The following is a 57671-nucleotide window of genomic DNA, read 5'->3' as shown; positions in this document are numbered from 1 at the left end:
CATTACACCTACTATTTATAAGTGTATACGAAGATGCTGATTTATGATTTGACCCTGCTCAGAAAACCACCAACCTATACTTCTGTTGGTAAGTGCCAGTCGATAGGTCGTTGATCCATAGAAGAAAGCAGCTCATTGGTTGTTGAAAAGTGCTGACAACCAAAGAAACCGCGACGAGCTGACAATGGTGAGGGATGAGGCGCAGCCAACACATGGTGCTTGCCTATATCAATCGCTTGGCCTTTCTTCTGGGCATGTGCTCCCCACAACAAGAAGATGATCGGTTCCAAGCGCTGGTTTAGTTCTGCAATAATGGCATCGGTAAACGTTTCCCAGCCACATTTAGCGTGTGAGTGTGCTTTTGCCTCTTCGACTGTAAGCACGGTGTTCAACATCAACACCCCTTGCGATGCCCAAGCATCAAGATAACCGTGGTTAGGGATCTCAAAGCCCTCTATATCTTGTGCGAGTTCTTTATACATGTTGCGTAGAGAAGGCGGGATTTTTACACCGGGCAGCACAGAGAATGCCAAACCGTGCGCTTGATTGGCGCCGTGGTAGGGATCTTGCCCTAGGATAACCACTCGCACTGATTCGAAAGGCGTCATATCGAAGGCACTGAACACCTGCTCTTGTGGCGGGTAGATGGTTTTCCCACTATTACGCTGCTGTTCTACGAAAGCAAGAACACTCTGGAAGTACTCTTTCTCACGTTCATCATTAATAATGGATTCCCAAGTCTTTGGTGTGCTCATCGTTTTACTTCCCAATCATCAAGGTTTCTAGGTTTCGCCAGACAAAAAAATAGCTGTATCGGCTAACTGTCCTAAATAAGGCTTTAGGGCGTGTTGACCTTTCGTAGTTAAATTTTGTTCGAGATAAAAGCGTTTTAATCGCGGCGAGGGAGAAGTAGCCTAGTCATTCTAAGCAAATCTCCCTCAACAAAGAGTAAAACGCTTTTAGCCGAACCCTCCGGGCAGCGTTTGCTGGTCATTTCTACTGCGTTAGCGGCTTCTCATGTAGGCTAGCTACACGTCAAAGCCTCTTCCTTGTATAAATACCCAGCAACTCGCTGCAAAAATCAGCTCGAAAGATCAACACGCCCTATTTATACCTCATACAGCTATCAATAAACATGATGTGTAGGGTTCACTTGTTGATGAATCATAGTAATCAGTTCAAGTTGTGTTGATCTCGATTAACCACTTTTCTGCTGTGTGCGATGGTGACCGTGGCTATGCACGTGACGGTTTGGGGTTGGTAAACGGCGAGCAGCAGAAACAGTTGAAGTTTGGGCTTTTGAATACATAAAGGCACCTCCTCTAAGACATCGTGAAATACATATTCACTTTAAGACTATGAAAGAAAGGTGCCAATTTTTACAAATAGAAGAAAGTTATTTTTCCCCTCTATTATTACGCCTCTTCAGTTGCGACCGTTGCTGAGCGATGAAACATTCTAAGTTGTTGAATTTCCTCTTTCCAAATCGTCGAATCAATCGTTTCTAAGATAAGAGGGATTCCGTTGAAGCGAGAATCTGAGGCGATATACTCAAAACAATCCCAGCCAATTTCGCCTTTTCCTAAAGAATGGTGTCTATCAACTCGACTCGCGAACTCAGCTTTTGAATCATTGATGTGCATTGCTCTTAGATAGTGCATGCCCACGATGCGGTCGAACTCTGCAAAAGTATGCTCACACGCTTCTTTTGTTCGTAGGTCATAACCCGCAGTAAAGGTATGGCAGGTATCTAAACACACGCCAACACGCGACTTATCTTCTACTTGGTCAATGATCTCTGCTAAGTGCTCAAACTTCCAACCCAAGTTAGTACCTTGGCCTGACGTATTCTCGATCACCGCAATCACATCTGGAACCGCTTGATGAGCGAGGTTGATCGACTCAGCGATCTTAGCCAAGCACTCCGCCTCAGAGCTCTTCTTAAGGTGACTGCCAGGGTGAAAATTCAAAAGCGTTAAGCCAAGTTGGTTACAACGCTCCATCTCATCAATGAAAGCTGCGCGTGATTTCTCTAGCTTCTCTTCTTCTGGTGCACCTAGGTTAATCAAGTAGGAATCATGAGGAAGAATGTGCTCGGCAGCAAAGCCCAACATTTTGCAGTTGGCTTTAAATGCACTAATGGTTTTAGCTTCTAGTGGTTTTGCTGCCCACTGTCTCTGGTTTTTAGTAAACAGTGCGAACGCATTAGCGCCGATCTCACGCGCACGCATGGGTGCCTGATCAACACCGCCCGCAGCCGACACATGAGCACCGATAAACTTAATATTTGTTTCAGGTTTTGAGGATGAAATTTTGTTTGTCATTAAATCACTTTACACTTTCAGAATGCATCATAAATAAAGGGTCATATCGGTTGTAGTTCAATTAAAACACAACAAATGTAGTAAAATTACACCAAATAAGACTGTTAAATATTTTTTATACTTTAAAATATTTTGTAATTACTTTGTTTTCAAAGGTTTTATTGATTTACCTCAATATAATCACCTTTGTAAAAATATGGTTTTTGGTTGTTTTTTGACTTAAATCAATGTTAACCTTACAAACATTAGGTATATATTACCCAGCTCAATAAAAATCGAAAGTTAACACCATAATCAAACCACGTTCAGTGGACTAGGAGATAGTTATGATCCAAGGTATTCAAATTACTAAAGCAGCAAACGATGACCTACTAAACTCAATCTGGCTACTAGATAGCGAGAAGAATGAAGCTCGTTGTGTTGTTGCTACTGCAGGTTTCGAAGCTGACCAAGTTATCTCAGCTGCAGACCTAGGCGAGTACGAAAGCCGTGAAGTTGCAATCGAAGCAGCACCACGCATCGAAGGTGGTCAACACCTAAACGTTAACGTTCTTAAGCGTGAAACGCTAGAAGATGCAGTTGCTCACCCAGAGAACTACCCTCAGCTAACAATCCGTGTATCGGGTTACGCTGTACGTTTCAACTCTCTAACAACTGAACAGCAACGTGACGTTATCGCACGTACGTTCACTGAGTCTCTATAATCTCAGTAAACTAGAGTGTTAAAGATTTAAAAAGCTTGGTCAGAAATGGCCAAGCTTTTTTCGTTTTAGTATTACCCATTTTTATAGCTAACTGTCTCAGCGTAGGTTCGGATCACTCTTGATTAAGCCATCACGCTCACCCAATTGCTCTGATTATGGAGCGTTTCGTTGAGAAGGATCTTTGGTAAAGGCTTTCGCTAACGCAGTTGGATCCACATTGTCTCTTTGCAACGATGCACCTTGTGCCCACCACATTAATTGATGGAACGTTCGGTTCATGTACTCATCCCATTGTGCCTGTTCTGATTCTTGAGCAACACAGCCCTCTTCATCAAACACTTCTTGTGCTTTAGGCAGATGAATCATCGCAGAAACGGGTAAACAACCTAACTCTGATAAGAAAGCTCTCATCGAAACGGAGGCTCTTGCCCCGCCCCACTGACCGGCAGAATAAGTCACAATCGCGCTCGGTTTATATGAGAATAACGAGCTACCAAAATGGTTGAGAATATTAGCCAGCGCAGGGCTCATCGAATGATTGTATTCCGGGCTGACCATCACGTAGCCATCGGATTTTGCGATCTTGTCCGCTAACTCCGCAAGATGTGCCGGTACTTTCGAACGATGATAAGAAAACTCAGGCTTAAACACGTCACCAAAATCGTAATTCAATGGGTCGATGATCTCGACGGTATGCTCAGAGTGCTTATCCGCCAGTAACTTTGCACACGCTTTGCTGACTCTCATCCCTAATCGGGCTGGTCTTGGTGGTGTACTCTCACGTACAGAACCTAGAAAAATCAAAAAATTCATACTATCCCTTTCTATTTTACTTTGGTCAGTTCACTGCCGAGCTTGAGCTAACCTCAAGCTTAAGAAAATACTTCATTAGAGCTTACTGGTTAAAAGCCATCAGGCAATAAAAAAGGTGAATGATTGCTCATTCACCTTTCTCTTAACCATCTAAGTTTCTCACATAACGTTTGTGAAAAACTACGCTGGTTGAACTCGACGAAGTACCGCTTTTAGCGCTTCAAAATCGTTATCTAGATCTTCAGACAACAACTCCATCGCCGCATGTTTTGCTAACGGGCCAGGCAGTTCAATGTCAGAACCTAGGATGTCATCAACCACTTCTTTGAACTTCGCTGGGTGCGCTGTGCATAGGAACAAGCCAGTTTCGTTCTCTTGCAGTTGCTCTTCCAATAGACGGTAAGCAATCGCACCATGTGGTTCACATAAGTAACCTTGTGCTTTTAGGTCACGTACTGATTCAGCGCTCTGCTCGTCAGATACTTTACCCTTGCCTAGTGTATCTAAGCCCCAACCTTTCAGTTGGCAAAGCTCTTCAATACGAGGCCAGTTGTTCGGTTGGCTTACGTCCATCGCGTTCGATGTTGTCGCAACGGTCGGTTTTGGATCCCATTGACCTGTTTCTAGGTAACGAGGAACCGTGTCATTTTCGTTGGTTGCAGCAATGAAACGCTTCACTGGTAGGCCAAGCGCTTTCGCTAATAGGCCAGCTGTTAGGTTTCCAAAGTTACCACTTGGTACAGAAATAACGAGGTTTTCACGTTGCTCTTTGGTTAGCTGAGAAGCCGCTTCAAAGTAGTAACAGATCTGAGCCATTAGACGACTGATGTTGATAGAGTTTGCCGAGTTAAGGCCAATCTCTTTACGCAGTTCAGCGTCATCAAATGAGTCTTTAACCAGTGCCTGACACGCATCAAAGTCGCCATCAATCGCCACAGTGTGGATGTTCTTGCCCAGCGTACAGAACAGCTTCTCTTGCAGAGGACTGATCTTGCCTTTCGGGTAAAGGATCACAACGTTGATGTCTTCCATACCGTAGAAAGCATGCGCAACCGCCGCACCAGTATCACCTGATGTTGCAGTTAAGATAGTGATTTGACCACCATCTGAAACTGCTGCTAAAGATTGAGCCATAAAGCGGCCACCGAAATCTTTAAATGCCAGTGTTGGACCATGGAAAAGCTCAAGTGCGTAAACACCGTCTTTTACTTGGTTGATTGGCGCAGGGAATTGGAACGCTGCGTCCACCATCTGGTCAATTTGCTCTTTCGACAGTTCATCACCGATAAGCGCCGACAAAATCTTTGAGCTACGAGGGACAAAATCCTCTGCTAGCAGCGCATCGATATCATCAAACTTTGGCAGTTCTGATGGGAAAAATAGACCTTGATTACGACCTAAGCCTTGACGAACGGCTTGGCCAAAAGAGACTTGTTCATCATTTTCTTTGATGTTGTACAGTTTCATAACTCACTTCCTGTAACGATCGAACCTTGCTTATCTAGGCGACAAACGTGAACGAATCCTTCTTCATTTTGTACGTAATTTTGTTCTAACCAGCGTGCAACACGCTCGGCGACATCTTGTTCTTTGCAAATGCTAAATAGGGTTGGGCCACTACCAGAAATACCAGTAGCCAATGCACCGGCCGACAGCGCATATTTACGAGCGTCAGCAAACCCTGGAAGCAGTTTCTCACGATATGGTTCAGCGATCACGTCTTTGATCATCTTCGCCGCCAGTTCAGGTTGACCTGAGTGACACGCGTGGATAAAGCCCGCTAAGTGGCGACCATGAGCAATGATATCCTGACGACGGTATTGAGATGGTAGGATCTCTCTTGCTTCTGCCGTTGAAACCTTAATGCCCGGATAAGCCATCACCCAGTACCAATCATCAAAACACGGCACTTCTTGGCTAATGATGCCTAGTTCTTCAAGCATTAATTGCACACCACCAAGGTAACATGGCGCAACGTTATCGTAGTGAATACCGCCTGAAATCTTACCTTCCATTTCGCCCATCAGAGCAAGCAGTTCAGTTTCATTCAGTGGCTGACCGTGAAAACGGTTTAGCGCATCAAGCGCTGCTACGATTGAACATGCACTTGAACCTAAACCAGAACCAATAGGCATGTTCTTTTCGAGTGTCATTTCTAAAGGCTTTAGCGCAACGCCTTTTTTATCAAGCTCTCTAGAGAACACCACCCAGCAGTCGTAGACGATGTTTTCTTTGGCTTCAGTCGGCAGCTTAGAGACAAAGCTGCCTGCTGTTTTAAGTGAGAATGGTTCATCACCTGCTTTAACCATAACTCGGTCACCCAGCAGTGTGCCATCCACTGGAGACACAGCGGCCCCCAGCACATCAAACCCTACACTGACATTACCGATTGATGCAGGAGCATAAACGACAACATCCATATCACTTGAACTCATTCCTAAACTCCTAATTTCCAACCAAGAGTACGCATCACATCAGAGAATACGCCTGCTGCTGTTACTTCAGTACCAGCACCGTAGCCACGAAGTACTAGCGGGATTGGTTGGTAGTAACGGCTGTAGAATGCCAGCGCGTTCTCGCCATCTTTAATCTTGAACATTGGGTCGTCGCCATCAACAGCAGCGATACGAACCTTACATTTACCATCGGCGATCTCACCAACATAACGAAGTACTTTGCCTTCTTCTGCTGCGATAGCTGACTGCTCTTGGAAGTAAGCATCTGCTTCTGGCAAGCGAGCCATGAACTCTTCAACCGTACCTGAATCATCAAAACCCGGTGGCAGTGCTTGGTCTACTTCAACGTCTTCAAGTTCAAGTGCCATGCCAGCTTCACGAGCAAGGATAAGCAGCTTACGCGCCACATCCATACCAGATAGATCGTCACGAGGATCCGGCTCAGTAAAGCCGTTGTCTTTAGCAATGTTGGTTGCTTGGCTTAACGTCATACCTTCATCAAGCTTACCGAAGATGTAAGACAGTGAACCAGAAAGGATACCGTTGAACTTCTCAAGTTCATCACCTGCAGAGATTAGGTTCTGTAGGTTTTCGATTACCGGCAGGCCTGCACCTACCGTTGTTTCGTACATCAGCTTACGACGTGAGTTACGTGCAACTTCACGAAGCTGATGGTAGTAAGCCATGCTAGCTGTATTCGCTTTCTTGTTTGGTGTTACCACGTGGAAACCAGCTGCTAGGAAGTCTGCGTACTGCGCAGCAATACCTTCACTAGACGTACAGTCAACCAATACTGGGTTGATGATGTGGTTACGTTGAACCAGAGCCGCTAAACGCGCTAGGCTGAACTCTTCTGTTGCGCTCGACATGCGATCACGCCACTGTTCTAGTGGTAAGCCTTCACTGTCTAGCAATAAGCCTTTGCTGTTTGCTAAACCACATACACGAATCACGATGCCTTTTTCAGCCAGTTTGCCTTGCTGACGCTGGATCTGGTCAACAAGCTCACCACCAACACCGCCAACACCCACAACGAATACGTCTAGGAAGTGCTTAGAGTTAAATAGGTTCTCGTGACACGCTTTGATTGCTTCTGAAATTTTATCTTCAGGGATAACCGCAGAGATAGCACGCTCAGATGAACCTTGTGCAATCGCAACGATGTTGACGTTCACTTCAGCTAAAGAAGAGAAGAACTGAGAAGCAACACCGCGTGAAGTACGCATACCGTCACCCACCAGCGTTACAATCGCTACGTCGTCCATGAACTCAACGGGCTCTAACAGGCCATCTTTAAGTTCAAGTTCAAATGCGTCAGACAGTACTTGCTTCGCTTTTACTTTGTCAGCCGATTCAATACAGAAGCTGATGCTGTACTCAGAAGAAGATTGAGTAATAAGGACAATAGAAACGCCAGCTGAAGACATCGCGCCGAATACACGGCTCGCCATGCCAACCATACCCTTCATACCTGGGCCTGATACGTTAACCATGGTTAGGTCACTTAGCGTAGTGATGCCTTTGATTGCTAGGTTATCTTCGCCAGTGTCTTGACCGATCAAAGTACCTGCACCTTGTGGGTTAAAGCTGTTTTTGATCAGACAAGGAATGTGGAATTGTGCGATAGGAGCGATGGTTTTCGGGTGTAGAACCGAAGCGCCAAAGTAAGAAAGCTCCATTGCTTCTTGGTAGCTCAGTGACTTAAGCAGACGTGCATCATCCACTAAGCGTGGGTCACAGTTGTAAACGCCGTCTACATCTGTCCAGATTTCACAGCAATCAGCACGTAGACATGCTGCTAGCACTGCCGCTGAGTAGTCAGAGCCATTACGGCCAAGAGTGACCAATTCGCCTTTATCATTACCTGCAGTGAAGCCCGGCATGATGTTAACGTGACCTTGTGGAAGTGGCGATTGACGGAAGTTCTGAGTAGACACATCCACATCAACCATAGCTTCAAGGTGATCACCTTTAGCGTATAGGTATTGAACTGGGTCAATCAGACTTGCTGGCTGGCCTTTTGCTTCAAGTACCGCTTTCATTAACTGGATAGAGATTCGCTCACCTTTACTGATGATGCGAGCATTGACGTGGTTCGGGCACATACCAAGTAGGTTGATGCCGTTCACGAACTGCTTTAGCTGAGCAAGAGAGGTATCAACCTGCTCTTGGAACGCAGTACCATCAATCGAAGGTACAACCGCTTTAATCTCTGCAAACAGCGCAGTAAATGAAGATTCGATCTCTGTGATTTGTGCGTCAGCTTCACCATTTTTCAGTGCAGCTTCAATAACAGCGACCAACTTATTGGTTGTTTTTCCTGGAGCCGATAGTACAACGGCTAGCTCTTCTTGCTGGGCATTATTAGCGATGATATCAGCCGCTCGTAAAAAACGATCTGCATCAGCTAATGATGAACCTCCAAACTTTAAAACGCGCATCCCTTTCTCCATAAGTCATAAAAATGGTACAAAAAAAGGCCTGTATCTTGTTGGATACAGGCCTTTTTTTTAAAATCCGTTACTTAGCAGCCTGCCCCAACAATGTTAATGTCGGTAATAATAATGGTTGTGGTCATTACTAGGTGGCTTACGTGCTGCATATCAAATTCTCTGCTTGTGCTTTACTCTACGTGTATCAATTTTTACCACTAGACGTCAATGAAAAGTTGCGTTTTTTTTACATTCACACCGTTTTTCAGAGCAAACCGTCATTTAAGAGATAAATCACCCTGTATGCACCTGTAATTCAGATCGTGGATTTATCCTATAAACACTCAAGAGTGATTAATTGCATATATAGTCATAACAAAATGCTATATCGATTGTTCAGCAAGCATACAATAACTGTGCTTTAATTGAACGATAACGTTCAAAGAACAATAATAATGACATCAGGAGTGGGAAGTGAAGAGATTACTTATTCTTTTAGCCTTTGCTATGCCTGTTGTTTGTTCAGCGAACAGCTTACCCCTGTTAAGCAACCTGCCTCTATTACCCGGTCAAATCGATCGCTCTTCTCATAAGTTCTTTATCTCAACTCAAAATGCGTCGAGCGAAAGTTTCGATACTTGGAAAGTCGACAGTGGTTACGCCTACAGCTTGTTCGATGATGTTGATCTTTATGTCGGTACACGTATAAACAGTGCATCTTTGAAAAGTGAAAGTGGATTCTTGAGCGGTGTCAGTTATCAGTTCTCTGAAAGAATCTCTTTCAACAGTTCTCTTCATACCTATAAAGATGAAACTGAAGAAAATGAAAAGTCTGTGGCTGCGGAAGTGTCAAGCCGAGTTCAACTAACGGACAACTTGGATCTGCATGCCACCCTTGATTATGAAGAGTGGCAGCAAGGTGTTGAAGTGGGATTAGGGTTTCGCTTCTAATCCAACAAGCTTATTACCTATTAACAACTGCGAATCACATCGTCGTTATGACTCGAGCAACAGCTCCGACGAAATTAACACGCCATTCCAATCGGCATAAATGTAATCACCAGGCTGAATCAGTTGGTTATGCACTGTCAGTGTCACATTCACTTGGCCTACGCCACGCTTCTCGGTTTTGAATGGTGATGCACCTAGCGCCTGAACGCCCAAGTCCATTTGCGACATCATGCCAACATCCCGCACAGCACCATTAACAATCACGCCTTCCCAACCATTCTCTATGGCAAGAATCGCAAGTTGGTCACCAAGCAGTGCTTTTTGGCACGAGCCATTTCCGTCAACAACCAGCACTTTGCCACTGCCATCGGTCGCTAAAACCTCGCGAACCTTGGAATTATCGTGATAACAACGAACTGTTACAATTTTTCCCCAGAACGCACCACGTTGACCGAAGTTCTGTAATGGAAGGTTAAGTAAGGTGACTTTGCTTTCAAACTCATCACACAAGTCGGGTGTTATATCGTGCATATATCCTCCGTGAGTAAGGCGCTACCTGTTAAGTCAGGCTTACCTCTATGCTTTTATATGTTATTAAAATTAATCCTTTGTTTTCATTGTTCTATGCTCAATTTAATCATTAATTAAAGTTGATTGAGCATATTTATCTACTAGACTCTAAGGACAGCTTTCCGCTTCCTTGGTTCATAATCAGGTCTTTAGCATGCGAGATGTGAGAACTATCTCGAATAACCATTCTGGTTTTGATGCTAAATAATCACCATAACACTGGTTAAGTTGTAGCCATACTATTAAAGTTTGTTGCGATACGGCAATTGATGTAAATCAACAAAGTGAATGGAATTAACATTCTCGCGTTGTTAGCATGCTGTTAACATTATAGAATCCGTTGCAATCACTAAAAGAATGATTGAAAGGCGTACTGGATCTACGTTATTGGGCAATACTTCAAGGAAGGCAGATAGCTGGAAGTAAGTGTTTTTTTGAAAACTTTAAGTTATCATCAAAAATACATTACCTGTATGTTATGTTTTTGCCTAGAATTTATTCTATTAGCACAGTTTCGTCACAAATTTAGGTACCGCCAAATGCAAACCCCGCAGATTCTTATCGTTGAAGATGAGCAAGTAACTCGTAACACTCTAAAGAGTATTTTTGAAGCAGAGGGATATGCTGTTTTTGAGGCTAGCGACGGTGAAGAGATGCACCAAGTGCTATCTGACAACCAAGTTAACCTTGTAATTATGGACATCAACCTTCCAGGTAAGAATGGCCTACTACTTGCGCGTGAACTACGCGAGCAAGCAAATGTAGCGCTTATGTTCTTAACTGGTCGTGATAATGAAGTTGATAAGATCCTTGGCCTAGAGATCGGCGCTGATGACTACATCACTAAGCCTTTCAACCCTCGTGAACTGACTATCCGTGCACGCAACCTTCTTAACCGTTCAATGAGCACAAGCTCTGTTCAAGAAGAAAAGCGTAGCGTTGAGAAGTACGAGTTTAACGGTTGGGTACTAGATATCAACAGCCGCTCTCTGGTTAGCCCAGATGGCGAAGGCTACAAGCTACCTCGTTCAGAGTTCCGTGCTCTACTTCACTTCTGTGAGAACCCGGGTAAGATCCAAACACGTGCTGACCTTCTTAAGAAGATGACTGGCCGTGAGCTTAAGCCACACGATCGTACTGTAGACGTAACAATCCGTCGTATTCGTAAGCACTTTGAATCTGTTTCTGGTACGCCAGAAATCATTGCAACGATTCACGGTGAAGGCTACCGCTTTTGTGGTGACCTAGAAGACTAATTCGATTCGCGTTTCTAGTCGTTTAGCACTTAGTGTTTTAACAGTAGAAGCGCAATCAATAGTTATTAAAAAGGGAGAATGCCAACGCATTCTCCCTTTTTTGTTGTTCTAAATTGGGCAAGGTTTAGTAAACCGTATCAACCTTAACGTCTTTCTCCACCAGCCACTTCACGGTTTCACCATCTTTCAGTTCAACCGCAACATCAACTGGCTTGTCGCTGTCGATCTCTAGCTGCCATACAAAAGCGACTTCCCACTGAGTTTCACTGTGCGTTCTTAAATCAAGATCGTCAGCCGTCACTAACAAGGTATCGGCACCCTGCTTTACCGTAACGCTTTCAACCGCAAGCGTTGCTGGCAGCTCTGAGTCTGATTCTAGGTAGATAGCACCATGCAGTGTCTTATCTTGAGTCTCTCCGATCGTTGGCATCTTGTTGTGCCAAAGATTGCTTTTCATTGTTACTGTCGTTGCAGATACTTCAACTTGGTTGCCTTGCTGCCATTCTACTTGCGGTGCAGAACAACCTGCTAATGCCACTACGCATGCGGCGAATGCTAATTTTTTCATTATTCTTCTACCTTTGGTTTAACCAACTTTTTAAGACTTCAATGTCATTCTGGTATTCGTTATTAATTTCATCGACCCAGTCTGAAATATTCTCCCACCAAGCAGGCATATCTGGAGACTGAGCTTTCTGAGCAACTTGCTGTATGCGTTTCAAACCAATCGAACCTGCCGCGCCTTTGATCTTGTGCGCCTCAGAAACGATACTGGCTTGGTCTTTCGCGACCATGTTGGAATTCAATATTTCCATATACTCCGGCATCATATCTTCAAACATCGCGATGCTATCCAAAACCGGTTTCGGTCCAACAATGTCAACATAAGACTCTAACATATCAATATCAAGCAAAGTGGTATCAATCGATGAAAGAACTGGCTTACTCTCTTCACTCTTTTCAATATTTCCGACTTTCTCGACCACTTCTGGTGCATCCTCGATAAGCTCGCTGATCACATCTTGAATAGCTCGAACCGACAATGGCTTACTGATCGCTTCATCCATGCCTTTCTGGAAATACTCTTGTTTGTTGTTTAGCACGTTAGCAGTTAACGCAACCAAAGGCGGTAACTGGCTATACTTCTCACGGTAGTACTGAGCGATGTCGAAGCCGGTCATGTCTGGCAGTTGGATGTCTAACAATACCAAGTCATAGTCTTCAGGGTTGAAAGCAATTTGCGCCTCTTTACCCGTCATCACCACTGTCACTTCGTGGCCCAAGCTTTCAAGTAGAGAGCGCGCCACCGTGATGTTCAATTCAATATCTTCAACCATGAAGATCTTAAGGTTCGACTGCTTTCTTGGCGTTTTAATCAGAGCTTGAGTATCGTGATTAACAGGAACTCGAATTGATACCGTAAAGGTACTACCAAAGCCCTCTTCACTGGTCACTTCGATGTGGCCGTCCATCATATTGATCAGCTGCTGCGATACAGCAAGGCCAATACCAGTGCCTACCGCATGCAGGTTATCCGTCCCGGATTTGACCTGATAATACATCGCGAAGATCTTCTCGATTTCACTTTCAGGGATACCAATGCCGGTGTCTTCCACTTCCATCGTAATATTGGCAAAGTCGCCATCAATGTCGGCGCTGACTGTCATCACCACGCCACCATCTTTGGTGAACTTCATCGCGTTACTCACAAGATTCCACAGCACCTGTCTCAGGCGAGTGCCATCCACTTCAACGGCAGCAGGAAGATCAGACAATCGTTCTAGATCGAATCTCAATCCTTTTTGTTCAGCCATCAATGCAGAGATACTTTCGATCTCAACAACGAAATCTTCAAAGTTGATTGGGGTTGGGAATAACTCAAGCTTACGACGATCAAATTTATCCATATCGATAATATCGTTGAAGATATTACCCAGTGTCACTGCGCTCACCTTGATGGTTTGCATCTGCTTACGCTGTTCCGTGGTCAGTTGGCTATCGAGCAACATGCGGCTCAAACCAATGATGCCGTTAAGCGGTGTTCTTAGCTCATGGCTAATGGTTGAGATAAAGGTGGTCTTATCGCGACTGGCTTTCTCTAGCGACTCTTGATGCTCTTTACGCTCGGTAATATCACGACCAAAACCCACTAAGCCTAAGTGGCGACCATCTTTGCTGTAGAAAGGTACTTTACGCAGTTCGAAGTAGCTCTTACGTCCGTCAGGGTATTCAAGCCATTGGTCATAAGTGAGCGCTTGGTTATCGGCAAATACCTTCTTATCGGTTTCCACAACTTGTTGAGCGACCTCTTTGCTGTAGACATCCCAAGGCGTCAAACCGACTAGCTCTTTTTCTGTCTTGCCAGTGAGCTCTTCAACCGCACGGTTACAACCAGAGAACACACCCTCTTCATTGCGATAGTAAATAAGGTCAGGCGAGGCATCGATAAACGAACGTAATAGCGCAGTACGTTCAGCTAATTCAAGCTGAGTTCGCTCACGTTGAAAGACTTCATTTTCGAGATCATGCATAGCTTCAGCGCGTGCTTCTTCAGCTTTTTCACGCTCTTCGATTTCTTGATTCAGCTTCTCGATGTTGAGTTGCAGTTTATTGTTGAGCTCTTGGTCTCGCTCACGCATGTCACCAAGCTTAGAGACCAACTTCGCCAATCTTTGGCGAGACTCTTCCAGCTGATCAACAACCACTGAGAGGAAGTAAACCGCCCAAGGCGTGATCACTAAACCGAAGAAAACTGAACGGACAATGTCGATATCATCAACATTACCTTTGAGTGCGAGGGTTATGCCGACTTGCACAACAACAGCTAGGGCAACAAGCGCTAAGGCGAGTAAGATAGAAAAGCGGACAATCCCCAGTTTTACGAGTAGATCCACGTAATACTGGGCGAGATTTTTCATGGGTTTCATTTAGCGCTCCATGCGATAAGACTAGCAACATTCTACCTTGTTTGAAGATAGGAGGTAAGCTAGCTACATCACATGCAGCAAGAGAGCTAGGGTTATATTGTTTAAAACAGATAACCCGAGTAAATACTGGTTAAATCAGTGATAGGTTTGTTTAGCGAATCGACGATGGATGCACAATTGAACGGTTTCGGCCATCCGATTTCGCTTGGTACAACGCGCTATCAGCCAAGGCAACCGCAGACTCCATCTCATCGTCAGGTGTCGGAATGTAAGAGATGATACCGATACTCACTGTTATTAATTCGGAGACTGCCGACTTCTCGTGTATTAGTCCCAGCTTAACGACTTCACTATGAATGCGCTCTGCCACTAGCTGCGCACCATCAGCCGTCGTATTCGGCAGAATAAAACCGAACTCTTCACCACCGTAACGAGCCACACAATCTGACGAGCGATTGAGCACCTTTTTAAACGCCTGAGAGACTTGGATAAGCGCATCATCACCTTGCTGGTGCCCGTAATAGTCGTTATAGCCTTTAAAGAAATCGATATCACACAACATAATCGTCAGTGGCAACTTCTCACGCACATGGTAATGCCACAGTGTCGACAGCTGTTCATCAAAACGGCGTCGGTTAGACACCTGAGTTAGGCTGTCCATAAAGCTGAGGCGCTCAAGCTCAAGATTGGCTTCTTCAAGTTTTTGCTCAGCAAGATAACGTTCAGTGATATCACGCGCCATGATCAACACACCATTAGTGCTTGAGGCTGGATCTCTAAATGGTGATTTCACCACATCGTACCAAGTGTATTCACCATCACTAGACACCACCTTATCGATGTAACGCAGCGATTTACCGTGATGAAGAACTTGATGATCGGTGTCTGAGATGCGCATGTACATGCTGTTTGGCACCACGTCTTGCAGACGTTTTCCGACTAAATCACTCACTTCAGAAATACCAAGCGCCGCGACAAACGGCTTATTACACGCTTGATAAACCATGTTCTCGTTGAAGATACCAATCGAGTCAGGGCTGGCTTCTAAGATGTTTTGTAAGATGGTGTCACGCTGGGCAAGTGCAACCTCGGTATCTTTACGCTTCTCCATCTCGCCACGCAGTTTCTGCTGCATGTCATGCCAATCGGTCACATCATGGCTAATAGAGAGCGTACCTATGGTTTCTCCGTCTTGAGAAAGCAGCACACTTTGATAGGTTTCGAGCAAACAACCTTTGCCGTCTTGGTCGGTTGTCCACGATCGTTCACTAACACGTCCTTTTAATGCGCCACCAGACACACTCAACGTACCTTCTTCAGGGCGACCATGCCAAAACTTTTTAAACGAACGATTACTCGCGACCAACTCACCCTTCTGATCTTTTACATAGATCAGCTCAGACAGAGAATCCAAAGCCGTACGCGCAACATTCAGTTCGCGAACCTCTTGGGACTGCTCTTCATTAGTATTCTTGTATGGAGAGGCGTGAATCATCCACGCTTTTTTGCTTCGAAAGCGGATCTTACGAGCCACTAAATTGATCTTAAAAGATTCAAATTCAGAAAGAGCCCAAAACGAGATCTGTTCAAATGCTCGAGAGTTGATGTGATTGGTTAAATAGTGGCGAAAGCTGTTCTCACTCTCCACGGTAGGAAAGCGAAAATTAACACCGATTTGGCGGATGCCAAGCAGTTGCATCGCTTGGCGATTGGCATAGAGGATCTCGCCACTTCGCACATCGACGAAATAGAGTGGCGACGGAGTAGAAAGAAGAAGCTGTTCAATATGCGACTGATAACGTGAATAAAGATGCCAGCAGATGAGAGCAATCAGCAACATGAGAACGATATAAATACCGTAGCCATACGCCCTGTCCCACAACCAAGTCATTACCAGTTCCATTTACTCTCAATCTATACCATAAATTCTGTGAGGGAAATGTTACCACTATTTGTTGGTTTTATCTGCTGTTACCTACTCTCACCGATTTCTATCAATTGGCTGCGTTTAAAACAGGTAGCGTGTATTCAAATGCTGAACCTGTTTTGATGCCTTGCGCGCCGGTTTTATCGAGTGAACGACCAATCTCAGTCATCGCTAACCAACGGTTTTCACACCATAAAGGCGAGAGCAATGTTGGACGTCTCGCGGCTGATGAAACGCGATGGTAAACCACATTCGCAGGTGTGCGCTGAATGATATCCGTAGCAACATCGATGTACTCTTCAAGGCTTGGAGCTTCTAGCTTTCCTGCTTTCCACGCCTTGGCCATGGTGCTGCCCTCTACTATATGAAGGCCGTGAAGTTTGATGCCATCGGTTCCTACCGCTAATACCTTGTCTAAAGTTTCAAGGTTATCGGCTTTGGTCTCTTTTGGCAGGCCAACAATAAGGTGAGTACACACCTTGATACCTAACGCACGTGCGCGGTTGGTGATCGTTTCATACACCGCAAAATCGTGTCCGCGATTGATGCGTTTTAAGGTCTTGTCATTAGCCGTTTGCAAGCCAAGCTCCAACCAGATTTCATAGCCTTGCTTTACGTAACCCGCGAGCAGTTCCAACACCGCATCAGGAACGCAGTCTGGCCTTGTGCCAACACAAAGACCTACGATGTCGGCGCCGGGTGCTTTTAGCGCCTCTTCATACATATTCTTGAGCACTTGCACCTCAGCATAAGTGCTGGTGTACGCCTGAAAATAAGCAAGATACTTCTTAGCGCGAGCGATTTCACCCGCACGATCTTTTAGTTGGTCTGCAATACCTTGAACCTGAGTTTGTTCATCAGCAAAAGAAGCCACATTGCAAAAAGTGCAGCCTCCGCGGCCAATGGTGCCATCTCGGTTTGGACAACTAAAACCGCCGTGCAGTGTTAGCTTGTGAACCTTTTCGCCATAACGACGTTGAAGATCTTGGCCGATAGTATTGACCAACTCATGTAATTGCATATTTTCAAAGCGCTCAAGTAAATAAGAATGAATATCAGTCTTTTTTTGAAAAAAAATTACATCCCTGCAAAATTCGACCAATTAGTTTACTCAAGGCTTTTTGCGAGCAACCTATCAAATATCAATAAACATGCAAAAAATCGGCTCTATTTGCCTAATGTTGCACATTTGTTAGACAAAAAATTCAAAATAAAACGAAAAAAATGGTCTACATGGGTCAACTTTCATTGCAATTCGCCTAGACAAAATTGTAGGATACTTACACATATTGGCTATTTTTGAGTATTTACTTACAACGAAAACTTGCTAATAAGTCGGTGATATCTAACTCCCACCTATATAAACCACTAGTTTGTGGTTAAAAATAAACGGATATCACTAAGGATTGTTTTTCTCGCAATACTTTTCCTGCGAGATACGGAAAGGATTCAAACCGCCAGCATAGGCAGGTTTAGACCCATAAATATAAAAGGACAAGGCTGACTTTATACAAAGAAGTTGCGCCTAGATTTAACTGGAAGGATGTATCTATGGTAGATCAAGAGCAGAACTCACAGGGTCTGTATACTCCTGAACTGGAGCATGACGCTTGTGGTATCGGTTTTGTTGCGCATCTAAAGAATCGCAAATCTCATGATGTAGTAACTCAAGCACTCGATATGCTTGCACGTATGGAACACCGTGGCGGCCAAGGCTGTGATCCGTGTTCTGGTGATGGTGCAGGTATCCTGCTACAGAAGCCGCACGAATTCTTACTAGAAGAAGCCGTAAAGCTTGGAATTAAACTGCCATCTTTTGAAAAATATGGTGTTGGTGTTGTACTTTTCCCTAAAGATGAACACAAACGTGCACAGTGTCGTGACATTCTAGAACGCAATGCACAACGCCTAGAGTTAGAAGTTATCGGCTACCGTGAACTTCCAACTGACAACTCAATGATTGGTGCTGACCCACTAAGCACTGAACCTCAATTTGAACACGTATTTATCTCTGGCGGCCCTGGAATTACTCCAGAAGAGCTTGAGCGCAAACTGTACGTTCTACGTAACTACACAGTTCGTGTGTGCCTAGAAAGCGTGTCAAATATCGGTGATGACTTCTACATCAACTCTATGTCTTACAAGACATTGGTGTACAAAGGTCAGCTAACAACAGAACAAGTTCCTCAGTACTTCCTAGACCTGCAAAACCCAACTATGGTGACAGCTCTAGCACTTGTACACTCTCGCTTCTCTACCAATACATTCCCACGTTGGCGTCTAGCTCAGCCTTTCCGTTACATCGCACATAACGGCGAAATCAATACGGTTCGCGGCAACCTTAACTGGATGAAGGCGCGTGAAGCGATCCTTGAATCGGATCTATTCACACAAGCTGAAATCGACATGCTACTGCCTATCTGTCAGGAAGGTAGCTCGGATTCATCAAACTTCGATATGGCACTCGAGCTTCTGGTTCTGTCTGGTCGTACTCTGCCACACGCATTGATGATGATGATCCCGGAAGCATGGCAAGAAAACAAAAACATGGACCCAACTCGTCGCGCGTTCTACCAGTACCACGCGAACGTAATGGAACCATGGGATGGCCCAGCATCTGTATGTTTCACTGATGGTGTTCAAGTAGGTGCAACACTTGACCGTAACGGTCTGCGCCCTTCTCGCTACACGGTGACAAAAGACGACTTCCTAGTGATGGCGTCTGAGTCTGGCGTTGTTGAAATCGCACCAGAAAACGTTGAATACCGTGGTCGTCTACAACCAGGTCGTATCTTCGTTGCTGACCTTGAGCAAGGCCGCATCATTTCTGATGAAGAAGTGAAAGATGGTATCGCGAAAGCACAACCTTATGAGAAATGGGTTGAAGAAAACCTTCTGAGCTTGAAAAAGCTACCAGATGCGAGCAACGAATTTAGCCAACCTTCTCCAGAGAAGCTTCTGCACAAACAACAATCGTTTGGTGTGAGCTCTGAAGAAGTAAACGAAATCATTCTACCTCTTGCGAAAACAGGCTATGAGCCGCTTTCTGCAATGGGTGCTGACTGGCCGCTAGCGATTCTTTCTCACCAATCGCAGCACCTTTCAAACTACTTCAAGCAGCTGTTTGCTCAAGTAACTAACCCGCCTATCGACCCGATTCGTGAGCGCATGGTTATGTCTCTGAACACTTACCTAGGTAAAGATCAGAACTTACTTGCTGAAACACCTGAGCACTGTCAAAAAGTAGAGCTTGAGTCTCCAGTACTTTCTAACTCTGAGCTAGAAAAGCTACGTGCAATCGATAACGAGCACCTTCAAGCGAAGACGCTGGATATCGTATTCCAAGCAAATGGCGACCAAGGTAAGTTAGAGCGCGCACTTAAGCGTATCTGCCAGTACGCAGAAGACGCCGTGATTGATGGTTACTCTATCATCCTACTGACTGACCGTGCGGTTAACTCTAACCACGCTGCTATTCCAGCAATGCTGGCAGTTGGTGCGGTTCACCACCACCTAATCCGTAAAGGCCTACGTGCTAAGTGTGACATTGTTGTTGAAACGGGTGATGCTCGTGAAACACACCACTTTGCAACGCTTATCGGTTACGGTGCGAACGCAGTTAACCCATACCTAGTGATTGAAACGATTGTTGAACTGCAACGTACTAAGAAGCTAGATCCAAACGTACACCCCCGTGAGTTCTTCGATAACTACCGTAAAGGTGTTAACGGCGGTCTACTGAAGATCTTCTCTAAGATGGGGATCTCTACGCTGCAGTCTTACCACGGTGCACAAATCTTTGAAGCACTTGGTGTAAGCAAATCAGTAGTTGAAAAATACTTCACTGGTACTGTTTCTCGTATCCAAGGTCTAACCATCGACGATATCGCACGTGAAGTGCTTGTTCGTCACCGTGTTGGTTACCCAGCTCGTGAAATCCCAGCTCAAATCCTTGATGTTGGTGGTGTTTACCAGTGGAAACAACGTGGTGAGAAGCACTTATTCAACCCAGAAACGATTTCTCTACTTCAAGAGTCGACGCGTAACAAAGATTACGGCCAGTTCAAGAAGTACGCAAAAGCAGTCGATGACCAAGGCGACAACGCAGCAACGCTACGTAGCCAACTTGATTTCATCAAAAACCCTGCAGGCTCTATTCCTCTAGCAGAAGTAGAACCTATCGAGAACATCCTTAAGCGTTTCGCTACTGGCGCAATGAGCTTTGGTTCAATCTCGCATGAGGCTCACTCAACACTGGCTGTTGCGATGAACCGTATTGGCGCGAAATCAAACTCAGGTGAAGGTGGTGAAGATCCAGCACGTTTCGAACGTAAAGAAAACGGTGACTGGGAACGTTCAGCTATCAAACAGGTGGCTTCTGGTCGCTTTGGTGTAACGTCTTACTACCTATCTAACGCTGATGAGCTGCAAATCAAGATGGCTCAAGGTGCGAAACCTGGTGAGGGTGGTCAACTACCTGGTGATAAGGTTGATGACTGGATCGGCGCAACGCGTCACTCGACTCCGGGCGTAGGTCTTATCTCTCCACCGCCACACCACGATATCTACTCAATCGAAGATTTGGCTCAACTGATCTACGATCTGAAAAACGCGAACCGTAACGGCCGTGTAAACGTGAAGCTAGTATCGGAAGCAGGCGTAGGTACGATTGCATCAGGTGTAGCAAAAGCGAAAGCTGACGTAGTACTTATCGCAGGTTTTGATGGCGGTACGGGTGCATCTCCGATGTCTTCTATCCGTCACACTGGTCTGCCTTGGGAACTGGGTCTAGCGGAAACGCACCAAACACTACTGAAAAACGGCCTACGTAACCGTATCGTTGTTCAGTCTGATGGTCAGATGAAAACACCACGTGACCTTGCAGTAGCAACACTACTTGGTGCGGAAGAATGGGGCGTAGCAACAGCAGCATTGGTTGTTGAAGGCTGTATCATGATGCGTAAGTGTCACAAGAATACATGTCCTGTTGGTATCGCAACACAGAACAAGACTCTGCGTGAGCGTTTCGACGGCCGCGTAGAAGACGTAGTGACTTTCTTCCAATACATGGCTGAAGGCCTACGTGAAGTAATGGCTGAACTTGGCTTCCGCTCTATCGATGAGATGGTTGGTCAATCGCACAAACTTAAAGTTCGTGACGACATCGGCCACTGGAAGTACAAGAACCTAGATCTAACACCTGTACTGCACATTGAACAGGCTCGTGAAGAAGATGGTATCTACAACCAGACACAACAAAACCACAACCTAGAAGATGTTCTAGACCGTAAGTTGATTCAAGCTGCGATTCCTGCACTTGAGAAAGGTGAAGCTGTAAATGCAACCTTCCCTATCATCAACACGGACCGCTCTGCGGGTACCATGCTGTCGAACGAAATCTCGAAGGTTTACAAAGACCAAGGTTTACCACAACCAATGAACGTTAAGTTCCACGGTAGTGCTGGTCAATCTTTCGGTGCGTTCCTTGCGAAAGGCGTTAAGTTCGAAGTAGAAGGCGACGCGAACGATTACTGGGGTAAAGGTCTGTCTGGCGGTACTTTGGTACTGTACCCAGATGCGAAATCTTCTATCGTTGCTGAAGATAACATCGTGGTTGGTAACGTATGTTTCTACGGTGCGACCTCAGGTGAATCTTTCATTCGCGGTATGGCTGGCGAACGTTTCTGTGTTCGTAACTCAGGTGCGAAGGTTGTTGTTGAGGGCGTTGGTGACCACGGTTGTGAATACATGACTGGCGGTGTTGCTATTATCCTTGGCTCAACGGGTCGTAACTTTGCTGCGGGTATGAGTGGCGGTGTCGCTTATGTTTGGGATAAAGCGGGCGACTTCGAAACCAAGCTTAACTCTGAACTTGTAGACCTAGATCCAATTGAACAAGAAGATAAAGATCTTCTACTAGATATGCTAACCAAGCACGTTGAATTCACAGGAAGTGAAGTTGCTCAGTCTTTCCTAGACAACTTTGAAGCAAGTGTTGCATCACTAATTAAAGTCATGCCACGCGACTACAAAGCAGTTCTTGAGAAGCGTAAAGCTGAAGCACAACAAGCACAAACGGAAGAAGTGGAGGCAGTATAATGGGTAAGCCTACTGGATTTTTAGAACACGGTCGTGAGCTTCCAAAGAAGCTCGACCCGTCAGTTCGTATCGAAGACAATAAAGAGTTCGTACTTAACGAAGAGTTTGGTGACAAGATCAATACTCAAGCATCTCGTTGTATGGACTGTGGCGTACCTTTCTGTCACAGCGGTTGTCCGATTGGTAACATCATCCCAGAATTCAATGACGCGGTTTACCGTGACAGCTGGGAAGAGGCTTGGAACATACTAAGCTCGACCAATAACTTCCCTGAATTTACAGGTCGTGTGTGCCCTTCTCCTTGTGAGAGTGCTTGTGTACTAGGTATCAACCAAGACCCAATCACTATCTGTAATATCGAGAAAACGATTGTAGAAACTGCGTACCGTGAAGGGTACGCAAAACCTAAAACACCTCGTTCTCGCACGGGTAAAACAGTGGCTGTTATCGGTTCAGGTCCTGCTGGCCTAGCCGCTGCGGAGCAACTGAACAGTGCTGGTCACTCAGTGACAGTATTTGAACGTGACGAGAAAGTTGGCGGCCTACTGCGTTTCGGTATCCCAGACTTCAAACTGGGTATGGACGTGATTGATCGTAAGATTAATCTAATGGCTGAGGCGGGCGTTGAGTTTAAAGTGAACCAGCACATCGGTGTTGATGTTAACGCTCAACAACTACGCCAAGAGTTTGATGTAGTCTTGCTAACAGGCGGTTCTACGGTTCCTCGTGACCTACCAATTCCAGGTCGTGAGCTAAAAGGCGTTCATTTTGCGATGGAATTCCTTGGCCAAAACAACCGTCGTGCCAACGACCTAGACCTGAAAACAGAAGAGATTCACGCTCAAGATAAGCACATTGTGGTTATCGGTGGTGGTGATACTGGTTCTGACTGTGTAGGTACATCAAACCGTCATAAAGCAGCAAGCATTACTCAGGTAGAGATCATGCCGATCCCACCAGAGAAACGCCCTGCAAATATGCCTTGGCCTCAATACCCAATGATCATGAAAACAACAACTTCTCACGAAGAAGGTTGTGAGCGTCACTGGAACATCTTGACTAAAGAGTTCATAGGTAACGAGCAAGGTCAAGTGACGGGTCTACGTATTGCTGACATCGTTTGGCAAGATGCGAAACCTGGTGAGCGCCCAAGCTTTGATGAAGTGGCGAACACAGAACGTGTTATCCCTTGTGATATGGCATTCCTAGCGATGGGTTTCTTACACCCAGAACCAACAGGTGTGCTAGCTCAACTAGACATTAAACTGGACGAGCGCGGTAACGTTGCTTCTGAAGGTTACGCGACTAACCAGAAAGGCGTTTTCGCTGCTGGTGATATGCGTACTGGTCAGTCTCTAGTAGTACGTTGTATTAATGAAGGTCGTGAATGTGCAATTGCTATTGATGACTTCTTAATGGGTAACTCAAACTTAGAAGCGAAAGCTGATTCACTCATGCTTTCCGCATAATATTTCTCGGGCTAGCGTCAATGACGTTAGCCTAGAGGAAAAGCAACACCCTTCCTAACTTTTATATTTGGCTAGCACTCGATGCTAGCCTTTTTTCTATCTGGCCTTCGGCGTTTTCAAAAACACCCTGTTGTATATGTTAAATATCATTAACATTCACCTTGCATATCTCATTGATATCCATCGACTATTTTAGATTATTAAGTGGCTAATCGCGTTTATGCATGATAATTAACCATGAACTTGACCTTAAACACAATTAGCTATACGTTGTAAAGCTGATGAAAATAAAATCAATCGGTTTTGTTAACACAACCAATAACGTTTTAACTGGCTAAAGCAAACTATCAGTTTATAAAAAACAACAAGTACATGAATAGTTAGTCATTTACTGTCTGGATGACAGAGAAGCAAAAGGGAGAATTGCAATGGCTCTATATGATCCTAGTCTTGAAAAAGACAACTGTGGATTTGGTTTAATAGCGCAAATGGAAGGCCAACCTAGTCATAAGTTGGTAAGAACTGCTATTTCAGCCCTAGATCGCATGACACACCGTGGTGGTATCGCTGCGGATGGTAAAACCGGAGATGGCTGTGGCTTATTACTACAGAAGCCAGACTCGTACCTCAGAATTATCGCAGAAGAGAATAACTTCAACCTCGGCAAGCAATACGCTGTCGGCATGATTTTCTTCAACCAAGACCCAATCAAAGCGCAATCCGCGCAAGACATCGTCAATAAAGAGCTCGCTCAAGAGACACTCACCGTTGCAGGTTGGCGTGTCGTGCCGACTAACACAGATGTTTTGGGTCCAATCGCAAAAGACTCGGTTCCAAACATTCAACAAGTGTTTATCTCTGCTCCTGCCGGTTGGCGTGAGCGTGATATCGAACGCCGCCTATACATTGCTCGCCGCAGAATTGAAAAGCAAATCACCGAAGACAAAGATTTCTATATTTGTAGCCTTTCAACACAGGTAATGGTCTACAAAGGTCTGTGTATGCCAGCCGATCTTCCGCGATTTTACCTCGATCTTGCAGACTTACGTATGGAATCTGCAATATGTCTGTTCCACCAGCGTTTCTCAACTAACACACAACCGCGCTGGCCACTGGCTCAACCATTCCGTTATTTGGCGCACAACGGTGAGATCAATACCATAGAAGGTAACCGACAGTGGGCCAAGGCTCGTGCCTATAAATTCTCTTCACCGCTGCTGCCCGATTTGCAAACTGCAGCACCCTTTGTGAATGAGACAGGCTCAGACTCTTCAAGCCTAGATAACATGCTCGACCTGTTCCTTGCCGGTGGTATGGATGTGTTCCGAGCGATGCGTATGCTTGTTCCGCCCGCTTGGCAAAATCACCCAGACATGGACCCAGATCTGCGTGCCTTCTACGACTTCAACTCCAAGCACATGGAACCTTGGGATGGTCCTGCTGGCATCGTACTTTCAGATGGTCGTTACGCCGCATGTAACCTTGATAGAAATGGCCTGCGCCCAGCGCGTTATGTGATTACCAAAGACAATCTAATCACACTGGCATCTGAGGTCGGTATCTGGAACTACGCACCGGATGAAGTTGCAGAAAAAGGTCGTGTTGGACCGGGTGAATTGCTGGTGATCGATACTCGCCGCGGCAAGCTATGGCAATCTAATGAGATCGACAATGACCTCAAAGGTCGCCACCCATATAAAGAGTGGATGGAAAAGAACGTTCACAAGTTAACGCCATTTTCTGCACTGCAAGATGACCAAGTCGGTAAGCGTAGCTTTGACGATGACACGCTCAAGACCTACCAAAAACAGTTTGCGATGAGCAACGAGGAGTCTGACCAAGTACTGCGTGTGCTTGGTGACATGGGGCAAGAAGCGGTAGGCTCAATGGGCGATGATACGCCGATGGCTGTGCTCTCTTCAAAAGAGCGTCTGGTTACTGATTACTTCCGCCAGAAATTTGCACAGGTCACCAACCCACCGATTGATCCACTGCGTGAAAAACACGTGATGTCTTTGGCGACCAGTATTGGTAAAGAGATGAACGTGTTCTGTGAAACAGACGGTCACGCCTATCGTGTCACGTTTGATTCACCAGTATTGCTTTACTCAGACATGCAGCAGCTTCTGCAGTTGAGTCAAAAACATTATCGTCATGTCATTCTCAGCATGCACTACGATCCTAACCACCAAGACCTTGAACAAGCGATCAAAGCGGTATGTGATAGTGCAGAACAAGAAGTCCGCGAAGGTGCCGTTTTAGTTGTGCTATCGGACAAAGGATTAGAGAAAGGTAAACTACCAATCCCTGCAGCCATGTTGGTTGGTGCGGTGCAAACAAGACTTGCTGATACCAATCTGCGTTGTGATGCCAACATCGTGGTTGAGACAGCAACGGCTCGTGACCCACACCAGTTCGCAGTTCTACTTGGCTTCGGGGCGACCGCGGTTTATCCATACCTGGCTTATGAAGCATTAGGTAAAATGTTGGATGATGGCTCTTTAGACAAAGACTATCGCACCGCGATGCAAAACTACCAAAACGGCATCAACAAAGGTCTGTATAAGATCATGTCGAAGATGGGTATTTCTACGATTGCCTCATATCGTTGTTCGCAACTTTTCGAAGCAGTTGGCCTACATTCTGACGTTGTTGAACTCTGTTTCCGCGGAGTTACTACACGAATCCAAGGTGCTAGCTTTAGCGATTTCCAACAAGATATCTATAACTTATCGCGTAAAGCGTGGACTAAGCGTAAGCCTATCGAGCACGGTGGTTTACTGAAATACGTCCATGGCGGCGAATACCACGCCTATAACCCAGATGTGGTCGGCACACTGCAAACCGCAGTTAAAACTGGCGAAACTTCGGATTACCTCTCTTTTGCTAAACAAGTAAATGCTCGCCCTGCCGCGATGCTGCGTGACTTAATGAGCCTTAAAAAAGCCGATAAGCCACTAACACTTGAACAAGTCGAGCCGAGTAAAGATCTCTTTAAGCGCTTTGACTCGGCAGCGATGTCGATTGGGGCTCTGAGCCCAGAAGCGCATGAAGCATTAGCGATGGCGATGAACCGCTTGGGTGGTTACTCAAACTCAGGTGAAGGCGGTGAAGATCCACGACGCTTTGGTACTGACCGTAACTCGCGCATTAAACAGATTGCGTCTGGTCGATTTGGTGTCACGCCACATTACTTGACCAATGCAGATGTTCTGCAAATCAAGGTCGCGCAAGGTGCGAAGCCCGGAGAAGGTGGTCAACTGCCGGGTCATAAGGTGACGGCAGAAATCGCTAAGCTGAGATACTCAGTTCAAGGTGTCACTCTGATATCCCCTCCTCCGCACCACGATATCTACTCAATTGAAGATTTGGCTCAGCTGATTTTCGACCTTAAACAGGTGAACCCTAACGCCTTGGTTTCAGTGAAGTTAGTGTCTGAACCGGGTGTCGGCACTATCGCGACAGGTGTAGCAAAAGCCTATGCCGATCTGATTACGATCTCTGGCTACGATGGCGGTACCGCAGCGAGCCCACTGACTTCGGTGAAATACGCAGGTTGTCCTTGGGAACTCGGCCTAGCGGAAACCCAGCAAGCACTGGTTGCTAATGGGCTTCGCCATAAGATCCGCCTACAAGTCGATGGTGGTTTGAAAACCGGTCTTGATGTGATTAAAGGCGCGATTTTAGGTGCTGAAAGCTTTGGCTTTGGTACCGCGCCAATGGTCGCAATGGGTTGTAAGTTCCTACGAATTTGTCATCTAAACAACTGTGCAACGGGTGTCGCGACTCAAGATGAAACACTACGCCGCGAATACTTCAAAGGCCTACCTGATATGGTAGTGAACTACTTTGCTGGCCTAGCCGATGAAGTTCGCCAATACCTTGCAGAGCTTGGCGTAGAAAAACTCACGGACCTGATTGGTCGCACTGATTTGCTTGAAGCTGTTCAAGGTCTCACAGCGAAACAGAGCAAACTCGATCTATCTTCAATACTCGAAGCTCCTGTTTCTCCAGAGGGTCACCCACTGTTTTGGACCGAGCCAAACGCACCATTTGATAAGGCGCAACTCAACCAACAGATCCTTGATGATGCACTCGATGCGATTGAGAAACGTCAATCCACCAGCCTTTACTACAACGTGATCAACACAGACCGTTCTATTGGCGCACGTATCTCTGGCGAAATTGCTAAGCGATACGGCAACCAAGGCATGGCAGGTTCACCAATCAAGTTATACCTCGATGGTACAGCAGGTCAGTCTTTTGCAGTTTGGAACGCAGGCGGCGTTGAGCTGTACCTAACAGGCGATGCTAATGACTATGTTGGCAAAGGCATGGCTGGCGGCAAAGTCGTTATCAAGCCTCACCAAGGCACCGCATTTACTTGTAACGAAGCGACCATTATAGGTAACACTTGTCTGTATGGCGCAACCGGAGGCAAGCTATTTGCGGCAGGTACTGCTGGTGAGCGATTTGGCGTACGTAACTCAGGTACGGTCGCCGTGATTGAGGGTGCGGGTGACAACGCTTGTGAGTACATGACTGGCGGTATTGTTGCCATTCTTGGCGCAACTGGTGTCAACTTCGGCGCGGGTATGACAGGTGGTTTTGCTTATGTCATGGATAAGAATGAAGACTTCCAAGGCCGAGTAAATAACGAGTCGGTCGAGGCACTTTCTCTGTCTGATCTATTTATCCACCAAGAACATCTGCGTGGCTTAATTGCAGAACACTTAGAAGAGACTGGCTCAGTACACGCTGAAGCTATTCTGGCGAACTTTGATGAATGGATTCCGAAGTTCTACCTAGTGAAGCCAAAGACGGCGGATCTGAACACCTTGCTCGGCCACCAAAGCCGCAGCTCAGCTGAACTTCGTGTTCAAGCGCAATAATTGGAAGGAGCCAATAATGAGCCAGAATGTATACCAATTTATTGATGTGAATCGCGTAGACCCAGCGAAGAAACCAATCAAGATACGTAAGATTGAGTTTGTAGAGATCTACGAACCTTTCACGAAACAGCAAGCGAAAGCGCAAGCAGACCGTTGTTTAGACTGTGGTAACCCATACTGTGAATGGAAATGCCCTGTTCACAACTACATCCCTCAATGGCTTAAGCTTGCCAATGAAGGACGTATTATCGAAGCCGCTGAATTGTCTCACCAAACCAACAGCCTGCCCGAGGTTTGCGGACGAGTTTGTCCTCAAGACCGATTATGTGAAGGGTCTTGTACCCTCAATGATGATTTCGGTGCTGTAACCATAGGCAATATTGAAAAGTACATTACCGACAAAGCCTTTGAGATGGGTTGGAAGCCGGACATGTCTCACGTAGAGTGGACAGATAAAAAGGTCGCTATCATCGGTGCGGGACCTGCAGGTCTAGCGGCGGCTGACATCCTAGTTCGTAATGGCGTAAAAGCCGTTGTGTTTGACCGCTATCCGGAGATCGGTGGTCTACTGACATTTGGTATTCCTTCGTTCAAGCTTGAGAAAGGCATCATGGAAAATCGTCGCCGCATCTTTAGCGAGATGGGCGTTGAGTTCCAAATGAATACCGAAGTCGGCAAAGATGTACAACTTCAGCAACTTGTCGATGATTACGACGCTGTCTTCTTAGGTGTCGGTACCTATAAAAACATGCGTGCAGGTTTAGACAACGAAGATGCACCGGGCGTTTATGATGCCCTTCCTTTCCTAATATCCAACACCTACAAGGTAATGGATTTAGAAAACCCAACTCCGTTCATCGACATGCAAGGAAAGAAGGTGGTCGTGCTTGGTGGTGGTGATACTGCGATGGACTGTGTAAGAACCTCGATTCGCCAACATGCAGCCAATGTTGTGTGTGCTTACCGCCGAGATGAAGCCAATATGCCGGGCTCTCGCCGTGAGGTGAAGAATGCACGTGAAGAGGGTGTAAAGTTCAAGTTCAACCTCCAACCTATTGGCTTAGAACTAAATAGCGCTGGTCATGTGGTTGGCGTCAAAGTCGTGAAAACCGCTTTGGGTGAACCTGATGAAGCTGGCCGTCGTCGTCCAGAACCAGTCGAAGGCAGTGAACATGTCCTTGAAGCCGATGCTGTGATCATGGCATTTGGATTCCAACCTCACGCGATGGAGTGGCTAGAACCTTTCGGTGTTGAATTGGACCAATGGGGTCGTATCAAAGCACCCGGACAGCAAGAGTTTCAATACCAAACCACCAACAGCAAGATCTTTGCAGGTGGCGATGCAGTTCGAGGATCTGACTTGGTCGTGACCGCTATAGATGAAGGCCGCAAAGCCGCGGAAGGGATATTAGATTACCTAGAAGTGTGACCAGGGCGTGTTGATCTTTCGAGCTGATTTTTGCAGCGAGTTGCTGGGCATTTATACAAGGCAGAGGCGTCGATGTGTAGCTAGCCTACATGAGAAGCCGATAACGTAGTAGAAATGACCAGCAAACGCTGCCCGAAGGGTTCGGCTAAAAGCGTTTTACTCTTTGTTGAGGGAGATTTGCTTAGAGTGACTAGGCTACTTCCCCCTCGCCGCGATTAAAACGCTTTTGACTAGGCGTCCCCACCCGAACAAAATTTAACCACGAAAGGTCAACACGCCCTAGTATAAGGTTTCCTTTATTACTCAAGCCGTTACTATAAAAAAGGATCCAATTATGGATCCTTTTTTGAATTAGATACGTTTATCACAAGCACAACAAAAATACGTAAAACAATCGCAGACAAACCAATGCCGATAACTACAATTAGATCTAAAACGCCATAGGAAACACTATGAAAAAAGCAGCTCTCCTCTCACTATCACTTTTAACGTTAACCGCTTGCAGCCAAGGAATCACGGACATGAAAGACAGAACTTCATCACCTTGTGGAGACAAACCAAACTGCGTATCAACTCAAGATGATCGTGAGCAGCATGCATTGGCCGCGTTTGAGTTATCAGATTCAGCAAACCTAGATGCGATTGAGCAGGTTGCACTAACCTTACCGGGTTCGAAAACCGCGAGTAAAACAGAAGATTACCTGCGTGTTGAATGTACCTCTCGCATCATGCGCTTTGTCGATGACTTAGAACTTAAAATCACCGATGGCAAACTGATCGTGCGTTCAGAGTCTCGTACTGGCCATTCTGATTTTGGTGTGAACCGAAAACGTGCTGAACAACTTCGCGCAAGCCTAAAAAGCGAAGGCCTAATCAAATAGATAAAAGAATACGCAGATAAATCGCTTCTATTCGGATGAGAAGTGCTTCTGGGCTGTCGCTCGACACTTCTCTTCCATGCTACAATTTCGCTCTACTGTTTAAATATTTTTATTAAGAGACTACACATGAAAATCGGCATCATTGGCGCAATGGAGCAAGAAGTTGCGATCCTAAAAGCAGCAATTTCAGACATTACTGAAGTTAATAAAGGCGGTTGTACCTTTTTCTCTGGTCAGCTAAATGGTGTTGACGTTGTTTTGCTTCAATCAGGCATTGGTAAAGTAGCAGCAGCAGTTGGTACTTCAATCCTACTAAGCAAATACCAACCAGATGTCGTTCTAAACACTGGCTCCGCTGGCGGTTTTGATTCAACACTGAACCTTGGTGATGTCGTTATCTCGACTGAAGTTCGTCACCACGATGCAGACGTTACGGCTTTCGGTTACGAAATCGGGCAAATGGCAGGTCAACCTGCAGCATTCAAAGCTGACGACAAACTGATGCAAGTTGCTGAACAAGCGCTATCTCAAATGGAAGATAAGCACGCGGTTCGCGGCCTTATCTGTACTGGCGACGCATTTGTTTGCACAGCTGAACGCCAAGAGTTCATCCGTAAGCACTTCCCATCAGTGGTTGCTGTAGAGATGGAAGCTTCTGCGATTGCTCAAGCTTGTCACCAATTCCAAGTTCCATTCGTGGTTGTTCGTGCAATCTCTGACGTTGCAGACAAAGAATCACCAATGAGCTTCGAAGAGTTCCTGCCGCTAGCAGCACAAAGCTCTTCTGAAATGGTTATCAAAATGGTTGCCCTACTAAAGTAAGCGACTAGACATGCAAACACTGTTTGATCAGGTATTTGCAAATGGCATGCTCCTTGTAATGTGGGGAGCACTGCTTTTTCATTTAATCTTACCTATCCCTCATGCCGCGCACCCCACGACCTTATGGCATAAGTTTGCTGAGCTTTTAGCAAGCAAGGTTAATAACAACCAAAACTATTCCCAAAGTTTAATCTCGGGCACATTAGCCTGGGGGTTAATGGTACTGCCGACTCTGGTTATTCTGTTGGCCTTGCAACCTTTGGTTTGGCAATCTCAGCTGTTTGAGTTAGCACTGCTATTACTCGCCATTGATTGGCGTAATAATGAAAAGCTGGCTAATCAGTTGATCAAAGCACTTGGGCGAGAAGATAAAGCCGCCGCTCGTCAGTTACTGGCTCCAATTGTCAATCGTCAGACCGAATCACTTTCATCACTTGGCCTAGGCAAAGCCGCCACAGAAACCATCATCATGGGTTACGCTCGTAACGTGGTTTGTGTGCTGTTCTGGTACGCCATCGGTGGTGGTATCGCCGCATTGATGTATCGCCTGATTATCGAGTTAGCTCGAGCTTGGTCACCAAGTCGCAAGCAGTTCTCTCCTTTTGGCTCAACGGCAATCAAGATCGTCGCTATCCTAGAATTTATACCAATGCGCTTGTTTGCCTTGATGATCGTCTTTGGTGATAAAGCGTCTCATACATTTAAGATGATGCTCGTTCAGAGTCGATCTTGGCCTCTACCCGGCCCAGCATGGTTAATTACAGCCGTTGGCAATAAGCTTGAGCTATCACTGGGTGGCCCTGCTATTTATGACAACACCAAAGCCATTCGTGCAAAATTAGGCGGCAGAATCGCCCCATCAGCGCTGCACTTATCTCAAGTTCAAAAGCTGCTTTTTGGTCGCATCGCTATCTGGATATTCTTACAAAGCCTAGCCTTACTCATTATTCACCAAGGGATTTAAAGTGAAACCCTCTCAACTTGTTACACGATGTACAGCCCTCGCGTTCAGTCTCAGCTTCAGTTTATGGGTACCCACTTCACTTGCGACAGAAGTCGTGACGGCCGAACGTGTCATCAGCCTAGCTCCTCATGCCACAGAACTTGCATACAGCGCTGGCTTGGGTGACAACCTTATCGCAGTGAGCGAGCGAAGTGATTACCCACCAGAGGCTGATAAGCTTGAGAAGGTAGCAAACTATCAAGGCATCAAGGTTGAGAAAATCATCGCACTGCAGCCAGATCTGATTCTTGCGTGGCCAGCTGGCAACCCGCCTAGAGAACTTGCGAAACTAGAGCAGTTTGGTTTCAATATTTACTACTCAAAAACCAAAAGCCTAGACAGCATCGCGACCAATATTGAACAACTCAGCCAATACGCAAGCGACCCGAGTATCGGTGAAAATAATGCCAAGCAATACAAAGAACAGCTCAACGCGTTAAGGCTAAAATATAAAGACGCCGAACCGGTAAACTACTTTTATCAGCTTAGCGAAAAGCCGATCATTACCGTGGCACAAGGACACTGGCCAAGTGAGGTGTTTGAGTTTTGTGGCGGTCACAATATTTTTGAAGACAGCGCCTCCCCTTATCCGCAAGTTGGTATTGAACAGGTTGTGCTTAAGAAACCTGAAGTGATCTTCACTTCTCAGCACGCCATTGAGAACGGAACCATGTGGCAAACTTGGGAAGAGGAGATCCCGGCTGTCGCTCAAGATCAGATTTGGTCACTCAATTCAGATTGGATTAATCGCCCGACAACCAGAACTTTGCAAGCGATCCAACAAGTGTGCGATTTCTTCGATAGAGCTAGGCAAAATCACTAACTTTTTGCTGCGTTTTTTCGTACAATTCGCCACCGACCTGTCCCTACAATTTTAACTATAAGAGCACCAGTATCATGGACTCCATGCTGCTTTATATTATCGATTTATTTGGCACTGCCATCTTTGCTATTTCAGGCGTTTTTGTCGCTGGCCGTCTTAAGATGGACCCTTTTGGCGTAGCCGTTCTAGGCAGTGTAACCGCGATTGGTGGCGGTACTATTCGTGACATGGCATTGGGTGCAACTCCAGTGTTTTGGATCACTGACACCACCTACCTTTGGGTAATCATCATTACCTGCTTGCTGACCATGATCATTGTAAGACGCCCCAAACGTCTGGCTTGGTGGATACTGCCAGTATGTGATGCAATCGGCCTAGCGGTATTCGTGGGCATTGGTGTTGAAAAAGCGCTGATTTACCAAGATTCTGCATTGGTGGCCATTATCATGGGTGTCATCACAGGTTGTGGTGGCGGTATTATTCGTGACGTTCTTGCCCGTGAAGTGCCGATGATCCTAAGAAGTGAGGTCTACGCGACCGCTTGTATTATTGGTGGCGCTTTCCACACCATGGCAATCAGCATGGGTCACGACTCAGAGACGGCTTTTTTAGCCGGTGTATTCTCAACACTGCTGATCAGGCTTGGGGCTATTCGCTGGCACTTATCACTGCCGACATTCGCCATCAAATAAGCTAGCGCTACACAATTGATTAAAGGCTCCGTAAGGGGCCTTTTTTAATTCTACTGTACCGTCCTAAATATGGTTGACACATTTCCAACATGAAATTGGAGAGTGTCATGAAAACAACAAGTAGACGTACTCAACGAGATTATTCTCTTGCCTTTAAATTGGCAGTAGTAAGCCAAGTTGAAAAAGGCGAAATGACTTATAAGCAGGCTCAAGAGCGTTATGGGATCCAAGGTCGCTCTACCGTTTTAGTTTGGCTTCGCAAACATGGTCAACTAGATTGGTCTAAAGGAATAGAACAATCGAGAGCGTTAGGAGCGACTATGTCAAACTCTTCCTCAACTCAAACCCCAGAGCAACGAATCAAAGAACTCGAACAGCAATTAGAAGAAACTCAGCTTAAAGCTGAGTTCTTTGAAGCGGTTGTAAAAGTCATGGATCGAGATTTCGGTGTCCGAATCTCAAAGAAGCGCAAGGCCGAGTTATTAAGGAAAAAACGGTCAGAAAGTTGACCGTCACTAAAGCTTGTCACTTCATCGGTATTACACGACAAGCTTTCTACAAGCGCTGTGTTGCGGAAATTCATCAGACAAAGAAAGATGAATCAGTACTCGGTTTTGTGAAGGAGCAAAGGATGATGCACCCTCGTATAGGAACTCGTAAGATCAAGTATTTACTTGCTCAGAACGATATTGAAATCGGGCGAGACCGCTTATTCTCTCTACTGAGAATGAATCGATTATTAGTGCAGAATCGAAGGGCTTATCATCGAACCACAAACAGTAATCATCGCTTTTACTGCCATCCAAATCGAATCAAAGAAGGCTTAATACCGGAAAGACCAGAGCAATTATGGGTTGCCGATATTACTTATCTAGCAACGCGGTGTGGTAGTACTTATCTCAGTTTAGTGACGGACGCTTATTCAAGAAAAATCGTGGGCTATCACATAGGTGATGATATGAAAGCTCGCACGGTCAAGCAGGCCTTTTTAAACGCGTTGAAAGAGCGGAAGAATACAGGTGAGCTTGTTCATCACTCAGATCGAGGTGTTCAGTACTGCTCTGTTGAATACCAAGAGTTGCATCGACAGTATGATGTATCTTGCTCAATGACTGATGGCTATGACTGTTATCAAAATGCGTTAGCAGAGAGGATCAACGGAATATTGAAGATGGAGTATCTGTTGAATAAACCGAATGATTTAGATGAAGCAAAGAAAATGGTCGCCGAATCAGTAAAAATCTATAATGAATATAGGCCTCACACTGCTCTAAAATACAAAACGCCCGATGAAATACATCGAGCGTTTTAGTCAATCAAGTGTCAACCCATATCAGGACGGTACATACTCCACCTACTAATTCACTCATAAACATCAGTTATTAAGTACAAGCTCCTCAGTTTCGCTTTCCGAAGCCCTTCTCTCGTTTCCAAATCCCAATCCAGTTAGTAATGTTTTTTGTTTACTTATCTAATTTCCAGACTATATTAGTAAATAAATAACTTTATAAAGACATTTACTTACTAATGCTAACTACGAGGGTTTAAGGATGAGCAGTAATAAAATTGGAATTGTTTTCTTCTCTAAATGTGGGGCAACCAAGCAAGTAGCAGAGCTCCTCGCAGAGGGCGTAAACTCTCAACTGCCTAGCTCGGCATTGCTCATCGAGGTTCTCTCGTCTGAAATCATTGAAGGAAGGTATGACAATGACGATAAGCTCACAGCATTAGACCACTGTGATGCGATTGTCTTTGGCGCGCCAACTTACATGGGGTCACCCGCTGCTCAGTTTAAAAGCTTTATGGACGCGACCAGTGATACCTACGGTAAGAAATCATGGAGAAACAAACTTGCTGCAGGCTTTACCACCGGTGGCAGCCTCAACGGAGAGCAACAACAAACCCTACTCAGCTTTTTCACTCTAGCTTGCCAACATGGCATGATTTGGGCAGGGCTTGATGTATCTAAACACATCGACGACCTAGGGCTGAATCGCACAGGTTCGAGCATTGGCTTGGTTGCCAGTGTCGATGAAGCCCCAACCTCAACAAACAACAGCGTTAATGCAAATGACCTGAAAACCGCTTTCTATTTTGGTCAACGCATCGCGAGCTTGGTTCAAAGTTCATAGCTTGTGTGATATCTATGAGCTCAAGACTAGAGAATGAATGTCGTTTCAGGTAACTTGATTCAATCATTCCCAACTTTCATGAATATTACTAAATGCTACTCGAAGGAATCGAAACTCTATTGGTATTGAGTAAAGCAAAGACGATGAGCCGTACCGGCAGTTTGCTTTATATCAGCCAATCAGCGGTCAGCAAACGGATTGCGAATTTAGAAAAGAAACTAGGTAAAAAGCTCATCGAGCCGAGTGGCCGACAGATAAAACTGACGCCGGATGCGGTTGCATTGATCGAGAGTATCGGCCCTACGTTCAATGAGCTTCGCGGTCTTATTTATGAACAACAAGAGTTGGAAGATACTACTCTCATCACCTTAGACAGCTCTAAATCTCTAATAGCGGGCTACTTAGGTGAGATGATGGGGCAATTTATCCAGCAAGATAAATACATCACCATTACCACCAACCACACGCCGAGAATCATAGAGCGAGTCCAATCAGGTAAAGCAACTCTAGGGTTGTGCGCAGGCTTATTGCCACCGCATCACGGGTTGATGACTTTCCACCTGTTTGATGAGCCGTTTTACATTGTGAGTAAGCAGCCACTCACGGCTCTTCCTCCATTGGTCATTACCAACGATATGACCAACCCTGCCAACTCTTATCAACTTTCAGTATTGGAAAAATTCGGTATCAAACCCTTGATGGAGATGGATGCCTACACTGCAGCAGCGCAGCTTGCCTTGGGTGGAACGGGGCCTGCGTTAATCCCGCTCTCTATCGTAAAAACACTCAATATTGAGCCTCAATACCTATATAGCTTTCCAGAATTAGCAGGCTTAATTCGACCGATTCATGTCTGTGTTAGACCGAATAGCTACCAGTCTCCTAGGGTTAAAACACTGATAGAATCCATTGTTGATGCTGTTCCCAAAGCAGTTTAGAAGCCATCAGCATCGACATTACGATCACAAGGGGGCGAATCCATTTCTGCCCTTTTGTCACCACCACTTTAGCGCCAAGCTGAGCTCCCATAAAGCCACCAACCGCCATCACCAATCCTAACTCCCAAATTGGCAAACCAGCCAAAATAAAGAAGATCAGTGCAGCGATGTTCGAGGTGAAGTTCAGTACTTTGGTACGAGCCGTAGCATCAACCAATGAGAAATGACCAATCGCTACAAAACAAACCGTGAAGATTGAGCCTGTACCTGGGCCAAAGAAGCCATCATAGAAACCAACACCGCCGCCCACACATAGCGCAAACATCGCCTCAGAGATCTTTTGTTTTCCTTCAGAGGCTCTGGTTTGTGGTGCTAATAGAAAATAGAGAGAGATAGCAATAAGCAGCAGTGGGATCACGCTGGTCAGAAGGCTTGCATCAATGTACTGCACTAATTCCGCACCAATAGCCGAACCTATAAAGGTACAAAAGATAGCGAGGCGCATCTCCTTGATACTAACGATACCATTACGCACGAAATACCAACTCGCTGAGAAGCTGCCAAATGAGCTTTGGAGTTTGTTAGTGGCCAGTGCTTGCGTGGGTGGCACGCCAGCCGCGAGCAATGCAGGTAGAGTCAACAACCCACCGCCGCCAGCCATTGCATCAATAAAGCCTGCTGCCGTTGCAACAACAAACAAGATAGCCAATATTTCTAGAGTGATTTCCATATACCCAACGCCTTAAATTCTTGTGTAGCGACAAGTTACCACCCTGAGCAAACGAACAACAACGAAACACAAGATTCTAACCTATTCCTGATTTTCATCATTTAACACATGCTATTTAACAGGCATAAAAAAGCCCACTCCGGAGAGTGGGCTTTGAGCATTTATATCCGCTTAACAGCGATACACTTTAGACGATTAAGCTTGAGAAGCTTTCACCTGTGCGTGTAGTTCTTGAACTGAAGTTACTGACGTCTTCGCGTCTGCAGTGTGCGCCATACAAGTCGCGAATGCAGCGTTTAGCGTAGTCGTGTAGTTAACTTTCTCAGCCAATGCGCCACGACGAAGTACTTTAGAATCTTCAATCGCTTGACGACCAGCAGCTGTGTTCACGATGTACGTGTACTCGTTGTTCTTGATACGGTCAAGAATGTGAGGACGACCTTCGTGTACCTTGTTTACTAGACGTGGGTTGATACCCGCTTCGCCAAGGATAACCGCTGTACCGTGTGTTGCGTCTAGCTGGTAACCAAGCTTAGATAGCTTAGATGCTAGGTCAACAACACGCTCTTTGTCGCCTTCGCGAACAGAAAGAAGTGCACGGCCGCCTTCTGGGTAGATGTTGCCACAACCCAATTCAGCTTTAGAGTATGCTTCTGCGAACGTCGCGCCAACCCCCATAACTTCACCAGTAGAGCGCATTTCTGGGCCTAACAGTGGGTCAACACCAGGGAACTTGTTGAATGGAAGTACAACTTCTTTCACTGAGTAGTAAGGTGGGATGATTTCTTTCGTAAAGCCTTGAGACTCTAGCGATTGACCAGCCATTACACGAGCTGCAATCTTAGCGATTGGCGCGCCAGTTGCTTTAGATACGAATGGAACCGTACGTGCTGCACGAGGGTTAACCTCGATTAGGTACACTTCATTGTTCTTAACAGCAAACTGCGTGTTCATCAGACCACGAACACCCAACTCGAACGCTAGCTTTTCAACTTGCTCGCGCATTACGTCTTGGATCTCTTGGCTTAGCGTGTATGCAGGAAGAGAACATGCTGAGTCACCTGAGTGAACACCCGCTTGTTCGATGTGCTCCATGATACCGCCGATAACAACGCGCTCACCGTCACAAATCGCATCTACGTCTACTTCAACAGCGTCGTCTAGGAAGCTATCAAGTAGTACTGGAGATTCGTTTGAAACGCTTACTGCTTCGTTGAAGTAGCGACGTAAATCTTGCTCGTCGTATACGATTTCCATCGCACGACCACCAAGTACGTAAGAAGGACGTACAACAAGTGGGAAGCCGATTTCGCGAGATTTCTCAACCGCTTGCTCCATTGTTGTTACTGTTGCGTTTTCTGGCTGAAGTAGGCCTAGACGGTCTACAGCAACTTGGAAACGCTCACGGTCTTCTGCACGGTCGATTGCGTCTGGGCTAGTACCGATGATTGGTACGCCAGCAGCTTCAAGAGCACGAGCCAGTTTCAGTGGCGTTTGACCACCGTACTGAACGATAACGCCTTTTGGCTTCTCAACACGAGCGATTGCTAGTACGTCTTCCAGAGTTACTGGTTCGAAGTACAGACGGTCAGATGTATCGTAGTCTGTAGAAACAGTCTCAGGGTTACAGTTAACCATGATAGTTTCGTAGCCATCTTCACGTAGTGCTAGTGATGCGTGTACACAACAGTAGTCAAATTCAATACCTTGGCCGATACGGTTTGGACCGCCGCCTAGAATCATGATCTTGTCTTTGTCTGTTGGGTTCGCTTCACACTCGTCATCGTAAGATGAGTACATGTAAGCCGTATCAGAAGAGAACTCAGCCGCACACGTATCTACACGCTTGTATACTGGGTGGATATCGTATTGGTCACGTAGACGACGGATTTCGCTTTCCGCTACACCTAGAATCTTAGATAGGCGAGCATCTGCAAAACCTTTACGCTTGAGCTTGTTTAGCTCGTCTTTGTTCAGACCAGCAAAGCCTTTCGCTTTCAGTTCTTGCTCTAGCTTAACGATGTCTTCGATTTGAACTAGGAACCAACGGTCGATTTGCGTTAGGTTGAATACACCATCTACCGACATACCAGCACGGAATGCGTCAGCAATGTACCAAATACGCTCTGCGCCAGCTTCTTTCAGTTCATGACGGATAGTCGTTAGAGCATCAGGTGCGTCTAGGTCTACCATTTCGTCAAAACCAGTCGCGCCAACTTCTAGGCCGCGAAGTGCTTTTTGTAGAGATTCTTGTTGGTTACGGCCGATAGCCATAACTTCACCAACGGACTTCATTTGAGTCGTTAGACGGTCGTTAGCACCTGCAAATTTCTCGAAGTTAAAACGAGGAATCTTAGTTACTACGTAGTCGATTGTTGGTTCGAATGATGCTGGCGTTGCGCCGCCAGTGATGTCATTCATTAGCTCGTCTAGCGTGAAGCCAACAGCCAGTTTCGCTGCAATTTTAGCGATTGGGAAACCTGTTGCTTTAGATGCTAGTGCTGAAGAGCGAGATACACGTGGGTTCATCTCGATGATAACCATGCGGCCATCTTTCGGGTTGATACCAAACTGTACGTTTGAACCACCTGTTTCAACACCAATCTCACGCAGTACTGCTAGAGATGCGTTACGCATTAGTTGGTATTCTTTGTCTGTCAGCGTTTGTGCTGGAGCCACAGTGATTGAGTCACCTGTGTGAATACCCATTGGGTCGAAGTTTTCAATCGCACATACGATGATGCAGTTGTCGTTTTTGTCACGAACCACTTCCATCTCGTACTCTTTCCAACCGATAAGTGATTCATCGATAAGAAGTTCGTTAGTTGGAGATAAGTCCAAACCACGACGACAGATTTCTTCAAATTCTTCTTTGTTGTAAGCGATACCGCCGCCAGTACCACCCATCGTGAACGATGGACGAATGATACAAGGGAAGCCAACCATGTCTAAAACTTTGTAAGCTTCTTCCATCGTTTTCGCTGTATCAGCAGTTGGACACTCAAGGCCAATTGCTTTCATTGCTTTATCGAAGCGTGAACGGTCTTCTGCTTTATCGATAGCGTCAGCCGTTGCACCAATCATTTCAACACCGAACTCTTCAAGAACGCCGTGCTTTTCTAGGTCTAGAGCACAGTTCAATGCAGTTTGACCACCCATAGTCGGTAGAACTGCATCAGGCTTCTCTTTAGCGATGATGTTACGCACAACTTCCCATTGGATAGGCTCGATGTAAGTTGCATCGGCCATATCTGGGTCAGTCATGATTGTCGCTGGGTTCGAGTTTACAAGAATAACTCGGTAACCTTCTTCGCGAAGCGCTTTACAAGCTTGAGCACCAGAGTAATCGAACTCACATGCTTGGCCGATAACGATCGGGCCAGCACCTAGAATAAGAATACTTTTAATGTCAGTACGTTTTGGCATTGTCTACTACTCCGAATTACGCTGTGTGCTGTTTGATTAGTTCAATAAAGTGGTCGAATAACGGCGCTGCGTCTTCTGGACCTGGGCTTGCTTCAGGGTGACCTTGGAAGCTGAATGCTGGTTTGTCTGTACGGTGAATACCTTGTAGAGAACCATCAAATAGTGATTTGTGCGTTGCACGTAGTGTCTCTGGAAGGGTTTCTTCGTCAGCAGCAAAGCCGTGGTTTTGCGAAGTAATCATCACAACATCACGATCTAAATCTTTAACCGGGTGGTTTGCACCGTGGTGACCAAACTTCATCTTCACTGTCTTAGCGCCTGACGCAAGAGCAAGAATCTGGTGACCTAGACAGATACCGAAGATTGGTAAGCCTTTTTCTAGGAACACTTTTGTCGCTTCAATTGCGTAAGTACATGGTTCTGGGTCACCAGGGCCATTTGAAAGGAAAACACCGTCTGGGTTCAGAGCTAGTACTTCTTCAGCAGAAGTTTCAGCAGGAACAACCGTTAGGCGGCAGCCGCGGTCAACAAGCATTCGTAGGATGTTTCGTTTTGCACCGAAGTCATAAGCAACAACGTGGTATGGCAATTCAGAGTCTGCTTTCGCTTCAGGAAGTCCACCCGTAAGCGTCCACGAACCTTGTTTCCATTGATACGCTTCTTTTGTTGTAACTTCTTTCGCAAGGTCCATACCTTTCAGGCCAGGGAATTCTTTTGCTTTAGCTAGAGCCAAAGCTTCGTCTAAATTGTTACCCGCTACGATACAACCGTTCTGAGCGCCTTTTTCACGAAGAATACGCGTCAGCTTACGAGTATCGATATCAGCGATACCAACAACGTTTTGCGACTTAAGGTAATCAGAAAGGGATTGTTCATTACGGAAGTTAGAAGCGATTAGAGGGAGATCGCGAATCACAAGGCCTTGAGCGTGGATTGAAGAAGATTCTTCGTCTTCGGAATTGGTTCCGGTATTGCCAATGTGAGGGTAAGTAAGGGTAACGATTTGTTGAGAATAGGAAGGATCAGTGAGGATTTCTTGGTACCCCGTCATCGAGGTATTAAAAACGACTTCACCAACTGCAGAACCTACAGCGCCAATGGCTTCACCGTGAAATACTGTCCCATCTTCTAGGACGAGTAGTGCTGACTTCTTCAAGACAACCTCCAGAAATAAAAATGCATTAAAATTGATTTAATTTGCAAATCTACCTTCCTGCAACACCAGAAACTGCGTGTTTATGGAAATTAGACAAATTGGCGGTATTTTAGTGATGTGCGTGATACGTGTCAACATTTAACGCAAAAGAAATTAAACATTTGTAAGGACTAATTCAATTTACGCCATCAAAGCTTCAAAAGTTTAACTTTCATGCTCATTTCGGCCGAATATTACGATTTTCTAATTTTCACCCCTCATTTTGACCGACCATAGAGTGATAAAAATATCAGCAACAAAACGCAATCGATAAATACAAAGAGAAAAGATCATAATTTAAAGACCTAAAACAAAAACCACACCATAAGCAGTAAAAAACATAGTTAAATAAGAGAAAATCGACGATAAGAAGAAACTAGAGGGAGGTTTGTAAAAGGGATATTACGAAGGAAAATGTACCAAATAAAGAAAGCGCCGGCAATTGCCAGCGCATAAATATCTATTTACAGGTCATTCAAACCTAGGACATCAGTCATGGTATAAAAGCCGGCTGGTTTATCATTTAACCAGACTGCAGCTTTGATTGCGCCATTAGCGAAAGTCATTCGGTCCGTGGCTTTATGAGTAATTTCCACTCGCTCACCGATATCCGCAAACATAGCTGTGTGTTCACCAATGATGTCACCGGCACGAATCGTAGCGAAACCAATCTCATCTTTCGTACGCTCACCAGTAATACCTTCACGTGACCATACGGCTACATCGTTGAGCTCATTGCCCATTGCACCAGCAATCGCTTCGCCCATGCCAATCGCTGTACCAGAAGGAGCATCGACTTTATGACGGTGGTGAGCCTCAACGATCTCGACATCACAGTAATCGCCCATCACTTTAGCGGCCTTTTCTAGCAGCTTAAATACAAGGTTCACACCGACACTGTAGTTAGGTGCCATTACGATAGGCATCTCTTTTGAAGCCGCATCAATCACCTGTTTCTCTTCTTCAGAGAAACCCGTCGTACCGATGATTAGCTTTTTACCGTGACGTTTACAAAGTTCAATATTCGCTAATGTGCTAACAGGGGCAGTAAAATCGACAATCACATCAAACTCTTCGATGGCTTTAGACAAATCATCCACTAGAGCGACATCAAAACGACCTTCACCACATAACTCGCCAACATCAACACCGACCAAAGATGACTCTGGACGCTCTGAGCCAGCACCAACACTTGCTTCTGAATTATGATGAGCGGCTTTCACCAAGTTGCGACCCATACGGCCCGCTGCTCCTGCAATTGCAATTCTTACCACTGCGAATATCTCCATTGTTTTGGTTACCGTTGCCACTTATCTCTTGCAGCAACGTTCATTCGATTAATCTCTTTAAACTAACAACAATCTCAAACTCAGGCTAGCAATTACGAAAACTCTTTTACCACTCGCTCTAAAATTGGCACATTTGCTTCTGGGAAGGCGTATTGATTCAATAATTCAAGACTTACCCATTCACCTTGCTGACCTTCTTTGCCATAAGGTTGCTGTTCAAAGTCGGTCACAAGGATGAAGTCGAACTTAAGCGACTTGTCCGTGTAATCAAACTCAAGGTGCTCAAACAGAGACTGCTCAGTCACTTTAATGCCAATCTCTTCATCCAACTCACGAGTCATCGCTTGTTCAATGGTTTCGCCCGCTTCAACCTTGCCGCCAGGGAACTCCCAAAAACCGCCCTTATGTTTGTCGTCTGGGCGTTTAGTGATAAATACTTGTGACTTATCTTGGTTAAAGATAATACCCGCTACGATATGGATTCTTTTCATGTGTTGGTGTTCCTTAATAAAACGCTTAACTCACATAGTCCCTGAATACGTCATCCTCAAGAAGGAGGAACGACTAAGTTGGGGATCTAAAACAACGTGAGCCTAACTAAACGAGATTTCCTATTACGCTCGTTCCTCGCTATAGGAAATGACGACTTCCTTGTATAACAAAGTAAGCCATGAAATTTACATACAAAAAGAGCCGCCTAAGCGACTCTTTTTATCAAAACTATATTAAGGCAAAGCTGTATTGGTTGAGAACGAGGAGGCGACGCGGAGTTTACAAGTGTAAATGAGCATCGCCGACGAAGTTATCAGCCATTACAGCAAAGCATTAGTCAATTTTACCGTGACACTGTTTGTATTTTTTACCACTTCCACATGGGCATGGTTCGTTACGACCCACTTTACGCTCATCACGTACTACCGTTTGTGGAGATGCTGGCTCAGCTTCATCATCACCCAACTGATTTTCAGCTGTTGCGTGTTGTGCTTGTGCACGACGCGCCGCTTCTTCAGCTTGAGCTTGACGTTGAGCTTCCATCTTTTCTACTTCTTCTTGTTGCTGAACGCGAACTTTAGAAAGGATGGTAATAACATCTGATTTAAGTACTTCTAGTAGACCTTCAAACAGTTCAAACGACTCGCGCTTGTACTCTTGTTTCGGGTTCTTCTGAGCGTAACCACGTAGATGGATACCTTGACGAAGGTGATCCATCGCAGCCAAGTGCTCTTTCCAAAGGCCATCTAGCGTTTGCAGCATTACAGATTTCTCGAAGTTACGTAGTACTTGAGCACCAACCACTTCTTCTTTCTGTTTGTACGAATCAATCGCCATACCGAGGATACGTTCACGCAGTGCTTCTTCGTACAGCTTGTCGTCTTCGTCCAACCAACCTTGAATATCGAACTCTAGATCGAAGTCGTTCTTCAGGCGATCTTGCAGACCAGCGATATCCCACATATCTTCAAGCGATTGAGGAGCAATGTACTCATCGATAACCGAAGTAAACACGTCTTCACGGTTGTGTTCGATCATTTCGCTGATGTCGTCAGAACTCATCAGTTCATCACGAAGCTCATAAACCACTTTGCGTTGGTCATTGGCTACATCATCGTACTCAAGAAGCTGCTTACGAATATCGAAGTTACGACCTTCAACTTTACGTTGTGCTTTTTCAATTGAGCGAGAAAGCATCTTAGATTCGATCGCTTCGCCTTCGTCCATACCACTTTGGATAAGACCAGCCATACGATCCGATGTAAAGATACGTAACAGAGAGTCTTCCATTGATAGGTAGAAACGAGAAGAACCTGCATCACCTTGACGACCAGAACGACCACGTAGCTGGTTATCAATACGGCGAGATTCATGACGCTCAGTACCAATGATGTGCAGACCACCTGACTCAAGTACTTTATCGTGGATTACTCTCCAGTCAGCTTTGATCTTATCGATCTGCTCTTGAGTTGGGTTATCCAGCTTCTCAACTTGTGCCTGCCAGCTGCCACCTAACACGATATCGGTACCACGACCGGCCATGTTAGTTGCAATAGTTACCGCGCTTGGCGTACCCGCTTGTGCAACGATCTCAGCTTCCATTTCGTGGAACTTAGCGTTTAGAACGTTGTGCTTAATTTTTGCTTTTTTCAGTGCGTTAGACAGTAGCTCAGATTTCTCGATAGAAACTGTACCAACCAGTGATGGCTGACCAGCAGCTACACGATCTTTAATGTCTTCAATGATCGCATTGAACTTGTCTTCTTCAGTACGATAAACCACATCTGGCATATCGTTACGAACCATAGGCTTGTTGGTTGGGATAACCACAGTTTCTAGGCCGTAGATAGACTGGAATTCGAAAGCTTCTGTATCGGCTGTACCTGTCATACCTGACAGTTTTTCGTATAGACGGAAGAAGTTTTGGAAAGTAATCGATGCTAGCGTTTGGTTTTCATTCTGAATCTTCACACCTTCTTTAGCTTCAACAGCTTGGTGTAAACCTTCAGACCAACGACGACCTGGCATTGTACGACCAGTATGTTCATCAACGATAACCACTTCGCCGTCTTCAGTAACGATGTAGTCAACGTTCTTCTCAAACAATACGTGTGCACGAAGCGCTGCATTAACATGGTGCAATAGGCTAATGTTTGTTGGAGAGTAAAGCGTATCGCCCTCTTCCATCAGACCGTTTTTCACCATTAGCTCTTCTACAAATTCTTGACCGTTTTCAGTCAGGTGAACCTGCTTCGATTTCTCGTCCATGGTGTAGTGACCTTCACCACGGTACTCTTCAGAATCTTCTTTATCTTGACGCTCAAGGTTAGGAATTAACGTGTTAATACGCGTGTAAAGATCTGAGCTATCTTCAGCAGGGCCAGAGATAATAAGTGGAGTACGAGCTTCATCAATTAAGATTGAGTCAACTTCATCGACAACAGCGAAGAAGCGTTCGCGTTGAACACGATCTTCAGCACGGAAAGCCATGTTGTCACGTAGGTAATCGAAACCAAACTCGTTGTTTGTTCCGTATAGGATGTCAGCTTGGTACGCTTCTTTTTTCTCTGGCGGAGCCATGTTTGGCACGTTCACGCCAACCGTCATACCAAGAAATTCAAATAATGGGCGGTTTGTTTCCGCATCACGCTTCGCTAGGTAGTCGTTCACCGTTACTACGTGAACACCTTTGCTAGGTAGGGCGTTAAGATAAGCTGGTAAGGTTGCTGTAAGAGTCTTACCTTCACCAGTACGCATTTCTGCAATTTGGCCAGCATTTAGAACCATGCCACCAATCATTTGCACGTCAAAGTGACGCATGCCGTAAACACGCTTAGACGCTTCACGTACCGTAGCAAATGCTTCCGGTAGAAGTTGGTCTAGCGATTCACCTTTATCTAAGCGCTCACGAAACTCAACCGTTTTTGCTTTTAGCTCTTCGTCTGAAAGTGCTTCAAACGTTGGTTCGTAGTTATTAATTTCTTTTACAATTTTTCTAAGGCGGCGCAGTGTTCTGTCATTGCGACTGCCAATTACCTTTGTCAGCAGCTTAGTAATCATGTGCTTGGAATCTCTTCGTTCTCAGATCGTCCGCGATCTATTTTAAATGCCGTCAGTCTCTACTAGCTATGAACTAGTCTTCAGTTACTAACCAAGGATACTGAGATAAATCTAGTATCTTTGATATTGTACTTGAGAGTAGAGTTTTCAAGGCTTGAGTTAAAATTAATGCCCTTTAGTGTAAGTAATTTTCACACCAACGACCATTTATAACCCCATTTGTTTGATGTGCTTGGAACTTTTCTTTCTAATTGCTGACAGATTAGCCAGACTGTAGCCCATTGGTAGTCAACTTTCGGATGTTGACGACACTGTATCTGGAAAATAGATACAAAAAAACCAGGTCAATGACCTGGTTTTCGAAATCTTATATTGTTGTAAACAACAATTACGCTAGAACCATTCCTGGCTCAGCAAATGCAACAGGAGAGCCTACTTCTTCTTCGAATGTTGCCCATTCCCAAGCTTCTGCGTCAGCAAGTACTGCACGTAGTAGTTGGTTGTTTAGGCCGTGACCTGATTTGTATGCACGGAACTCACCAATAATAGCGTGTCCACACATGTAAAGGTCACCAATCGCATCCAGTACTTTGTGAGTTACGAACTCATTGTCAAAACGCAGACCTTCTTCATTAAGAATTCGGTATTCGTCTAGAACGATAGCGTTATCGAAGCTACCGCCAAGTACTAGGTTTTGAGATTGTAGGTACTCAATATCGCGCATGAAGCCGAAAGTACGAGCGCGAGAGATTTCTTTCACAAAGCCTTGTGAAGAGAAATCAAACAACAAACGTTGCTCATCAGATTCAATTGCTGGGTGGTTAAAGTCGATCTCAAAGTCCATACGGAAGCCGTTAAATGGAACAAACTCTGCCCACTTATCGCCATCTTCAAAACGGATAGGCTTTTTGATACGAATAAAACGCTTCGCTGCATTCAGTGTTTCTACACCCGCTTGCTGTAGCAAGTACACGAATGGGCTTGCGCTACCATCCATAATAGGGATCTCTGGTGCATCTACTTCAACAATAATGTTATCGATGCCCATGCCCGCTAGAGCTGCGTTAAGGTGTTCCACTGTAGAGATACGTACGCCTTCGTCATTAACAAGAGCAGTACATAACATAGTGTCACGAACTGATGCTGGATCAGCTGGGAAATCTACAGGTGGATTTACATCTGTACGACGATAAACAATGCCTGTATTTGCAGCTGCCGGGCGAAGAGTAAGTGTGACTTTACGACCAGAGTGGAGACCCACACCAGTTGTTTTCACAATTTCTTTCAGAGTACGTTGTCTGATCATCTGCTTGCCTCGTTATCAGTGCTACAAATCACGGTCAGTATTTACCGACCGCGAATTTTACCATTAATTCGACTATAGTCAAATTTTGGGTGTTTGTTAATCAGCCTGACGTCGTAAGAATGCTGGAATATCTAAATATCCACTCTCTTTCTCAGCTTTAGGTGCAGCACTTTGGCTAGCTCCTGTACCTGAAGAAACAGGTGACGTTGTTGGCTGTGGCTTAACTTGAGGTTTAACCTCAGTTTTTTCTTGCAATGGCTGTGCCACTTTCTCTTCCACTTTTGGTGCAGTTTGAGCCGCTACCTGTGGTTGAGGAGTTGGTGCAACCTTAGCTTTACCACCAGCAACTAAAGTAATGTCTGGTTTTTTCTCTGTACCGATACCTGTTGCAACAACAGTTACGCGGATTTCATCCGTCATATCAGGGTCTAGAGAAGTACCAATCACAACTGTTGCGTTATCAGATGCGAATGCCTTAACTGTGTTACCTACTGTTTCGAACTCATCTAAACGCATATCTAGGCCTGCTGTGATGTTCACAAGAACGCCACGTGCACCAGCTAGGTCGATGTCTTCTAGTAGTGGGCTAGAAATTGCCGTTTCAGCAGCTTCTTCAGCACGGTCTTCACCTTTTGCGATACCGCTACCCATCATTGCATGACCCATCTCAGACATTACGGTGCGAACATCCGCGAAATCGACGTTAATCATACCAGGGCGAGTAATTAGCTCAGCGATACCTTGTACAGCGTTTTTAAGCACATCATTTGCACTTGCGAAAGCTTCAAGCAGTGTTACGCCACGGCCAAGTACTTTAAGTAGCTTTTCATTTGGAATCGTAATTAAAGAATCCACATGCTTAGAAAGCTCTTCGATACCTTGCTCAGCAAACGCTAAACGCTTTTTGCCTTCAAAGCTGAATGGCTTAGTTACAACAGCAACCGTTAGCACACCCAACTCTTTCGCAACTTCAGCAATAACTGGAGCAGCACCTGTACCAGTACCACCGCCCATACCAGCTGCGATAAATACCATATCGGCGCCAGTTAGAACTTCTTTAATTCTTTCTCGATCTTCGAGAGCTGCATCACGGCCTACTTGTGGGTTTGCACCAGCGCCCAAACCTTTAGTGATATCACCACCAATTTGGATCACGCTGCTCACGCTTGTTTTACGAAGTGCTTGCGCATCAGTGTTAACACTGATGAATTCTACGCCTTCGATTGATTCACGTACCATGTGCTCAACAGCGTTACCGCCACCGCCACCAACTCCAACGACTTTAATTACTGCATCGTCAGACATTTCCATCATCGGTTCAAACATGTGTTATCTCCGTTTTTTCCTGCAACTCAGGTTAAAACTCTTTTTGTATCCAATTACGCAATTTGCCAAATAAACCAGACATAGAAGGTGCTGAACGCTTAGGTTCGCTGTAATCACCTTCATCACTGATCTGACAATCTCTTGCGTAATGAAGTAAACCAACCGCCGTAGAATGATACGGCTCTTTAACATAGTCAGTTAAGCCACTAACTTCTAATGGCTTACCAACTCGAACTTGATTGCGGAAAACACGTTCCGCACACTCTACCAATCCATCAATTTGTGCCGCTCCACCAGTGAGAACGACGCCAGCTGCAAGGTGGTGTTTAATACCTTCATCTCGTAGCTGTAATTGAACCGTATCAATAGTTTGGTTAACGAGACCCATAAGTTCAGTGTAACGTGGTTCAATCACTTCCGACAAAGTTTGTCGTTGCAAACTTCTCGATGGGCGACCACCAACACTTGGGACGTTAACAGAGTCATCCTTGCTTACGAGTTCACTCAGAGCGCAACCATGGTTTACTTTTATCTCTTCAGCATCGCTCACTGGCGTGCCGAAAGCGAAGGCAATATCACTGGTTACTGCATTTCCTGCGTAGGAAAAGACTTCTGTGTGTCGCAGTGCGCCGCCAGTCCAAATGGAAATATCCATCGTACCCGCGCCGATATCCACCACACATACTCCAAGCTCTCTCTCGTCTTCAGTAATTACCGCATTACTTGAGGCAAGTCCTGAAAACACGATCTGTTCTACTGTGAGACCACATCGTTCAACAGCTTTAATAATGTTTCTCGCCATGTCGCTATGGCAAGAAATTAGGTGAACGCTGACTTCCATTCGAACACCAGATAAGCCAAGTGGGTTCTTAATCCCTTCTTGATAATCGATGGTAAACTCTTGTGGGATCACGTGCAGAATTCTCTGCTCATCACCTATTTTAATTGATTTCGCGGTATGGATCGCTCGATCCATATCGTCTTGGGACACCTCTTCATCAGAGATAGTACCCATGCCTTTTTCAATTCGGCTTGCGATATGTTTGCCCGATAGCGAGATAAACACATTGCTGATTTGGCATTCCGCCATCAACTCTGCTTGATCAATAGCTCGCTGAACCGACTTAACTACCGACTCTAGGTCGTTTACACCACCTTTATCCATACCTCTGGATGGGCTTTGCCCAGAACCAATGATATTGATTTGACCATCAGGCAATATTTCACCAACCAGAGCTGATATGGTCGCAGTGCCTATATCAAGACCAACGATTATGTTGTCATCTGCGGTCTTAGTCATCTGTGCTCTCTTCTAACTCTTGCTCTGGAAACCAGCCTACAGCGGCTCCCGTATCATACCTGAGGTCGATGTAGCTCACTTGATTCGCCTTACTACCTAACTCGTTGTAAAGCGAAATGAAGCGTTCAACACGCTCATCTAAAGAATCTTTACCTAGTTCTAAACGGATACCGTTATCTAGGATTATTTGCCAAGCGCGACGCTCATTGAGTACGAGCGAGGTAACGGTTAACCCAAGACTGTTAATCAAAGGGGTTATCTGTCGCCATTTTTCTATCACTTCTTGGCTGGTGCCGTCTGGGCCGTAAAGCTTAACTCTATCGCCCTTTAATAGGCCGATATCACCATTGAACACCTGACCATCGTCATTCAGCAGCATGTTGCCGTTCCAGATTGCTGCCGCATGGTACTCAGTCAAAAATACTTTTATTGTGTCTGGCCACTGCTTACGAATAGAGACAACAGATACCCAAGGTAACGCTTCTAAACTGTCTTGCAACACGCCGATGTCTTGCGACATAAATGTTCCAATGTGTTCAAGCTCGCCAAACGCATGTTGAACATCACCAGCGGTTACGTAAGTTAAGTCGCCTTGAAGTACTATTTTGGAGAGAGGCAATCGCTGATCGTCCCACATCCAAGTCAGTGTGGTATAGAAAAGAAACCCAATGAATAGCAATACCATGACAAAAAAAGACCCGCCTAAGGCGTGTTTCTTGAGCGACGGTAAACTGAATAGGTGGCGGTTTTCGCTAAAAGTACTTTCTACCAAAGCCCGCATTCCCTGTCGTTGGTTCGCAATTCTATTCCCTATCTTCGTAATAGAGGTAAAAGCACTTACTTTAACCTATGAATTATACTGAGCAAAATCAAACTATCAAACGTTGATAATAAGATTTTTGGTCAATTTTAGGTCAATCGCAAGAAGTGAGCGATCGACCACAGTATGTAGACGCTATTCTGTTACGCGTTCTGCATTTTATTAATGTCTAATTGTAGCGATTCAAGTTGCTTAGCTACACGACCAACATCACCTGCACCCTGTGTTAAAACAAGGTCACCGCCTTGAATTACGTTCGCTAGAACCGATGGCAATGTGTTGATATCAGCAACAAAGATTGGATCAATCTTACCACGCCCACGAATAGTTCGACTCAGTGAACGTCCGTCAGCCCCTGCAATCGGTTTCTCACCTGCTGAATACACATCTAATAAGATTAAGACATCAACTTGTTCAAGAACGTTCGCAAAGTCATCATACAGATCACGCGTTCGGCTGTAGCGGTGTGGTTGGAAGATCATCACGAAACGTTTGTCAGCCCAACCACTGCGAGCAGCTTGAATCGTCACATCCACTTCCGTTGGGTGATGACCGTAATCATCGACCAACATCGCCACGCCTTTACCCGTTTCGTACTCACCAAGGTGATCGAAACGACGGCCAGTACCTTCGGTTCCCGCCATCGCTTTTAGAATCGCTTCATCGCTGATGTCGTCTTCAGTCGCAACCGCAATCGCCGCTGATGCATTCAATGCGTTGTGGCGACCTGGAATGTTCAACGTGATATCTAAGTTCGCTTTGCCTTCACGTACAACCGTAAACTTGCCTTGCTGACCTTCTTGTACGTAGTTTTCAATACGGATATCTGCGTCTTCAGAGAAGCCGTAAGTAATCACTTGGCGGCTCACCTGAGGGATAAGTTCACGTACAACAGGATCATCAACACACATCACAGCCTGACCGTAGAATGGTAGGTTGTGTAGGAAATCGATAAACGTCTGCTTTAGCGTTTCAAAATCGCCGCCGTAAGTATCCATATGATCCGCTTCAATGTTAGTCACGATACTAACCATTGGTTGCAGATGTAAGAATGATGCATCACTTTCATCGGCTTCAGCGATAAGGATACGGCTCGACCCTAAACGTGCGTTTGTGCCTGCACTTTTCACCAAACCACCGTTGACGAAGGTTGGATCTAAGCCCGCTTCAGAATAAATCTGTGTAACCAAAGCCGTCGTTGTAGTTTTACCGTGCGTACCTGCCACAGCAATGCCATGACGAAAGCGCATCAGCTCAGCCAGCATTTCTGCACGACGAACGATAGGTGTGCGCGCTTCACGAGCTGCAATAATCTCTGGGTTTTCTTCGTTGATAGCGGTTGATACCACCACCACACTTGCATCGGCAACGTTACTTGCTTGGTGACCAATGTAAACGGTCGCGCCCTTGCTAACTAAACGATCAGTCACTGGGTTTTGAGCAATATCAGAACCTGTGATTTGGTAGCCTTCATTTAGCAGGACTTCAGCGATCCCGCTCATGCCTGCACCACCAATACCAATGAAGTGGATAGATTTAACACGGCGCATCTCTGGCACCATTGCACGGATTTGCGCTAAGTCTTGGGTATGTTCAATCGTCATCAATTCAATCTCATTATTTTGCTAAGGCTTTAATCGCTTCAGCGACGGTCACATCAGCATCAAGCTTGGCTGCTTGACGAGCTTTTGTTGCCATCATTTTTAATTCATTTCTATCAAGCTCGGCGATCGTGTTCGCAAGCTTATCAGCCGTCAGTTGAGGCTGTTCAATCATTAACGCTGCGCCACACTCAACTAAGTGTTCGGCGTTCAGTGCTTGCTGTCTGTCTTTGTGCATAAACGGAACGAAGATAGAACCCACACCCGCCGCAGAGACTTCAGATACGGTTAATGCTCCTGAGCGACACACTAATAGATCTGCCCACTCATAAGCTTGCGCCACATCATCAATAAATTCAGTCACTTGAACATTATCTACAGAATGTGATTTGTATTGCTCAATAACTTGTTGTTGGTTGTTCTTGCCCGCTTGGTGCATCACTGTGAAGCCTTCGCCAAGCTGCGCCATCGTCACTGGCAAGGTATCATTTAGGATCTTAGCGCCTTGGCTACCGCCCATCACCAAGATGCGAATATCGCCGTCACGCTCAGCCATGCGTTGCTCTGGTTCAGCTAAGGCAACCACATCTTCACGTACAGGGTTACCTACCACTTCCGCAGTAGGAAATGCACCTGGGAAAGCTTGGAATACCTTTTTAGCAATCTTAGACAACCATTGGTTAGTTAAACCAGCCACTGCGTTTTGCTCATGCAGTACCACTGGAATGCCAGACAACCATGCCGCGATACCGCCGGGACCACTTACGTAGCCGCCCATACCAAGCACGACATCTGGCTGCCATGCTTTGATGTGCTGTCTTGCTTGAAGTATGGCATTGATAATCTGGAACGGCGCTTTAATTAGCTTGCTAATACCTTGACCTCGAAGGCCTTTCACTTTGATGAAGTCGATTTCAATACCATGCTTTGGCACTAAATCCGCTTCCATTCTGTCTGCGGTTCCTAACCAGCGAATTTCCCAACCTTGCTGCTGAAGCTTTTTAGCTACCGCCAACCCTGGGAAAACGTGACCGCCAGTACCACCAGCCATCACTAAAAGTTTTTTGTTTTGTTTCATCACGTTAGATTCTTATTCTACTAATTCGTTTTGATTGTCGGCTTGTTCTTTTTGTTGTATCCGGCATTCGTGATCGATACGCAGCAGCATAGAAACCGCCACCGACATCACGATAAGACTTGAACCACCATAACTGATCAACGGCAAGGTTAGACCTTTAGTTGGAACAATGCCTGAAGCAGCGCCTACGTTAACAAGCGTTTGAAAAGCAAACCAAATACCAATACCGAAAGCCAAATAACCACTGAAGACTTGGTCGTTATCGAAGGCTTTTTTGCCAATAAGAATGGCTTTAAACACCAAGCTAAAGATCAACATCAGTACCAAGGTAACACCGACGAAACCGAGTTCCTCAGCCAATACAGCAAATACAAAGTCGGTGTGCGCTTCTGGTAGGTATTCGAGTTTTTGAATTGAGTTGCCAAGCCCTTGCCCCATCCAATCACCACGACCGAACGCCATCAATGATTGGGTTAACTGGTAGCCACTGCCGAACGGGTCATTCCAAGGTTCCCAGAAAGAGGTCACACGTCGAACACGATAGGGTTCGATAACAATCAAGCCAACAACGGCAGCAATGCCCGCCACCATCAAGGCAATAAACTGAGAAAGCTTGGCACCGGCGATAAATAACATGCCGAACAGGGTAACCAGCATTACGACTACGGTACCTAAATCGGGTTGACCGAGCAGTAACACAGCAAAGGCGCCAAACACCATGATAGGTTTACCGAAACCACCGAAGAAGGTTTTCCTCACTTCGTCTTGTTTTCGAACCAAGTAGCCCGCCATAAAGATAAACAGTGATAGCTTGGCGACTTCGGCTGGCTGCAGGTTAAATAGACCGAGAGGGATCCAACGCGATGCACCGTTAACCGACTTACCGACCGCTAATACCACGATCAGCAAGAAGAAGGACAAGCCCAGTAAGTACATACTGTATTGAAACCAGCGTTGCATCGGAATCTGCAATATGACACTGGACACACCTAACGCCAACACAAGGAAGATGGCATGACGGAACATAAAGTGAAACGGCTGATCGGTTAAACGAGCACTGATTGGGAACGAAGCCGACGTTACCATTACCAAGCCCGTCAGCATCAGTCCAAGAGCAATCCATACCAATTGACGATCGTAGAGCGCCTCTGGTGTGGCACGGTTAAGCCATTGCCAAATAGATTGATTGATCTCTTTCACTCTTTGCACTGAATGTTAGTCCTTCAACACGTTAGGCATACTCATGAGCAAGGTCAGTGAACGCGTCACCTCTCGCCATGAAATTATTAAATTGATCGAAGCTCGCGCACGCAGGAGACAACATCACCATATCTCCAGCCACCAGTTGTGGTGAGATAGATTCGATTATCTGCTGCATGGTCTCGAACTTTTGAGCTGATGGATGCAGCGGCATAAATTGCGCAGCATCTTCACCGAAGCAACACAACTGAACACGCTCTAGTTGCGTTAATACAGGTTTAAGCTCGCTAAAGTCAGCACCTTTACCAACGCCACCAACCAAGAGATACAAAGTACCTTGGTACTCTAAACCGGACAGAGCCGCTAATGTGCTCGCTACGTTGGTTGCTTTTGAGTCGTTAACCCATTTGATTTCGCGCTTGTCAGCCACCACTTGGCAGCGATGAGTCAAACCATTGTAAGCTTTCAAAGCTTCAAGGCTTTTGCTGTAATCAATACCAACTTGCTTCAATAATGCTAAAGAGACTAACGCATTCGCCACATTATGACGTCCAACCAATGTTAAATCTTGAGTAGCAAGTACTGGTTTACCGTTATCGATTAACCACTCAGTGCCATCAATCGTCGATACACCAAACTCTTGGTCATCGAGTCCAAATGTCACCAATGGCATTGTGTGGTCTGGGTAAGTATCTTTGTCTTCTCGATTTACAATCGCACACTGCGCGTTATTAAAGATTCTTAACTTAGCCTCGCGATAATCAGCCATACCCTGATAGCGATCCATGTGATCTTCTGACAGGTTCAAAAAGGCTGCTGCAGCAAGGTTTAGGTTCGATGTTGTTTCTAACTGGAAGCTTGAGAGCTCAAGAACATATAAATCTGCATCAAGCTCAAGAAGGTCTAAAGCCGGAATTCCAATATTGCCACCGACACCGACGTTAAGGCCAGCCGCTTTAGCAAGCACACCAGTAAGGTCAGTCACCGTACTCTTGCCATTTGAGCCAGTAATCGCCACGGCCGGTTTATTCACCGCCCAGCCAAACAACTCGATGTCACCGACAACAGGCGTTCCCGCTTGAAGCACATCTTGAATTTCTGGAGTCGCTAAGGCGATACCTGGATTAGCTACCACTAAATCAGCCTCAGCCAACCATTGGGTATTCCAGCTTCCAGAATGCAGCTCTACCGATTCAGGCAAAGACTCTCTGCCCGGCGGTAGCTCTCGCGTATCAATGACCTTCACATGAGTGTGAGGTTGATATTTTACGAGATGTTTAACGACAGAGAGCCCGGTAATACCGAGCC

40 protein-coding genes, 1 pseudogene and 1 other annotated feature (1 of these 42 cut by a window edge) are annotated in these 57671 nt (G+C 45.6%); of the genes and pseudogenes, 16 read left to right on the top strand and 25 right to left on the bottom strand.

Annotation, left to right across the window (positions count from 1 at the left end; translation table 11 throughout):
• Positions 1 to 74 precede the first annotated feature (74 nt).
• Both ung and nfo read right to left on the bottom strand, forming a co-directional pair.
• On the bottom strand, positions 75 to 755 hold the full coding sequence (ung, locus tag OCV12_RS02285; protein WP_261885257.1) for a uracil-DNA glycosylase: 681 nt from the start codon (positions 753 to 755) through the stop codon (positions 75 to 77).
• Positions 756 to 1415: 660 nt separating this feature from the next.
• Positions 1416 to 2324, bottom strand: coding sequence for a deoxyribonuclease IV (gene nfo, locus OCV12_RS02280; protein WP_261885256.1), 909 nt, complete (start codon positions 2322 to 2324; stop codon positions 1416 to 1418).
• 326 nt (positions 2325 to 2650) lie between these two features.
• On the opposite strand from nfo, the gene grcA reads away from it, so the two are divergent.
• Positions 2651 to 3028 carry an autonomous glycyl radical cofactor GrcA gene (grcA, locus tag OCV12_RS02275; RefSeq protein WP_017059315.1) on the top strand — a complete coding sequence of 126 codons (378 nt, stop codon included), beginning with the start codon at positions 2651 to 2653 and terminating at the stop codon, positions 3026 to 3028.
• Positions 3029 to 3181: 153 nt separating this feature from the next.
• Here the strand turns inward: grcA and OCV12_RS02270 are convergent, their stop codons facing one another.
• From OCV12_RS02270 to thrA, 4 genes are all read right to left on the bottom strand, one after another.
• Positions 3182 to 3841: an NADPH-dependent FMN reductase gene (locus OCV12_RS02270; protein WP_261885255.1), complete on the bottom strand. Its 660-nt coding sequence runs from the start codon at positions 3839 to 3841 to the stop codon at positions 3182 to 3184.
• A gap of 180 nt (positions 3842 to 4021) precedes the next feature.
• Positions 4022 to 5308, bottom strand: coding sequence for a threonine synthase (gene thrC, locus OCV12_RS02265; protein WP_017630232.1), 1287 nt, complete (start codon positions 5306 to 5308; stop codon positions 4022 to 4024).
• A complete protein-coding gene (thrB, locus tag OCV12_RS02260) occupies positions 5305 to 6261 on the bottom strand; it encodes a homoserine kinase (RefSeq protein WP_048615050.1) in 957 nt (318 codons plus the stop codon). Before thrB ends, thrC begins: the two co-directional genes overlap by 4 nt.
• A 17-nt stretch (positions 6262 to 6278) precedes the next feature.
• Complete coding sequence (gene thrA / locus OCV12_RS02255; RefSeq protein ID WP_176682016.1) at positions 6279 to 8738, bottom strand: bifunctional aspartate kinase/homoserine dehydrogenase I; 2460 nt, start codon at positions 8736 to 8738, stop codon at positions 6279 to 6281.
• Positions 8739 to 8767: 29 nt separating this feature from the next.
• Positions 8768 to 8886, bottom strand: a sequence feature (Thr leader region).
• Between the two features lie 317 nt (positions 8887 to 9203).
• Between thrA and OCV12_RS02250 the strand changes: the two genes are divergently transcribed.
• Positions 9204 to 9680, top strand: a complete 477-nt coding sequence (locus OCV12_RS02250; protein ID WP_017630235.1) for a hypothetical protein — start codon at positions 9204 to 9206, stop codon at positions 9678 to 9680.
• 45 nt (positions 9681 to 9725) lie between these two features.
• On the opposite strand, the gene OCV12_RS02245 is transcribed toward OCV12_RS02250, so the two are convergent.
• Positions 9726 to 10211 carry a putative 4-hydroxy-4-methyl-2-oxoglutarate aldolase gene (locus OCV12_RS02245; RefSeq protein WP_239830932.1) on the bottom strand — a complete coding sequence of 162 codons (486 nt, stop codon included), beginning with the start codon at positions 10209 to 10211 and terminating at the stop codon, positions 9726 to 9728.
• Positions 10212 to 10258: 47 nt separating this feature from the next.
• Here OCV12_RS02245 and OCV12_RS02240 point away from each other — a divergent pair.
• Positions 10259 to 10417, top strand: a pseudogene (locus OCV12_RS02240) (ribonuclease activity regulator protein RraA).
• A 372-nt stretch (positions 10418 to 10789) separates the two neighbouring features.
• Positions 10790 to 11506, top strand: a complete 717-nt coding sequence (gene arcA, locus OCV12_RS02235; protein WP_004741534.1) for a two-component system response regulator ArcA — start codon at positions 10790 to 10792, stop codon at positions 11504 to 11506.
• 124 nt (positions 11507 to 11630) lie between these two features.
• Here the strand turns inward: arcA and OCV12_RS02230 are convergent, their stop codons facing one another.
• From OCV12_RS02230 to OCV12_RS02215, 4 genes are all read right to left on the bottom strand, one after another.
• On the bottom strand, positions 11631 to 12074 hold the full coding sequence (locus tag OCV12_RS02230; protein ID WP_017630237.1) for a hypothetical protein: 444 nt from the start codon (positions 12072 to 12074) through the stop codon (positions 11631 to 11633).
• Positions 12075 to 12081: 7 nt separating this feature from the next.
• On the bottom strand, positions 12082 to 14433 hold the full coding sequence (arcB, locus tag OCV12_RS02225; protein ID WP_261885254.1) for an aerobic respiration two-component sensor histidine kinase ArcB: 2352 nt from the start codon (positions 14431 to 14433) through the stop codon (positions 12082 to 12084).
• Between the two features lie 151 nt (positions 14434 to 14584).
• Entirely contained in the window at positions 14585 to 16336 is a 1752-nt protein-coding gene (locus OCV12_RS02220) for a sensor domain-containing diguanylate cyclase (RefSeq protein WP_261885253.1), read from the bottom strand.
• A 91-nt stretch (positions 16337 to 16427) separates the two neighbouring features.
• Positions 16428 to 17381 (bottom strand): TIGR01212 family radical SAM protein, encoded by a 954-nt coding sequence (locus tag OCV12_RS02215; protein WP_261885252.1) that lies wholly within the window; start codon positions 17379 to 17381, stop codon positions 16428 to 16430.
• A gap of 530 nt (positions 17382 to 17911) precedes the next feature.
• On the opposite strand from OCV12_RS02215, the gene gltB (OCV12_RS02210) reads away from it, so the two are divergent.
• From gltB (OCV12_RS02210) to OCV12_RS02155, 12 genes are all read left to right on the top strand, one after another.
• Positions 17912 to 22459, top strand: a complete 4548-nt coding sequence (gltB, locus tag OCV12_RS02210; protein WP_017630241.1) for a glutamate synthase large subunit — start codon at positions 17912 to 17914, stop codon at positions 22457 to 22459.
• Complete coding sequence (locus OCV12_RS02205; RefSeq protein ID WP_017630242.1) at positions 22459 to 23928, top strand: glutamate synthase subunit beta; 1470 nt, start codon at positions 22459 to 22461, stop codon at positions 23926 to 23928. Before gltB (OCV12_RS02210) ends, OCV12_RS02205 begins: the two co-directional genes overlap by 1 nt.
• Before the next feature lie 428 nt (positions 23929 to 24356).
• On the top strand, positions 24357 to 28820 hold the full coding sequence (gene gltB, locus OCV12_RS02200) for a glutamate synthase large subunit (RefSeq protein ID WP_261885251.1): 4464 nt from the start codon (positions 24357 to 24359) through the stop codon (positions 28818 to 28820).
• A 16-nt stretch (positions 28821 to 28836) separates the two neighbouring features.
• Positions 28837 to 30249: an FAD-dependent oxidoreductase gene (locus tag OCV12_RS02195; RefSeq protein WP_145575403.1), complete on the top strand. Its 1413-nt coding sequence runs from the start codon at positions 28837 to 28839 to the stop codon at positions 30247 to 30249.
• Between the two features lie 452 nt (positions 30250 to 30701).
• Positions 30702 to 31130 (top strand): DUF1499 domain-containing protein, encoded by a 429-nt coding sequence (locus tag OCV12_RS02190; protein ID WP_017070085.1) that lies wholly within the window; start codon positions 30702 to 30704, stop codon positions 31128 to 31130.
• A 126-nt stretch (positions 31131 to 31256) separates the two neighbouring features.
• Positions 31257 to 31952, top strand: coding sequence for a 5'-methylthioadenosine/S-adenosylhomocysteine nucleosidase (gene mtnN / locus OCV12_RS02185; RefSeq protein WP_261885250.1), 696 nt, complete (start codon positions 31257 to 31259; stop codon positions 31950 to 31952).
• Positions 31953 to 31962: 10 nt separating this feature from the next.
• On the top strand, positions 31963 to 32916 hold the full coding sequence (locus tag OCV12_RS02180) for a cobalamin biosynthesis family protein (RefSeq protein WP_261885249.1): 954 nt from the start codon (positions 31963 to 31965) through the stop codon (positions 32914 to 32916).
• A 1-nt stretch (position 32917) separates the two neighbouring features.
• On the top strand, positions 32918 to 33778 hold the full coding sequence (gene btuF, locus OCV12_RS02175) for a vitamin B12 ABC transporter substrate-binding protein BtuF (RefSeq protein WP_261885248.1): 861 nt from the start codon (positions 32918 to 32920) through the stop codon (positions 33776 to 33778).
• A gap of 74 nt (positions 33779 to 33852) precedes the next feature.
• A complete protein-coding gene (locus OCV12_RS02170) occupies positions 33853 to 34470 on the top strand; it encodes a TRIC cation channel family protein (RefSeq protein ID WP_048658038.1) in 618 nt (205 codons plus the stop codon).
• A 107-nt stretch (positions 34471 to 34577) separates the two neighbouring features.
• Positions 34578 to 35782 (top strand): IS3 family transposase gene (locus OCV12_RS02165; RefSeq protein WP_261884783.1). Its coding sequence is split into 2 segments (ribosomal slippage): positions 34578 to 34965 and positions 34965 to 35782, totalling 1206 coding nucleotides; the frame shifts between segments, so codons are not numbered across the junction.
• 238 nt (positions 35783 to 36020) lie between these two features.
• Entirely contained in the window at positions 36021 to 36602 is a 582-nt protein-coding gene (locus OCV12_RS02160; RefSeq protein WP_261885247.1) for a flavodoxin family protein, read from the top strand.
• Between the two features lie 92 nt (positions 36603 to 36694).
• Entirely contained in the window at positions 36695 to 37540 is an 846-nt protein-coding gene (locus OCV12_RS02155) for a LysR family transcriptional regulator (protein ID WP_261885246.1), read from the top strand.
• Here OCV12_RS02155 and OCV12_RS02150 read toward each other — a convergent pair.
• From OCV12_RS02150 to murD, 14 genes are all read right to left on the bottom strand, one after another.
• Entirely contained in the window at positions 37491 to 38270 is a 780-nt protein-coding gene (locus OCV12_RS02150; protein WP_102319698.1) for a TSUP family transporter, read from the bottom strand. The two genes, OCV12_RS02155 and OCV12_RS02150, sit on opposite strands and share 50 nt — an antisense overlap.
• 195 nt (positions 38271 to 38465) lie before the next feature.
• Positions 38466 to 41696, bottom strand: coding sequence for a carbamoyl-phosphate synthase large subunit (gene carB, locus OCV12_RS02145; RefSeq protein ID WP_061019048.1), 3231 nt, complete (start codon positions 41694 to 41696; stop codon positions 38466 to 38468).
• A 16-nt stretch (positions 41697 to 41712) separates the two neighbouring features.
• Positions 41713 to 42852, bottom strand: a complete 1140-nt coding sequence (gene carA / locus OCV12_RS02140; protein ID WP_048609692.1) for a glutamine-hydrolyzing carbamoyl-phosphate synthase small subunit — start codon at positions 42850 to 42852, stop codon at positions 41713 to 41715.
• A gap of 503 nt (positions 42853 to 43355) precedes the next feature.
• Positions 43356 to 44180, bottom strand: a complete 825-nt coding sequence (gene dapB / locus OCV12_RS02135) for a 4-hydroxy-tetrahydrodipicolinate reductase (RefSeq protein ID WP_026084086.1) — start codon at positions 44178 to 44180, stop codon at positions 43356 to 43358.
• 92 nt (positions 44181 to 44272) lie between these two features.
• Complete coding sequence (mutT, locus tag OCV12_RS02130) at positions 44273 to 44671, bottom strand: 8-oxo-dGTP diphosphatase MutT (protein ID WP_261885245.1); 399 nt, start codon at positions 44669 to 44671, stop codon at positions 44273 to 44275.
• Positions 44672 to 45005: 334 nt separating this feature from the next.
• A complete protein-coding gene (gene secA / locus OCV12_RS02125) occupies positions 45006 to 47732 on the bottom strand; it encodes a preprotein translocase subunit SecA (protein ID WP_261885244.1) in 2727 nt (908 codons plus the stop codon).
• A 388-nt stretch (positions 47733 to 48120) separates the two neighbouring features.
• Positions 48121 to 49038 carry a UDP-3-O-acyl-N-acetylglucosamine deacetylase gene (gene lpxC / locus OCV12_RS02120; protein ID WP_010434751.1) on the bottom strand — a complete coding sequence of 306 codons (918 nt, stop codon included), beginning with the start codon at positions 49036 to 49038 and terminating at the stop codon, positions 48121 to 48123.
• Positions 49039 to 49134: 96 nt separating this feature from the next.
• The gene (ftsZ, locus tag OCV12_RS02115; RefSeq protein WP_017059291.1) at positions 49135 to 50364 is read right to left on the bottom strand and encodes a cell division protein FtsZ; all 1230 of its coding nucleotides are present in this window, start codon (positions 50362 to 50364) and stop codon (positions 49135 to 49137) included.
• Positions 50365 to 50395: 31 nt separating this feature from the next.
• Positions 50396 to 51664 carry a cell division protein FtsA gene (gene ftsA / locus OCV12_RS02110; RefSeq protein WP_010434747.1) on the bottom strand — a complete coding sequence of 423 codons (1269 nt, stop codon included), beginning with the start codon at positions 51662 to 51664 and terminating at the stop codon, positions 50396 to 50398.
• Positions 51657 to 52349 (bottom strand): cell division protein FtsQ/DivIB, encoded by a 693-nt coding sequence (locus OCV12_RS02105; RefSeq protein WP_017629344.1) that lies wholly within the window; start codon positions 52347 to 52349, stop codon positions 51657 to 51659. Before OCV12_RS02105 ends, ftsA begins: the two co-directional genes overlap by 8 nt.
• 278 nt (positions 52350 to 52627) lie before the next feature.
• A complete protein-coding gene (gene murC, locus OCV12_RS02100) occupies positions 52628 to 54088 on the bottom strand; it encodes a UDP-N-acetylmuramate--L-alanine ligase (protein WP_261885243.1) in 1461 nt (486 codons plus the stop codon).
• Between the two features lie 13 nt (positions 54089 to 54101).
• A complete protein-coding gene (murG, locus tag OCV12_RS02095) occupies positions 54102 to 55163 on the bottom strand; it encodes an undecaprenyldiphospho-muramoylpentapeptide beta-N-acetylglucosaminyltransferase (RefSeq protein ID WP_261885242.1) in 1062 nt (353 codons plus the stop codon).
• A gap of 12 nt (positions 55164 to 55175) precedes the next feature.
• The gene (gene ftsW / locus OCV12_RS02090) at positions 55176 to 56372 is read right to left on the bottom strand and encodes a cell division protein FtsW (protein WP_017629347.1); all 1197 of its coding nucleotides are present in this window, start codon (positions 56370 to 56372) and stop codon (positions 55176 to 55178) included.
• Positions 56373 to 56394: 22 nt separating this feature from the next.
• A protein-coding gene (gene murD, locus OCV12_RS02085; RefSeq protein ID WP_261885241.1) for a UDP-N-acetylmuramoyl-L-alanine--D-glutamate ligase crosses the window boundary here: on the bottom strand, positions 56395 to 57671 show its 3' portion. Its footprint extends 40 nt past the window's final position; the window shows 1277 of its 1317 coding nt (coding positions 41-1317); its start codon lies beyond the right edge, outside the window; the stop codon is at positions 56395 to 56397.

The sequence above is a fragment of the Vibrio pomeroyi genome, from assembly GCF_024347595.1.
GTDB classification, from domain to species: Bacteria; Pseudomonadota; Gammaproteobacteria; order Enterobacterales; family Vibrionaceae; genus Vibrio; species Vibrio pomeroyi.
Note: the sequence above shows the minus strand (reverse complement) of the source record. Positions and strands in the feature narration are given on the sequence as shown.

Bases quoted from the DNA above. Each gene is read 5' to 3' on its own strand.
- ung (WP_261885257.1), bottom strand. From the start codon at position 755: ATGAGCACACCAAAGACTTGGGAATCCATTATTAATGATGAACGTGAG.
- nfo (WP_261885256.1), bottom strand. From the start codon at position 2,324: ATGACAAACAAAATTTCATCCTCAAAACCTGAAACAAATATTAAGTTT.
- grcA (WP_017059315.1), top strand. From the start codon at position 2,651: ATGATCCAAGGTATTCAAATTACTAAAGCAGCAAACGATGACCTACTA.
- OCV12_RS02270 (WP_261885255.1), bottom strand. From the start codon at position 3,841: ATGAATTTTTTGATTTTTCTAGGTTCTGTACGTGAGAGTACACCACCA.
- thrC (WP_017630232.1), bottom strand. From the start codon at position 5,308: ATGAAACTGTACAACATCAAAGAAAATGATGAACAAGTCTCTTTTGGC.
- thrB (WP_048615050.1), bottom strand. From the start codon at position 6,261: ATGGATGTTGTCGTTTATGCTCCTGCATCAATCGGTAATGTCAGTGTA.
- thrA (WP_176682016.1), bottom strand. From the start codon at position 8,738: ATGCGCGTTTTAAAGTTTGGAGGTTCATCATTAGCTGATGCAGATCGT.
- OCV12_RS02245 (WP_239830932.1), bottom strand. From the start codon at position 10,211: ATGCACGATATAACACCCGACTTGTGTGATGAGTTTGAAAGCAAAGTC.
- arcA (WP_004741534.1), top strand. From the start codon at position 10,790: ATGCAAACCCCGCAGATTCTTATCGTTGAAGATGAGCAAGTAACTCGT.
- OCV12_RS02230 (WP_017630237.1), bottom strand. From the start codon at position 12,074: ATGAAAAAATTAGCATTCGCCGCATGCGTAGTGGCATTAGCAGGTTGT.
- arcB (WP_261885254.1), bottom strand. From the start codon at position 14,433: ATGAAACCCATGAAAAATCTCGCCCAGTATTACGTGGATCTACTCGTA.
- OCV12_RS02220 (WP_261885253.1), bottom strand. From the start codon at position 16,336: ATGGAACTGGTAATGACTTGGTTGTGGGACAGGGCGTATGGCTACGGT.
- OCV12_RS02215 (WP_261885252.1), bottom strand. From the start codon at position 17,381: ATGCAATTACATGAGTTGGTCAATACTATCGGCCAAGATCTTCAACGT.
- gltB (WP_017630241.1), top strand. From the start codon at position 17,912: ATGGTAGATCAAGAGCAGAACTCACAGGGTCTGTATACTCCTGAACTG.
- OCV12_RS02205 (WP_017630242.1), top strand. From the start codon at position 22,459: ATGGGTAAGCCTACTGGATTTTTAGAACACGGTCGTGAGCTTCCAAAG.
- gltB (WP_261885251.1), top strand. From the start codon at position 24,357: ATGGCTCTATATGATCCTAGTCTTGAAAAAGACAACTGTGGATTTGGT.
- OCV12_RS02195 (WP_145575403.1), top strand. From the start codon at position 28,837: ATGAGCCAGAATGTATACCAATTTATTGATGTGAATCGCGTAGACCCA.
- OCV12_RS02190 (WP_017070085.1), top strand. From the start codon at position 30,702: ATGAAAAAAGCAGCTCTCCTCTCACTATCACTTTTAACGTTAACCGCT.
- mtnN (WP_261885250.1), top strand. From the start codon at position 31,257: ATGAAAATCGGCATCATTGGCGCAATGGAGCAAGAAGTTGCGATCCTA.
- OCV12_RS02180 (WP_261885249.1), top strand. From the start codon at position 31,963: ATGCAAACACTGTTTGATCAGGTATTTGCAAATGGCATGCTCCTTGTA.
- OCV12_RS02170 (WP_048658038.1), top strand. From the start codon at position 33,853: ATGGACTCCATGCTGCTTTATATTATCGATTTATTTGGCACTGCCATC.
- OCV12_RS02160 (WP_261885247.1), top strand. From the start codon at position 36,021: ATGAGCAGTAATAAAATTGGAATTGTTTTCTTCTCTAAATGTGGGGCA.
- OCV12_RS02155 (WP_261885246.1), top strand. From the start codon at position 36,695: ATGCTACTCGAAGGAATCGAAACTCTATTGGTATTGAGTAAAGCAAAG.
- OCV12_RS02150 (WP_102319698.1), bottom strand. From the start codon at position 38,270: ATGGAAATCACTCTAGAAATATTGGCTATCTTGTTTGTTGTTGCAACG.
- carB (WP_061019048.1), bottom strand. From the start codon at position 41,696: ATGCCAAAACGTACTGACATTAAAAGTATTCTTATTCTAGGTGCTGGC.
- dapB (WP_026084086.1), bottom strand. From the start codon at position 44,180: ATGGAGATATTCGCAGTGGTAAGAATTGCAATTGCAGGAGCAGCGGGC.
- mutT (WP_261885245.1), bottom strand. From the start codon at position 44,671: ATGAAAAGAATCCATATCGTAGCGGGTATTATCTTTAACCAAGATAAG.
- secA (WP_261885244.1), bottom strand. From the start codon at position 47,732: ATGATTACTAAGCTGCTGACAAAGGTAATTGGCAGTCGCAATGACAGA.
- lpxC (WP_010434751.1), bottom strand. From the start codon at position 49,038: ATGATCAGACAACGTACTCTGAAAGAAATTGTGAAAACAACTGGTGTG.
- ftsZ (WP_017059291.1), bottom strand. From the start codon at position 50,364: ATGTTTGAACCGATGATGGAAATGTCTGACGATGCAGTAATTAAAGTC.
- ftsA (WP_010434747.1), bottom strand. From the start codon at position 51,664: ATGACTAAGACCGCAGATGACAACATAATCGTTGGTCTTGATATAGGC.
- OCV12_RS02105 (WP_017629344.1), bottom strand. From the start codon at position 52,349: ATGGTATTGCTATTCATTGGGTTTCTTTTCTATACCACACTGACTTGG.
- murC (WP_261885243.1), bottom strand. From the start codon at position 54,088: ATGACGATTGAACATACCCAAGACTTAGCGCAAATCCGTGCAATGGTG.
- murG (WP_261885242.1), bottom strand. From the start codon at position 55,163: ATGAAACAAAACAAAAAACTTTTAGTGATGGCTGGTGGTACTGGCGGT.